This is a genomic window from Croceivirga sp. ABH4_376 (assembly GCF_056160685.1).
Genome location: NZ_JBSWXQ010000001.1, coordinates 403572 through 461242 on the forward strand (window position 1 = coordinate 403572; position 57671 = coordinate 461242).

The 57671-nt window shown below is 36.6% G+C and carries 43 protein-coding genes and 2 tRNA genes (2 of these 45 cut by a window edge); 22 read left to right on the forward strand and 23 right to left on the reverse strand.

The features are described 5' to 3' along the window. The 4 genes from ACXAGS_RS01775 to ACXAGS_RS01790 form a co-directional block, all read left to right on the forward strand. A protein-coding gene (locus ACXAGS_RS01775; RefSeq protein ID WP_474904030.1) for a T9SS type B sorting domain-containing protein crosses the window boundary here: on the forward strand, positions 1–12775 show its 3' portion. 1523 nt of this gene lie to the left of the window's left edge; the window shows 12775 of its 14298 coding nt (coding positions 1524–14298); its start codon lies beyond the left edge, outside the window; the stop codon is at positions 12773–12775. A gap of 28 nt (positions 12776–12803) precedes the next feature. After that, complete coding sequence (locus ACXAGS_RS01780) at positions 12804–13757, forward strand: PorP/SprF family type IX secretion system membrane protein (protein ID WP_474904789.1); 954 nt, start codon at positions 12804–12806, stop codon at positions 13755–13757. Positions 13758–13801: 44 nt separating this feature from the next. Continuing rightward, positions 13802–14161, forward strand: coding sequence for a dihydroneopterin aldolase (gene folB, locus ACXAGS_RS01785; RefSeq protein WP_474904031.1), 360 nt, complete (start codon positions 13802–13804; stop codon positions 14159–14161). Positions 14162–14210: 49 nt separating this feature from the next. After that, a tRNA-Cys gene (locus tag ACXAGS_RS01790) sits at positions 14211–14281 on the forward strand. A gap of 36 nt (positions 14282–14317) precedes the next feature. On the opposite strand, the gene ACXAGS_RS01795 is transcribed toward ACXAGS_RS01790, so the two are convergent. The 3 genes from ACXAGS_RS01795 to rnr are packed head-to-tail and all read right to left on the reverse strand — an operon-like array spanning position 14318 to position 17910. Next, a complete protein-coding gene (locus tag ACXAGS_RS01795; protein WP_474904033.1) occupies positions 14318–14974 on the reverse strand; it encodes a LysE family translocator in 657 nt (218 codons plus the stop codon). A gap of 8 nt (positions 14975–14982) precedes the next feature. Further along, positions 14983–15666, reverse strand: coding sequence for a head GIN domain-containing protein (locus tag ACXAGS_RS01800; RefSeq protein ID WP_474904035.1), 684 nt, complete (start codon positions 15664–15666; stop codon positions 14983–14985). A 51-nt stretch (positions 15667–15717) separates the two neighbouring features. Then, positions 15718–17910 carry a ribonuclease R gene (gene rnr, locus ACXAGS_RS01805; RefSeq protein ID WP_474904037.1) on the reverse strand — a complete coding sequence of 731 codons (2193 nt, stop codon included), beginning with the start codon at positions 17908–17910 and terminating at the stop codon, positions 15718–15720. Between the two features lie 594 nt (positions 17911–18504). Between rnr and rpiB the strand changes: the two genes are divergently transcribed. The 3 genes from rpiB to ACXAGS_RS01820 are packed head-to-tail and all read left to right on the forward strand — an operon-like array spanning position 18505 to position 20307. Further along, positions 18505–18939 (forward strand): ribose 5-phosphate isomerase B, encoded by a 435-nt coding sequence (rpiB, locus tag ACXAGS_RS01810; RefSeq protein ID WP_010519506.1) that lies wholly within the window; start codon positions 18505–18507, stop codon positions 18937–18939. Between the two features lie 19 nt (positions 18940–18958). Further along, a complete protein-coding gene (locus ACXAGS_RS01815) occupies positions 18959–19861 on the forward strand; it encodes a cation diffusion facilitator family transporter (protein ID WP_474904039.1) in 903 nt (300 codons plus the stop codon). Next, a complete protein-coding gene (locus ACXAGS_RS01820) occupies positions 19861–20307 on the forward strand; it encodes a GNAT family N-acetyltransferase (protein WP_474904040.1) in 447 nt (148 codons plus the stop codon). Before ACXAGS_RS01815 ends, ACXAGS_RS01820 begins: the two co-directional genes overlap by 1 nt. Here ACXAGS_RS01820 and ACXAGS_RS01825 read toward each other — a convergent pair whose 3' ends face one another. From ACXAGS_RS01825 to ACXAGS_RS01875, 11 genes are all read right to left on the reverse strand, one after another. Beyond that, positions 20308–20682, reverse strand: a complete 375-nt coding sequence (locus tag ACXAGS_RS01825) for a hypothetical protein (protein ID WP_010519509.1) — start codon at positions 20680–20682, stop codon at positions 20308–20310. A 67-nt stretch (positions 20683–20749) separates the two neighbouring features. Continuing rightward, positions 20750–21346, reverse strand: coding sequence for a hypothetical protein (locus ACXAGS_RS01830; RefSeq protein WP_474904042.1), 597 nt, complete (start codon positions 21344–21346; stop codon positions 20750–20752). Beyond that, on the reverse strand, positions 21347–22573 hold the full coding sequence (gene dcm, locus ACXAGS_RS01835; RefSeq protein WP_474904043.1) for a DNA (cytosine-5-)-methyltransferase: 1227 nt from the start codon (positions 22571–22573) through the stop codon (positions 21347–21349). 223 nt (positions 22574–22796) lie between these two features. After that, entirely contained in the window at positions 22797–23204 is a 408-nt protein-coding gene (locus ACXAGS_RS01840) for a response regulator (RefSeq protein WP_474904044.1), read from the reverse strand. Positions 23205–23211: 7 nt separating this feature from the next. After that, positions 23212–24702 (reverse strand): PAS domain S-box protein, encoded by a 1491-nt coding sequence (locus tag ACXAGS_RS01845; protein WP_474904046.1) that lies wholly within the window; start codon positions 24700–24702, stop codon positions 23212–23214. A gap of 250 nt (positions 24703–24952) precedes the next feature. After that, complete coding sequence (locus ACXAGS_RS01850; RefSeq protein WP_474904048.1) at positions 24953–26857, reverse strand: PAS domain-containing protein; 1905 nt, start codon at positions 26855–26857, stop codon at positions 24953–24955. Between the two features lie 81 nt (positions 26858–26938). Continuing rightward, positions 26939–28561 carry a S41 family peptidase gene (locus ACXAGS_RS01855; RefSeq protein ID WP_474904791.1) on the reverse strand — a complete coding sequence of 541 codons (1623 nt, stop codon included), beginning with the start codon at positions 28559–28561 and terminating at the stop codon, positions 26939–26941. Continuing rightward, the gene (locus ACXAGS_RS01860) at positions 28548–28925 is read right to left on the reverse strand and encodes a ribonuclease P protein component (RefSeq protein WP_474904049.1); all 378 of its coding nucleotides are present in this window, start codon (positions 28923–28925) and stop codon (positions 28548–28550) included. The genes ACXAGS_RS01855 and ACXAGS_RS01860 overlap by 14 nt, the downstream gene beginning before the upstream one ends. 69 nt (positions 28926–28994) lie before the next feature. Then, positions 28995–30857, reverse strand: a complete 1863-nt coding sequence (locus ACXAGS_RS01865; protein ID WP_474904051.1) for a M1 family metallopeptidase — start codon at positions 30855–30857, stop codon at positions 28995–28997. A gap of 2 nt (positions 30858–30859) precedes the next feature. Then, on the reverse strand, positions 30860–32503 hold the full coding sequence (locus ACXAGS_RS01870) for a S8 family peptidase (RefSeq protein WP_474904052.1): 1644 nt from the start codon (positions 32501–32503) through the stop codon (positions 30860–30862). 23 nt (positions 32504–32526) lie between these two features. Next, positions 32527–33384 (reverse strand): MBL fold metallo-hydrolase, encoded by an 858-nt coding sequence (locus tag ACXAGS_RS01875; protein ID WP_474904053.1) that lies wholly within the window; start codon positions 33382–33384, stop codon positions 32527–32529. Between the two features lie 196 nt (positions 33385–33580). Here ACXAGS_RS01875 and ACXAGS_RS01880 point away from each other — a divergent pair, with 196 nt between their 5' ends. Further along, positions 33581–35449, forward strand: coding sequence for a cation:proton antiporter (locus ACXAGS_RS01880; RefSeq protein WP_474904055.1), 1869 nt, complete (start codon positions 33581–33583; stop codon positions 35447–35449). Positions 35450–35527: 78 nt separating this feature from the next. Here ACXAGS_RS01880 and lepA read toward each other — a convergent pair whose 3' ends face one another. Then, positions 35528–37324, reverse strand: coding sequence for a translation elongation factor 4 (gene lepA / locus ACXAGS_RS01885; protein ID WP_474904056.1), 1797 nt, complete (start codon positions 37322–37324; stop codon positions 35528–35530). Between the two features lie 180 nt (positions 37325–37504). Here lepA and ACXAGS_RS01890 point away from each other — a divergent pair, with 180 nt between their 5' ends. Both ACXAGS_RS01890 and dusB read left to right on the forward strand, forming a co-directional pair. After that, positions 37505–39919, forward strand: a complete 2415-nt coding sequence (locus tag ACXAGS_RS01890; protein WP_474904058.1) for an outer membrane beta-barrel family protein — start codon at positions 37505–37507, stop codon at positions 39917–39919. Positions 39920–39962: 43 nt separating this feature from the next. Further along, a complete protein-coding gene (dusB, locus tag ACXAGS_RS01895; RefSeq protein ID WP_474904059.1) occupies positions 39963–40955 on the forward strand; it encodes a tRNA dihydrouridine synthase DusB in 993 nt (330 codons plus the stop codon). On the opposite strand, the gene ACXAGS_RS01900 is transcribed toward dusB, so the two are convergent. Both ACXAGS_RS01900 and rbfA read right to left on the reverse strand, forming a co-directional pair. Beyond that, positions 40952–42166, reverse strand: a complete 1215-nt coding sequence (locus tag ACXAGS_RS01900; protein ID WP_474904060.1) for an ABC transporter permease — start codon at positions 42164–42166, stop codon at positions 40952–40954. The genes dusB and ACXAGS_RS01900 overlap by 4 nt on opposite strands. Before the next feature lie 3 nt (positions 42167–42169). Further along, on the reverse strand, positions 42170–42565 hold the full coding sequence (gene rbfA, locus ACXAGS_RS01905) for a 30S ribosome-binding factor RbfA (protein WP_010519526.1): 396 nt from the start codon (positions 42563–42565) through the stop codon (positions 42170–42172). Positions 42566–42634: 69 nt separating this feature from the next. Between rbfA and mce the strand changes: the two genes are divergently transcribed. Beyond that, the gene (gene mce / locus ACXAGS_RS01910; RefSeq protein ID WP_474904063.1) at positions 42635–43039 is read left to right on the forward strand and encodes a methylmalonyl-CoA epimerase; all 405 of its coding nucleotides are present in this window, start codon (positions 42635–42637) and stop codon (positions 43037–43039) included. Positions 43040–43096: 57 nt separating this feature from the next. Further along, positions 43097–43173: transfer RNA gene (locus tag ACXAGS_RS01915), tRNA-Ile, on the forward strand. A gap of 122 nt (positions 43174–43295) precedes the next feature. Here the strand turns inward: ACXAGS_RS01915 and ACXAGS_RS01920 are convergent. Both ACXAGS_RS01920 and ACXAGS_RS01925 read right to left on the reverse strand, forming a co-directional pair. Next, positions 43296–43472 (reverse strand): hypothetical protein, encoded by a 177-nt coding sequence (locus ACXAGS_RS01920; protein WP_474904065.1) that lies wholly within the window; start codon positions 43470–43472, stop codon positions 43296–43298. Between the two features lie 61 nt (positions 43473–43533). Further along, the gene (locus tag ACXAGS_RS01925; protein ID WP_474904793.1) at positions 43534–44244 is read right to left on the reverse strand and encodes a sulfite exporter TauE/SafE family protein; all 711 of its coding nucleotides are present in this window, start codon (positions 44242–44244) and stop codon (positions 43534–43536) included. A gap of 118 nt (positions 44245–44362) precedes the next feature. Between ACXAGS_RS01925 and ACXAGS_RS01930 the strand changes: the two genes are divergently transcribed. Then, entirely contained in the window at positions 44363–46174 is a 1812-nt protein-coding gene (locus ACXAGS_RS01930) for a sodium:solute symporter family protein (protein ID WP_474904067.1), read from the forward strand. Next, on the forward strand, positions 46174–47268 hold the full coding sequence (locus ACXAGS_RS01935; protein WP_474904068.1) for an acyltransferase family protein: 1095 nt from the start codon (positions 46174–46176) through the stop codon (positions 47266–47268). The genes ACXAGS_RS01930 and ACXAGS_RS01935 overlap by 1 nt, the downstream gene beginning before the upstream one ends. Before the next feature lie 2 nt (positions 47269–47270). On the opposite strand, the gene ACXAGS_RS01940 is transcribed toward ACXAGS_RS01935, so the two are convergent. Further along, positions 47271–47861 (reverse strand): riboflavin synthase, encoded by a 591-nt coding sequence (locus ACXAGS_RS01940; RefSeq protein WP_474904070.1) that lies wholly within the window; start codon positions 47859–47861, stop codon positions 47271–47273. A 58-nt stretch (positions 47862–47919) separates the two neighbouring features. Between ACXAGS_RS01940 and pdxA the strand changes: the two genes are divergently transcribed. From pdxA to ACXAGS_RS01980, 8 genes are all read left to right on the forward strand, one after another. Beyond that, the gene (gene pdxA, locus ACXAGS_RS01945) at positions 47920–48981 is read left to right on the forward strand and encodes a 4-hydroxythreonine-4-phosphate dehydrogenase PdxA (RefSeq protein ID WP_474904072.1); all 1062 of its coding nucleotides are present in this window, start codon (positions 47920–47922) and stop codon (positions 48979–48981) included. 84 nt (positions 48982–49065) lie between these two features. Further along, the gene (locus tag ACXAGS_RS01950) at positions 49066–49599 is read left to right on the forward strand and encodes a YceD family protein (RefSeq protein WP_474904074.1); all 534 of its coding nucleotides are present in this window, start codon (positions 49066–49068) and stop codon (positions 49597–49599) included. A gap of 6 nt (positions 49600–49605) precedes the next feature. Beyond that, a complete protein-coding gene (gene rpmF, locus ACXAGS_RS01955; protein WP_029511569.1) occupies positions 49606–49806 on the forward strand; it encodes a 50S ribosomal protein L32 in 201 nt (66 codons plus the stop codon). A 172-nt stretch (positions 49807–49978) separates the two neighbouring features. Then, on the forward strand, positions 49979–50974 hold the full coding sequence (locus tag ACXAGS_RS01960) for a beta-ketoacyl-ACP synthase III (protein ID WP_474904076.1): 996 nt from the start codon (positions 49979–49981) through the stop codon (positions 50972–50974). A gap of 25 nt (positions 50975–50999) precedes the next feature. Then, entirely contained in the window at positions 51000–51494 is a 495-nt protein-coding gene (gene accB / locus ACXAGS_RS01965; RefSeq protein WP_474904078.1) for an acetyl-CoA carboxylase biotin carboxyl carrier protein, read from the forward strand. Between the two features lie 80 nt (positions 51495–51574). Then, the gene (gene accC / locus ACXAGS_RS01970) at positions 51575–52927 is read left to right on the forward strand and encodes an acetyl-CoA carboxylase biotin carboxylase subunit (RefSeq protein ID WP_010519537.1); all 1353 of its coding nucleotides are present in this window, start codon (positions 51575–51577) and stop codon (positions 52925–52927) included. Positions 52928–52960: 33 nt separating this feature from the next. After that, positions 52961–54082 (forward strand): NAD(P)/FAD-dependent oxidoreductase, encoded by a 1122-nt coding sequence (locus ACXAGS_RS01975; RefSeq protein WP_474904080.1) that lies wholly within the window; start codon positions 52961–52963, stop codon positions 54080–54082. Then, positions 54079–54522: a 3-oxoacyl-ACP synthase gene (locus ACXAGS_RS01980; protein WP_474904081.1), complete on the forward strand. Its 444-nt coding sequence runs from the start codon at positions 54079–54081 to the stop codon at positions 54520–54522. The genes ACXAGS_RS01975 and ACXAGS_RS01980 overlap by 4 nt, the downstream gene beginning before the upstream one ends. Here the strand turns inward: ACXAGS_RS01980 and arfB are convergent. The 3 genes from arfB to ACXAGS_RS01995 all read right to left on the reverse strand — a co-directional run. Further along, the gene (arfB, locus tag ACXAGS_RS01985) at positions 54519–54926 is read right to left on the reverse strand and encodes an alternative ribosome rescue aminoacyl-tRNA hydrolase ArfB (RefSeq protein ID WP_474904083.1); all 408 of its coding nucleotides are present in this window, start codon (positions 54924–54926) and stop codon (positions 54519–54521) included. The genes ACXAGS_RS01980 and arfB overlap by 4 nt on opposite strands. Continuing rightward, positions 54904–55905, reverse strand: coding sequence for an ABC transporter ATP-binding protein (locus ACXAGS_RS01990; protein ID WP_474904084.1), 1002 nt, complete (start codon positions 55903–55905; stop codon positions 54904–54906). The genes arfB and ACXAGS_RS01990 overlap by 23 nt, the downstream gene beginning before the upstream one ends. Before the next feature lie 67 nt (positions 55906–55972). Then, a protein-coding gene (locus ACXAGS_RS01995) for a prolyl oligopeptidase family serine peptidase (RefSeq protein ID WP_474904085.1) crosses the window boundary here: on the reverse strand, positions 55973–57671 show its 3' portion. 455 nt of this gene lie beyond the right edge of the window; 1699 of the gene's 2154 nt are visible here — the last part of the coding sequence; its start codon lies off the right edge, out of view — the gene reads right to left on this strand; it ends in the stop codon at positions 55973–55975.

Here is a 57671-nt window from a genome sequence, read left to right on the forward strand (position 1 = left end):
TGCTATTAACTCCGCAACCATTACAGATGATCCATCGGTTACTGATTTTGATAATTGTGGATTTGTAACCCCAGGGGCAACCAACTTTTTATTGGATGATTTAGAAAATTGTGATTATTCTAGAACCGTTTTGCTTTGTGGTGAAGATGTCTTGTTAGACTCTGGTGATAATTTTGATAATTATATCTGGTATATAGACGAGAATGGAGATAGATTAATAGACGCGGGAGACACGGTTATTACTGATGCCGACGCGGATAACGACCCGAGTACCATAGTGGTTACTGAACCGGGAGTTTACATTGTAGATAAGCAGGTTGCAGATCCTTGTAAAGGTTTTCAAGAAATTATAACTGTAGAATTATTTGGCCAAACACAAAGTAATCCAATAACCGCCTTAATTAACGATACTACAAATACCGTTGAAGGAAACATTCTTGTTTGTCCAGATGATGGGGAAGAATTACCGGAAATCTTTTTGTGTGGTCTTAACGACGTAGAACCAATTCAAATTAATATTCCTGATGCGGTAAGCATTGTTTGGCAACAATTAGACGAAGCTAGTTGTGCCGAAGCCAATACAGATTGTGCCAACAAAAATAACACCTGTACTTGGAACCAAGTAGAGACCGGTTTTACCTATAACGCTTCAGATGCTGGCCAATTTAGGTTACAGATTAACTATGAAGATGGTTGTTTTAGTAGGTTTTACTTCAACGTATTTAAAAACCCTTTAGATCCACAGGTAGAAACACAAGATATCATGTGTGGTGTAGATGGCTTTATTCGTGTAACCAACATGCCGGTTAATTACGAATATCAATTGGTAAATGATGCTACAGATGCAATAATAACCCCGTACAGTGCTGGCCAAGGCCCAGAATTTCCAATAAGTCAGAACGGTGCCTACCGTGTAGAAATGAGACAAATTGGTGTTACTGGCGGTTGTGAATTTGTAGTAGATAACATTGGTATTAGAGAGCGAAATGTTAGTATTACAACAGACATTACTAATGTAAATTGTAATGGTCTGGGCTCTATAAGCGTTTCTCTTTTAGATGCAGATGTACAGTATTATTACAGTTTATTACAAGGTGGAACGGAAGTAGATAGTTTTGGACCCTCTGATGATAACAATTATACTTTTGAGAATAAGGCCGCAGGAGATTATACGGTACGTGTAACCACAGACGCGGGATGTGATTTAACACAAGACGTTACAATTTTAGATGAATCTGATTTAGAATTAGAAGCAGTAATCTCACAGCACATTTCTTGTAGGGAAGGTAATATACAAATGAACTCTACTGGTGGGCAAACGCCACATACCTATGCCATTTACGAGTTTGTAGATGAAAGCGGTACAACTATTACTTCCTACAGTGATCCTTCTGACGTTCCCAATAGCGAATTTCAAACAAGTGTAATCTTTGATATTCTAATACCGGGCACCTATACTTTTGTAGTGGTTGATAGAAACAATTGTTTTGCTTTCTCTAACCCAGTAGAAATTGTGTTAGTTCCCTCTGTGGAATATACTACAAGCTTTGAAGACGAAAGTTGTTTTGGGGCCAACGATGGTAGTATTAACATTAATTTGGTTACTTCCAATGGATACAACGTAACCTATTATTTGGAAGATGAAAATGGAAATCAACTAGCGAGCAACAATTCTGGTCAGTTCTTAAATTTAGCCCAAGGAGATTATGATGTAATAATAGATCAACGTAGAGGAAATACCCAATGTGATTTTGTGGAGTCTTTTACCATAGGTGGCCCTACAAGTGCTGTTACAGGTAATATTGCTTTAATTCAAGATTATAACTGCTTACAGAATGGTATTATAGAAGCACAAAATGTTACGGGCGGAGACGCACCTTATGAATATAGCATAGACGGTGTTAATTTTGTAAATGGAGTAGGGGCAGAACGTTTTAGCAACCTTACGGATGGTACCTATAGCATTACCATTAGAGATGCCAATAATTGTACGTTTGTTACAGACCCTATTACTTTATTACCACTTAATCCGCCAACAGATTTAGACTTTACGGCTAGTGCGGTTACCTGCCCAGACAACACATCTAATGTAACTGCAACCGTTACCGCGGGTACGGCTCCTTTTGTTTTTGAAATAATTGCGCCTTCTACGGTTACTCCTGATTCTGCTTCTGGGTCTACAGCAACTTTTAATAACTTATCCCCAGACACCTATAATTTTAGGGTTACGGATAGTAGAGGTTGTGTGTATACGGAAACCTTTACCATTGCTCCTATTACACCAATAAATTCTGTTGGTCAATTAGTGAGTAATATTAGTTGTTTAAATGCAACGGACGGTGAAGCAAGATTTACCGTAAACGGATTTAGCACTACCTACAATTACAATATAACAGGTCCGCAATCATTTAGTGGCACTAATGAAACGAACACCACTATAGACCTAACCAGTCTAGCAGCAGGTACCTATGATATAACTGTAAATGATAATGCTACCAATTGTACCGATACCGCATCGGTTACTGTGGAAGCACCCACTGCGCAATTGGCTATTTCTATTGTAGAAACACAACCTACCTGTATTACAGATGGTAGTGTAGCTGTTACCGCAACCGGAGGTTGGGGTAGTTACACCTTTACCTTAACCAATCCAGATACCACCGTTTTTGGTACAAATACTACTGGTTCTTTTAACGGATTAACACAAACGGGACAATACACGGTTCAAGTGGAAGATGCAAATGGTTGTGTAGTTCCTGGTAATTTTACTTTAAATGCAGCTATAGCACCCGTTTTAGAACTAGTTCCTAACGATTTTTGTTATGACAATGCAACAGGTTTAACCCTAACTGCAAATGTAACCAGTGGAGGCGATGGTAATTTTGAATATAGTATTAACGGAGGTGCTTTTTCTAACAACAATAGTTTTAATAATCTTTCTGCAGGTACGTATACCGTTACCGTTCAAGACGGAAATTCTTGTACCGATACGGAAACAATTACAATTAACCCGCAACTATCGGTAACGGCAACAGCAAGCAATATTACAGCTTGTACTACTTCTACTACGGTAGATATCACAGCTGCTGGTGGCGATGGTAATTATGTTTACGCAGTTGTTTTAACGGGTACTACTCCGGCTGCCACGGACTTCTCAACCACAAATCCTGCAACAGTTAACGCTACAGGTACTTATGATGTTTATGTAAGGGATAATTCTGGCAATACGGATTATTGCGAAGCAGTAGATACCATTATAATCAATCAAGACCCTGCCCTTAGTTTATCCCTATCTAATACAGCTATATTGTGTAGCGGTGATGCTTCATCAACACTTACGGTAACTATTGCGGGCGGTGAAGGACCATATACCTACAGCATTGACAATGGTGCAACCTATCAACCAGAAAACACATTTGAAAACCTTACTGCAGGTAGCTACCATGTTAGGGTTAGAGATGCTAATTCGTGTGAAATAGACCAGATTTATAACATTTCTGAACCATTACCTTTAAGCGCTTCTGCGGCAGTAGCACAACTGGCAGAGTGTAACCCTAGTGGTGCAGAAATAAGAATTACAAACGTAATTGGAGGTACAGCTCCCTATACCTATAGTTTTGATGGTGGTAGCACCTATGATACAAGTTCTATAGAAAATCTTTTACCAGGAGACCATACATTATTTGTAAGGGATGCAAACAATTGTACCTACCCTATGACAGTTACTGTACAGCCAGAACCTACCCCACCAAATGCTACGGCCACAGTAGATTATGAGTGTGATGGAGAAGGTATAATAACTGTAACACCAGACAGTGCAGATTTTGACTACACGTATTTAATAGATGGTACCCCTAATACGCCAGATACTTCTAATATTTTTAATAATGTGCCTACTGGTAACCATACAATAACAATCAATTATACCAGTAATCTTGCGCCAACGCCAAGTATACTGTTGACTGAAAATTTTGGTACGGGTGCTAATACCCCAATTAGTGAAATTGACCCGGCTTATTGTTATGAACCTCAAGACGGTTCTACAAGTTTATGTGGGTTTGGAACGGATACACATATCCAAGACGGTGAGTATTCTGTTACAAACTTGATTGTAAATCCTTACGGTTCTTGGAGGTCTCCTAGTGATCACTCTGGATTAGCCAATGGCAGGTTCTTAGCTATTAACGTAGGTGGTGTAGCCGGTGTGGGTGGCATCGTGTATCAAAAAACAGGAGTTGAGGTAATACCTAATCAAGATATCGAGATTTCATTATGGGCATTTAACCTATTAAGAACAGGGTCAACTGGTGGAGACCCTTCTATAGAAATTCAATTAGTAGATGGTGGTGGTACAATAATCGCCAGCACTACAACAGGAAATATTCCTAAAAACAACAATGCTAACGATTGGCAGAATTATACGGTTAATCTTAATCCAGGAGCCAACGCTAACTTAGATATTGTAATAAGAACTAACTCGGCAGTTACGCAAGGTAACGACATTGCTATAGATGACATTCAAGCATTACAATATCCAGAGGTATGCCCATCTAGTATTACCTTAGACGTTTTAGTAGAAGAAGGTAATGCATTAGCTGCTAGTATTACCAATTTTACCAACATTAGCTGTAATACCGGTAATGATGGTGCAATTACCTTTCAAGTAGAAAATTTTGATACCACAAATGGTTACGAATACCAAGTAAACGGTGGTGGTTACACAACTACTACCAATGCTAGTGTAACCTTACCAAGCTTAACCGCAAATACTTATGTAATTGATGTTAGGGACATAAATGATACTAGCTGTGCAATACAACTTACACAAGTTTTAACAGAACCAACCGTAGTAGAAGTAACAGCCACTTTAGATGCGCAAGTTACCTGTACGGCTGGGGCAACCATAACGGCAAATGCTACTGGTGGCACGCCTAATTATACCTACCAATTAGAGGATAATACAGGTACACCAATAACTAACTTCGATTTTGTTACCAATGGTACTAATACTCTTTTTGCCGATTTGGCCGCTGGTACCTATATCGTTCGTGCAAGAGATACCAATGGTTGTGAAGATATAATTGATTCGCCCATAATAGTAAATGCACCTGCCGTGTTAACGTTTAATGCAACTGCTACAGCTTGTTATAGTGGTGCTAATGACGGAGAAGTTATTGTAAACGTAACCGCTGGTAATGGTGACTATTTATTTAGTTTGAATGGTGGACCGTTTGTAGCTCCAGTACCATCGACATTAACATCTTACACCTTTGATAATTTAGGTCCAGGTACCTATACGGTAGATGTTATAGATGCTTCTGGGTGTACCGCACCGCAACAAAGTGTAACTATTACAGACCAGTTGGTGGCAAATGCCGTACTAGACCAAGATTTAACTTGTCTGGTTGATGCACAAGTAACCATTAACCCCTCAGGTGGTTCTGGTACCTATACCTACGAATGGTCTAATGATGGAGGAACAACGTATAACACCACCGGTTTTACGGGTAATGTATTTACTACCAGTGTAGCGGGTACGTATCAATTTCAAGTAACGGATACTACCAGCCCTACAGCTTGTAGCGTAGTTACCAATACCGTGACTATTACACCCGCTGTGCAACCAGTAATTAGCAACGTAACACCTACTCATATTTTATGTCATGGTGAAAGTACCGGTGCTTTAGATGTGGTTATCAATACAGCTGTTGGTGTACCTCCTTATATAATCAATGTAGTTGAAACCGGTTCTGGTACTCCCTACGGAACTCAAACTACCGGATTACCAGCTGGTGATTACGAAGTAACCATCACAGATGATAAAGGTTGTGTGTCTAATCCTTTCTTGGTGACCATTAACCAACCTGATGTTATAAACTATACCACTACAGATGTTCCAATTACTTGTAACCCACTTGGTGGTACAGATTCAGGTTCTATTACCGTTTCTGGAACCACTGGTGGTACAGCAGAATACACTTATATCCTTACTGCTAATAATGGCATTGCTCCACAGACGTATACTACGTCTCCTGGGAATATAGATCATACCTTTAACATTCTAGATTTTGGTATCTATACCGTAGATGTTGTAGATGCAAACGGCTGTGCGGCTTTTAGTACTGAAGTTATTGCTTCGCCTCCGAACGATTTGGATATAGACGTTACTACAACTACGGCAGACTGTACTTCAGGAGGTACAGCAATCATTACCGTTAGTGCTGCAGTAGGTAGTGGAGATTATGAATTTGGAGTATTAGAAACCTATTCACCTCCTTATTCAACTTCTTATCAAGGTCCAGATAGCGTGGGTGGTAATACTGCAACCATTACAGGTTTAATACCTGGGGTAACGTATACTTTTGTGGTATACGATAACACTACCATGTGTTATTATTTTGAAGAGGCAGACGCGCCTATAGACACACCTTCTAGTATGACAGTTACTTCGCAAACCGAAAGTAATGTTACTTGTACAGGTAATGCAGATGGTAGCGTTTCTTTTGAATTTACTGGTTTTGACGCTGGTGCAACAGATGTTAGATACGAGATTTTCAACAGACAATCTAACGTTACTACAGGTCAGTTTGCACAAGTTCCTGTGAATGCACCAACAACGGTAACCATTTCTGACTTTGGTGCTTTAGCTCCTGGTGAATACTATGTATTACTTACCGAAATTGGAGGTCCAAACAACGGTTGTACCGTTTCTGGAGATTTATTCTCTATACGTGAATCTGCCAACCCGTTAGATTTAGACGTAGCATCACCAACAAACGATAATTGTAATCTTAATGCTGGGGTTATAACAGCCACGGGAAGATTTGGTACCGCTCCGTATGAATATCAATATTTACCTGATACAGCAGCAGCTCCTTTAGCAACAGATGCTGGATGGACTACCAATACTAGTGCTAATGTAGAAGCAGGAGATTACATTGTTTATGTAAAAGATGCTTATGATTGTATCCATTTAGAACCTATTACCGTTTTAGAAGATGTACGCCCAGAAATTACACTTGCTATAGTAGATGAATGTGTAGCTGAAGGTAATTTTGAGGTATTGGTTACCCTTGATAATCCAGCAACTGCTAGCGCGCCGTTCCAAATAAGTATTAATGGCGGTGCTTACCAAAACTTTACATTCAATGCAAGTAATGAATTTACGGTTACTGGCTTAAGTTCTGGTTTAACCCAAACCATAAACGTTAGAGATGTAAATGGATGTGAGGATTCGGACACCATAGATATTTATCCTCCTTTACAATTTAATGCTCGTTTAACCACTGCTTTAGATTGCGAACCTGCTCCCGCAAGCAATGCCGAGATTACTATAGAAGTGTTAGCTGGTTCTGGTTCTTATGATTACGAAATTGATGGGCCAGGTACAGCAGACCAAGCACAAACTAACATGGTTGGTACCAGCGTTGTTTGGACAGATGCGAGCGTAGCTGGTGATTATGATATTACGGTTTATGATACCAATACAGCAATTCCTTATTGTTTGGGTACAATTACTGTAAATGTGCCAGCTGCTGTACAACCTATATTTACGCATACACCTTCCGATGTTACTTGTAACGGAGGTGCAGATGGTACTATCCAATTATTTGAAACCAATACAGGTATTAATCCATTAACCTATACCATTACACCAGCCGTTGGTTCTTTTAATAGTACAACACTAACTTTTGAAAATCTACCGGCAGATACGTACACGGTTACTGGTAGAGGTACAAATGATTGTGAGTTGGTAATCAACAACATTGTTATAGATGAACCTACGCCGGTTTCAATAGATAATGTAATTACTACAGAATTCCTTTGTACCGACGGTAATAATGAAAATAATGCGACTATAAGCGTTGATGCTATTACCGGCGGTAGCGGTACTTATGTGCGCTATGAATTTATAGAAGAAGATGACCCTAACACTGCTACTGTAGAAACACCCGTAACCGTACAAAACGGAAATAACCAAGTACTTACGGTAACCGATTTTGCTGGTGGGGTATATACGATTAATGTGTACGATTCTGCAGGATGTATGGACAGCACTACCGCTACAATAGTTCCTTTTGACGAACTACAAACGGCTACAGCTGCCATTACCAATCCATTGAGTTGTTCTCCGGGTTCTGATGGTGAGATAACTATAACAGTAACCTCAACAGCAAACGATGCTAATCAATATGAATATAGTATTAACAATGGTGCTACTTGGCAAAATACTGGCAATAGCGCTACACCTAATGTATTTGGTGGTTTGGCCGCAGGTACCTATAATTTCTTGGTAAGACATCGAGTAACGGGTTGTATTATTAGCACTTCTGAAACCCTTACAGACCCTAACACCTTTACTATTGATGTAGACGTGGTAGACGATGTTATTTGCTTTGGAACGGCTACGGGTGAAGTTACCTTTGAACTGATAGATGCAACCTATACCAACGGATTCTCTTGGGAGATATTCAATACCAATGGTACACCAACCAATCCAGGTGACGACACCTCTGAAGGTACTGGTTCCATTGCTACTACAGGTCCTACGGCTGGTATTAATTTACCTGCAGGTAGCTATTATGTGGTTATTACGCAAGATAATTTCCCAACCTGTGAAAATACACAGGCCTTTACCATTGCTGGTCCTAATGCTGCTATTACCGCAAACCATACAACAACACCTATTACCTGTATGTCTGCTTTATTAGATGATGGTAGTATTACCATTACCAATGTACAAGGCGGTTGGGGAGGCTATACCTACTTTGTTGGTGCAGATGGTGTTATACCAACAGCTACGGATTTTGTAACTAATGCTTCTTTTGGTAACCTAACTGCTGGTACGTACGATGCCTGGGTAAGAGATAGTGAAGGTTGTGAACAATTGGTACAAGATGATATCGTCCTAACCAATCCAACCCCAATCCAAGCTACTTTACTAGTAACCAATGACAACTGTACCAACTTCGAGGGCGAATTAGAAGTAGTTGGTATACCGGTAACAGACCCAGTTAGTGGTGGTCAAGGTAGTAACTATACCTACCAATTATTCAGAAATGGTACTGCATTTGGTTCTCCACAAACCAGTACCACCTTTATAAACTTAGGCGAAGGTAATTATGAAGTGGTAGTATTAGACCAATGGGGTTGTACCACTACTACTAATGCCGAGTTGTTATATGATGAAATGAACATCAGTACTACGGTAGATAAACAAATAGACTGTTCTATGACTCCTGCTGGTACAATTACGGTTAACGTAAACGGTGGCTCTGGTAACTATAATTTTGAAATGACCGTACCTAATACAGGTGCTATTGTAAACCAAACTACAGATACTTTTACTAATTTGACTGAAGTTGGTGTCTATACCTTTGTGGTTACAGATACAGATACAAACAATCCTGTTTGTACTAGAACCATAACCCAAGAATTAGTAGCCCCTAGTACTACTACACTAGATACACCTATTGTTACTAATGTTTCTTGTTTTGGTTTGGCAGATGGTAGCATTACCATTGTACTTGCCGCAACTGCTCCAGGTATTAATGAAGATGCTCCTTACAGTTATAATTTATATGATAATTCCGGAGTTCTAATTACTGGTCCGCAACCTAATGCAACGTTTACTGGTTTGGCTGCTGGGTTCTATCAAATTGAAGCGGCTTCTGCTAAAGAATGTGCATCCGTACGTACTACAGTAGAGGTAGAGCAACCTACAGCTTTAAGTGCAACAGAAACGGTAACTGCATTTGCATGTGCACCAGATAATAGTGTTAATACAGCTACATTAACTATAACGGCTACAGGCGGTACATCAGCATATTTATATAGTATAGATGGTACTAATTATCAAACTCAAAACACCTTTGAAATAATTGATAATGGTATTGTACAAACTATTACTTATTATGTTAGAGACGCTAATGGATGTCCGTTTACAGATAGTGTAACCGTAAATCCTATTAATACATTTAACGCAACTGTAGCACAGGATGTACAAATTTCTTGTGCTGTGAGTGAGGAAGTGACCATTACGGTTAATGATAATGGTGATGTTAGCAACGTGTACACGTTTGAACTACTGCCTATTGGTAATACAGCAGCAACCTTAACTGGTACACCTGCCTATAACCAAGCTACATTTGAATTAACAGAGGTAGGTTCTTACACCTTCCGCATTACAGATACCGCTACAGGTTGTTATTTTGATACTGCAGCTTATGAAATTGCCCCATATGATACGATTGATGTAATTGCTACAGCAACAGCTCAATCTATTTGTTATGGCGATACTTCTGGTGAAATTACTATAGATGTATCGGGTTACAATGGTACATATAACTATACCGTATACAACCAAGATGGTACTGCTACTGCACTAACCGGGAGTGGTAATACAACTACCAATCCTTTAGTTATTACAGGTTTAGCAGGTGGTAACTATTTTGTACGGGTAACAGAAACTGCAAATCCATTATGTGTAGAAGATTCTAACATAGTAACTATAGTTTCTCCAGATAGACCATTAACAGTAGCTGCACAAGAAGTAGCCAATGTGGGTTGTTCTGATGATTTAGGTGAGATAAATGTTGTAATTGATGGTGGTTATTTACCGTACGACGTGGTCTTAACCAACACCACAACAGGTAATGTATTTACCCAAAACGATGTAGCAGCAGCTCTATTCACAGGATTAGGTGCTGGCGCATATACCATTCAAGTAACAGATAACCAAGGTTGTGTTGTTTCAGATATAGAAACACTTATAGCACCTACCCCAATAACAGCGGGTATAACAGCTACTCCTACTATATTACAATGTTTTGGAGATACCAATGCTTCAGTTACCGCTGTAAATCCTGTAGGTGGAGAAGGTGTTTACTTATTTGAGTTAAACTATTATGATGAAACGGGTAGTTCATTACTATTTACCAGTGGCGCACAGAATAGTCCAACATTTAACAACTTGGGTGCTGGTGTGTATAGTATACGAGTATCAGATGGTTGGAACTGTGAATTTGAAACCTTACAAGTGACCATAAATGAACCAGATGAGGTGGCTGCATCTTTAGTACAAGTATCTGCTCTAACCTGTAATAATTTGGCGGTAATAGAATTAAACGCTGTTGGTGGCAATGCACCTTATGAATATAGTGTTGACGGTATTGTTTATAGTCCTATGTCTGGTGGTGACACACATTCTTTGAATGTATCTGCTGGTATTTATCAATACTTTGTAAGAGATAGTTTTGGTTGTGAGGCAATGATTACCAATCAAGTTTCTGTAGAAGAAGTTCCAGAATTAAAGATAGATTTAGATTTAACTGCCGCAATAATAAACTGTACGGGTGAAGCAACTGCTAGAATAACGGCAGATGCATCTGGTGGACTTGGAAACTATTCTTACGAATTATTTACGGATGCTACTTTAACCAATAGAATTGCTGGTCCACAAACACAAGATAGTTTTAATGATTTAGCTGCAGGTAGTTATTGGGTAAGGGTAACAAGTGTAGATTGTATTGCGGTTTCTACAGAAGCAGTTATTACTGAGCCGGCTCCATTACAGGTAGATAGAGAAGAGTTTACCAACATTAGCTGTTCTGGAGAAGATGATGGTAGTATTTATGTAGAAGTATCTGGTGGTACAGGCGAAATATATTATGCTATTTCTCCAAATCTTAACCAATTTGATACGGAAAATACCTTTACAGATTTAGCTCCTGGTAGCTATGATGTTATTGCTCAAGATGAGAACGGTTGTTTCCTAACCTTCCAATTTGAACTCACTGCACCAGATCCGTTAGAAGCTGAGGCCATTAATATTGAACATGAAATTTGTTTTGAAAGCGAAGATGGAGCATTTGAACTAAACATAACTGGCGGTACCGCTCCTTACAGTACTAGCTTAAATTCAAATGCTGCTGCAGATTTTGTACAAGACCAATTTAGTTTTGGTAATTTACCAGCTGGTACACATGTAGTATTTGTTAGAGATGCACAAGGTTGTGAAACCAATGTATTTGTAGAAATAAATCCTGGAGTTGATCTTGCTGCCACGGTAACACCTATGTACAGTTGTAGCGGTAACATACCAGATAATAACTTGGATATTGTTTTTAACGATAGTTCTGTTATGGGCAATGTACTATATGCACTAGATTCCACGGACCCAGCAAGTATGCAATTAAATGCAGACTTTACCAATATTGCGCCTGGGGAACATTATTTAACTATTGCGCACGAAAATGGTTGTATCAATACCGTACCATTTACAATTAACTATTATGAGCCATTGACTTTAACATTGGAATCTAATAACGTAAATGAGATTACAGCCGTTGCCCAAGGAGGTGTAGAAGAATACACATTCTATTTTGGTGATGTAGAAAATGGTTCTGACAATACCTACTACATTAATAGAACCGATACGTATACCGTTACCGTTGTAGACCAAAATGGTTGTGAAATGTCTGCAGAGATATTTATGGAATTCATAGATATAGAAATTCCTAATTTCTTTACCCCAGATGGTAGCGGAACTAATGATACTTGGGTACCAAATAACATTCAGGGCTTCCCTAATATACTAACTATCATTTTTGACCGTTATGGTAGAGAACTCTATAGGATGAAATTGAATGATGCTCCATGGGATGGTACTTACCAGAACCAAGAGCTACCTACCGGTGATTACTGGTATGTGATTAAATTAAGAGGTGAGAATGATGACCGTGAAATGGTTGGCCATTTTACCCTCTACAGATAAAGACAGACATAAGTTAACCTACAGAGTGATGAAAAAGACCCAAATCTTAATCCTACTTCTCTGCGTTTGCCTAGGTGCCAGCGCACAAGAATTAACCTTACCCCAGCATTCCCAATACAATGCGGATAACCCATTTTTAATCTCGCCTGTATATGCAGGTATTGGAGACCACATTAAAGTGCGTTTAAACGGCTTAACACAATGGGTGGGTATAGAAGATGCACCAGATACCCAAACGTTAGCTGCAGACGCTAGAATTGGCGATAGATCTGGGTTAGGTATGTTTATTTATAATGATAGTAACGGTTTTACCCGCCAAAGAGGTGCAAGGGTATCTTTTGCGCATCATTTAACGTTGGATAGGTACGAAGACGAATTTTTATCTTTTGGAATTTCTTACAACTTTAACCAGTTTAGAATTGACGTTGAAAACTTTCAAGAAGAAAATGGGGAATTACCTACAGATGATAAATCTACTACCAACCATAACTTTGATGTAGGGGTATTGTATAGAATAAACAAGTTTTTCATCAGTCTAAACGCGGCCAATTTATTACCAAAGAACCTAGAGAATTTTAATCCGGTTTTTGAACCAAATACACTTCGTAATTATTACGCTTATGCTGGGTATGCCTTTTCTAAGAACAAGAACAGTAAATTAGAAATAGAACCATCTATTTTCTTTCAGTGGTTTGAGAGTGATGGCCGTTCCGTGACCGATTTAAATGCAAAATTTAGATTTCATAATTTTGAAGACTACTATTACCTAGGATTAACCTATCGTTTTTTAAACGACGCTAACCAACCACTTACACCCTTGTATCTTTCGCCAATGGCAGGTTTAAAAAAGAATAACCTTTATTTTGGCTATTCTTACCAAATCTTGACCAATGAAATTTCTGGATACAATATTGGTACGCATGTAATCACTGTTGGTATGGATTTGTTCCAAGGTATTAGTAACTGTAGATGCACCTATTAATTCTACCGTAATTAGTTTAATTTTGCCGCATATTTAAATATGCTATGGGTAAGATTAGATTAAATAATATTAGGGTACACGCCAATCATGGTTGCTTACAAGAAGAGGGTATTATTGGTAGTGATTACCGAGTAGATTTATCGGTTACCGCAAATTTAAAAGATGCCGCACATAGCGATAAATTATCCGAAACGGTAGACTATGTACATTTAAACAACATAGTTAAAGAAGAAATGGCAGTGAAATCCAAATTATTGGAACATGTTGCCAAAAGAATACTGGATAGGATTTTTACCGAAATACCTATGGTCTTAGATGCAGAAATAGCTGTATCTAAGATAAATCCGCCAATAGGGGGAGACGTAGAAAGTGTTACAGTAGAATTGTTTCGTAAAAACGAATAAAATCTATCTTGCAAAGCTAAATTTATTGAGGTACATTTGCAGCCTTGATGGCATCGTGGCCGAGCGGCTAGGCAGAGCTCTGCAAAAGCTTGTACAACGGTTCGAATCCGTTCGATGCCTCTCTAATAAAAAAGCCTTCCAAAATGGAAGGCTTTTTTATTTTATGCGTTCTATACTATCCTGAACATTAAATTTTTCTTTAGGTAAAAATCCTTTGGTTATCAACACAATTCCACAAATCATTAAAACAACACCTAATCCTTTTTTTACCAACCTAATTCGTTTTGGCGTTAACTTCTTTTTTAACTGTTTTGCCAACAAAATTTTAATGACGTCTACTAAAAAGTAAGTGAGTATCATAGTGGTAAAAAAGGCAATTAACCTATTCTCATCGTTCTCCATACTTGGGCCCACCACTATTAAAACACCCAACCAAAAAACAAGTACACCTATGTTAATAAAATTCAGTAAAAAACCCTTAACAATTAGGACCAAATAACTTCCTTTTAGTTTTTTAGATTCTTTCTTTTTGGCTTCTTTTTTTACATAAACTACTATACCATAAACCAGTAAAATCATACCACCAAAGACATAAAGTCCCGGTTCATTACTCAAGTTTTCTAACAACTGAAAACTCGAGAAATAGGCAATGAATATAAATAAGATATCTGCTAAGATTACACCTAAGTCTACGGCTATTGCCGCCCTAAAACCTTTAGTTGCACCAGTTTCTAATAAAACAAAGAAAACTGGACCAACCATAAAACTTAGTAAGATACCTAAGGGAATAGCTGTTTGTATATCTTCTAACATAAATAATTTTACTCTACACGCTCTATTTTACCTCCAAAGACAGTTTTCTGGTCCATTTTTTTTGGATTTCCGTAGACTAAAACAGTACCGCCCGCTTTTACATTGGCCTGTACATAATCTGTTGCATAGATAGCTGCAGTACCGCCAGCATTTACGCTAATAGTGGTAAGTTTACTTTTAAATACTTTACCCGTATAGGTACCACCCGTATTTATAGTAATATCTTGATTGTTTGTAAAACCTTTCACGATAACATCTCCTCCGGTAACCGCTTTAACTAGTAATTGTTCCGTTTGGCAGTTAAGGTTAACCTCGCCACCTTCTTGGGCCCTTATTTCTAATACATCTTGAACAAAAATATCTTTGGATTCAATTAATGCGTCTTCGTTCACATCTATTAGTTTTAATTCTTGGTTATAATATAAATCCACAAAAGTTCTATATCCACTAAAAATCTTTTCTAATTCCATCCGAACTTTTAAGACTCCATCGTTATTAACAATTACAACCTTCTGTGTATTTTCTCCTGTAATGACCGCTTTATTACCAGAAGACCTTATTAGGTTTACAGAAATACCATCAAAAGCTTTGATTTCTGTAAATTCATCTAAATCTACAGTAATGTCTTGGTCTTGGGCCAGTGTATTATAATATAACAATAACACTAGAAATAAAGAAAAGTAGGTTTTCATTTTTATTTAGTATTGATTCTCAAATACATAAACTGTTCCAAAACTAAAAAATTATGATTGGTACTTACCGATTAACGAAAAATCTAAGTGTCTTTTTTCTAAATCCGTGTTTTTAACCATCACAACTACTTCATCTCCAAGTTGATACGTTTTTTTAAAGCGTTCGCCTACAATTGCATATTGCGATTCGTCAAAAACATAATAATCGTCTTTGATGTCTCGTATACGCACCATACCTTCACACTTGTTTGCAATGATCTCTACATAGATTCCCCATTCGGTAACACCGGAGATTACACCAACAAATTCAGTATCTGCATGATCTTGCATAAACTTAATTTGCATATACTTGATAGAATCCCTTTCTGCACTAGCCGCTAACATTTCCATTTGGGAAGCATGTTGGCATTTTTCTTCATAAACAACTTCTTTAGCTGTTTTACCATTATCTAAATAATGCTGTAAAAGACGGTGCACCATAACATCTGGATACCTTCTAATAGGAGATGTAAAATGTGTATAGTAATCAAATGCCAAACCGTAATGACCTATGTTCTCTGTAGTATAAATGGCTTTGCTCATACTACGTATGGCAAGGGTATCTACTAGGTTTTGTTCTTTTTTACCTTTAACATCTTCCAATAATTTGTTTAAGGAACTGTTTATGGTTTTTCGGTCTTTTAACGCTATAGAATGTCCAAACCTTGAAATAACGCCATTTAAAGCCATTAATTTATCTAAATCTGGTTGATCATGAACCCGGTATACAAATGTTTTCTTAGGTTTTTGCTTACCAATGTATTCTGCCACCTTTCTATTAGCTAATAACATAAACTCTTCTATAAGCTTATTGGCATCTTTTGCTTCTTTAAAGTATACGCTTTCTGGATTATTTTCTTCATCTAGATTAAAACGAACTTCAATTTTATCAAAAGAAATAGCACCAGAATCCATACGTTTGCTACGCATAATTTTTGCCAAACGGTCCAAGGTTAAAATAGCTTCTACTATAGTCTCATCTACAGTGTAACCATCTTCTCTAATAGAAATTTCTTTAGGTATAATACCTGCTTTGGTTTCTATAATTTGTTGTGCTTCTTCATAAGCAAAACGCTCATTAGAATCTATTACCGTTCTACCAAACCATTGGTTCATTAATTTGGCATCTTTATCCAATTCAAAAATGGCCGAAAAGGTGTATTTTTCTTCCCTTGGCCTTAAGGAGCAGGCATTATTAGATAAGATTTCTGGCAACATAGGAACTACCCGATCTACCAAGTAAACCGATGTTGCCCTATTATAGGCTTCCTCGTCTAATATAGAATCTGGAGTTACATAATGAGATACATCTGCTATGTGTATTCCAACTTCAAAATTACCGTTTTCTAATTTGGTAAAAGACAATGCGTCATCAAAATCTTTGGCATCTTTAGGATCAATAGTAAAGGTTAAATCTTGCCGCATATCCCTACGTTTGGCAATTTCTTCAGCCTTTATACTGGTATCTAATGTATTAGCAAATTGTTCTACTTCATAAGGAAATTCGTAGGGTAAGCCATATTCCGCTAAAATAGAATGTATTTCAGTATTATGTTCCCCGGGCATTCCTAACACTTTAATTACTTTACCGTAAGGAGAATCTGCCTCTTTTGGCCAATCACCAAGGGCTACCAAAACCTTTGATCCATCTTCTGCTTCCATTGTTTTTTCAAGAGGAACAAAGATGTCTGTATACATACGGTTATCCATTGGTCTAACAAACGCAAATTTTTTATTACGTTCTAATACACCAACATATTCCGTTTTAAACCTATTTAAAACTTTCACAATTTCACCTTCTGGTCTTTTTCCTTTTCTAGAAGGTCTTAAACTAACGGTTACCTGGTCCTGATGAAAAGCACCATTTAATTTGCTGTTGGGTATAAAAATATCTTCTGGCATACCTTCTACTACTATGTAGGCGTTGCCACTAGAGGTTAAATCTACCTTTCCGGTAACCGTCTCATAGGCATCTGCTTTCTTTTTATACTTTCCCTTTTCAACTTCAATAATCCTACCTTTTTGTTTAAGCTGGCCTAATCTTCTAATTAGGTCGTTTCTACCTTGCGTATCTTCTATACCTAATTTAGCGGCTATCTGCTTGTAATTAAAGGTATTATTGGGCTTTTCTTCAAGAACGGTAAAGATTCCTTTAGTAATCTCGTTCTTCTTTTGACTCCTAGCCCTTTTCTTTTTCTTAGCCATTCAAAGAATATTTTTTTGAAAATTACAAATAATTAACGGGGAAGTTCGTTATATAAAGACCAATCATTTAAAAAGAGAAGGTTTATCAACAAACTAATTAATATTCTTTTTTCTTTTTTAAAATTTAAATTAAAAATGATGGTTATGATTGGTTGTTAATTTCTAGTATTGTTTTCACAACATTTTTTTGCTTTGAACAATAAAAAATACTTGTTGACAATTTATACCGGCTAAATTTTTAAGAGTATCAAATACTTAGATAGGTTATTAACTGTTTTTAATAAGTACTTTCAACATAAATTTCATGATAACTAAATGTATCTTTACTGTTAATATCTGCGTTTTTTTGTTGACTTAACCTTGATTAAATTTTAATTAAATATTAGCTAAACATCAATAAATCTTCTTATTGTTGAATTAGTATTAAAATTCAAAATTTTTTTCTTCATTTTTCTCCGCTATTTCTTCACATTTTAAGAATAGTTGTAATTGCTTGATTTGTAGTTTACTTTTAAAACGCCCCTTTTATTTATTAACAACACCGTTTAAAAGGTTTTGTACCTTTGTTGTGAACCCAAAACAAACGAGAATATTATGAAAATTGCTATTGGTAACGATCACGCAGGTACTGATTATAAACTGGCTATTGTTGGTCTTTTAAAATCTAAAGGTATTGAAGTTGTTAACTATGGTACGGATGGTTCTGACAGTGTAGATTATCCAGATTTTACCCATCCCGTGGCCCAAGATGTAGAAGAAGGTAAGGTAGATTTAGGTATAGTTATCTGCGGTAGTGGTAATGGTGCTACCATGACCATAAACAAACACCAAGGTGTACGTGGTGCACTTTGTTGGACAAAAGAAATTACGGCCTTGGCAAGAGCCCATAATAACGCTAACGTATTAAGCTTACCAGCAAGATTTATTTCTTTGCCCCAAGCATTAGAAATGGTAGACACTTTTTTAAATACCGAGTTTGACGGAGGAAGGCACGAGAGAAGGATTGAAAAAATTCCTTGTGGTTTTTAATTATTAACACAAAATTTTCGTGGGGCATAATCACCATCATAGTGCCGATACTACTGGAAAAAAGTTACTTATAAGTATTATCTTAAATGTAGTTATAACGGTAACGCAAATTATAGGTGGGTTTATTTCTGGTAGTTTAGCGCTTTTATCGGACGCACTTCATAATTTTAGTGATGTACTTTCTTTAGTGGTTAGTTATTTTGCCAATAGGCTTGCCAAGAAAAAATCTACAACCAATAAAACATTCGGTTATAAGCGTGCAGAAATAATAGCTGCTTTTGTAAATGCAAGTAGTTTAATTGTAATTGCACTGTTGCTAATCAAAGAAGGTATTGTACGGTTCATAAATCCGGAACCAGTGGGTTCTAACTTGGTTATAATACTTTCGGTTGTAGCCATTTTAGCAAATGGCTTTAGTGTATTCTTGTTGCACAAAGAGGCAGATAGAAATATGAATATGAAATCTGCTTACCTACACTTATTAACAGATATGTTAGCTTCTGTTGCCGTTTTAATAGGTGGTCTTATTATGAAATACTTTTCTTGGTATTGGATTGATCCCTTATTAACAATATTGATTGCTTTATACCTTATCTACATGGGATATGATTTGTTAAAAGAGTCTACCCGTGTTTTAATGTTGTTTACTCCTAAATCATTAGTGGTAGAAGACATTGTAAAGCGTATTTCTACTATAAACGGCATTAAAAATGTTCACCATGTACATATTTGGCAATTAAATGAAGATGAGGTGCATTTGGAAGCCCATATAGATTTTGTTAATGATATACGTTTATCCACCTTTGATGCTATTCTTATTGAAATTGAAGATTTGGTCTATCATAATTTTGGAATTAATCACGTTAATATACAGCCCGAGTTTAGCAAATGTGATCCAAAAACAGTAATAGTTGAAGATTAATGAAGGTACAGGTAAAAAAGTTTAATGAGTTAACAATAAAAGAGCTTTATGCAATTTTAGCACTAAGGAGCGAAGTATTTGTTGTAGAACAAGATTGTGTATATCAAGATATTGATTTTAAAGACCAAAAGGCATATCACTTAATGATAAAAGAAGATGGGAATGTAGTTGCGTACACCCGTATTTTTAAAGCTGGTGATTATTTTGACGATAACGCTTCTATAGGTAGGGTAGTGGTATCACCAAGATATAGAGGTGCAAATTTTGGTAAAAAAGTTATGGAAGAAAGCCTAAAATTCATTCGGAAAAAAATAGAGAGTAAAGGCGTAGAAATATCTGCTCAAGTATATTTACTTAAGTTTTACAATAATCTTGGCTTTAAAGAAGTTGGGGAACCGTATTTGGAAGATGACATTCCCCATATTAGAATGCTAAATACTAATTAATTAGATACGAATAGGTGTTTTGTTGGTCAGGTTTAAATCGTTCAACAAGGTATCCGTAAACTTATAGTGTCCTCTTGTAGTAATAATTTTAAATCGGTTAGATTTTAATCTACTTAATGTATCTAAGAACAACCATTTAGATTTCAAAAGGTTTTCTTTATCTGTTTTTAAACTGATATCAAAAAAGTACTTTCTACCGTTTTTTTCGGCAACAATATCTGGTGTTACCGTTGTTCCAGTACTTTTTTTAAGGAAAGATTTTGGGGTATCATACCCTTCTACATCGGCCCTGATATTTTCAAAACCAGTGTTTTCCAAATACTTAATAGACTTCTCTAAAAATTCCGTGTTTTCTTGTTTTTCCTTTTTTATCATAACATATAAAATAAAAAAACAAGTGCTAAAACCAATTTTTTAGTATTGATTAACAAGTACTTAACAATTAATATAACTGTTTTGCAATAGCATTCTTCAATAAAAAATCAAGTTTTAAAATTAAATTTAGCGGTTGTTCTATTTTGTTTTTGGAGCTTAAGTACAAATAGCCCTCCTTGGAGGCCAGCAAATTATTAACAATACTTACGCCATGTTTTTGAGGTCTCTTTATGGTATTTAAATTTATTCTACTGCTTAAATAAGCGATCAGCTTTAGCCTGTTAACAAAGTAGTATTTGCAAGAAGTAAATTTGTTGGGTTCATCACAATATATGGAAGTAACTAAGCCATAAAAATCTGTTGTTTTCCTAGTATATAGAAGCCAGCCAGGTTTTATAGTGCCATTTTTTAGATAGGAAAGTTCAAATGCAAATGTGGGTAAATCTTCGTTTAAGTAGTCTAGCTGGGCTTTTTCATCTACGGCATACTGTTTTTTAGTTACCTTATGGGTTAGGTAAATATCTACTCCTAGTAACTGCTCTTTTAAAGAATTAGTGCGTTTAAAAGTATACTGTTTAAGATGGTTTTGGTATTGGGTATTTAAAAAATGTTGAAGTTGTTTCTCTTTCTTTAGGTCAGAATTGAAACTACTTTTAGGATGCACTTAGCTGTTTTTTAAATGATTAATTAAACTTAATCCAATTTTCTCAACTATACCAACCACTAAAGCATTTCCCATAAAAAAGGCACGTTTGGTATCCGTTATTCCAGTTAACTGGGTATGGTTATCCGGAAACATATTTAAGCGTTCTAATTCTACCGGTGTTAATCTTCTTAAACCTTTTTTGGTTTGTATTACATGTTTAAATCTAGAAGGTGAAGCTCCGCCTTCTCCGGTAATAATTGTTCTAGAAGGCTTCTCCAAATCATCAGGAAAGGTCATACTACCTTCGGCATAGTTATAGGTATAACCCTCTTTAGTTGTCCTAGTTTCTTTTTTGGAACCTTTTAAGTAGTTCCATTTATGTAATTGTTCTTCTGGTATGTAAAAAGCTTTACCCACTTTAGAATCTAGCTGTAAAACCTCTTTTAAAACGCTATACGGACCGTTAAAATTTGACTTTAAATTGGCGGTTGTTACAGCATGTTCTAGGCAGATACCGCTATTTAAAAAAGGTGAAAGTTTACTGCCAAGGTTAAATTGTTCTGTTATTGTTACAAGATTTTCTTTTAATTTAAAGTGTTCTCGGGTATAACTATTTTCTTTTATGGGAAAAGCATTAGCTAATATACCATCTTGCCGTAACCAGTTTTCTGGAGTTTTTATTTTTTTATAAAGTGGGCTTGTTTTATGAATACCCACAAAAAAAACGCGCCTTCGGCGCTGTGGCATACCATATTCTGCGGCATTTATAACACGCCATTCTACAGCATAGCCTAAGTTATTCAATCCAGAAAGCATTATGGCAAAATCCCTTCCACGTTGTTTAACAGGTGATTTTAATAGCCGATCCACATTTTCTAAAATTAAAAACTGTGGCTTTTTTTTTTTCTCCTCTAAAATTCTGTAGATAGACCACCATAACACCCCTTTTTTACCTATAATACCCTTGGCATTTTTTAAGGTTGCCGCAACAGAATAATCTTGACATGGAAATCCACCTACTAATACATCAAAATCTGGTATTTCTGTTGTACTAACGGTCTCAATATCTTTATTAGAATGGTTTTCAGAACCAAATCTTGCTTCATATACCATAGAAGCGTGTTGCGTTTTTGTGCTGGGTTCCCATTGGTTGCTCCAGACAACTTTAAAACCTTGTGTTTTTTCCAAACCCAAGCGAAAACCGCCAACACCGGCAAATAGTTCACAAACGGATAGTTTTTGCATTGCTTAAAAATAGGTAATGTAGGCACAAAAAAAAACTGCCCCGACCAAGGGGCAGTATCAACCTAAATATAACTAAAAACAAACTAAATTCTTTTCTTAATCAATGAACAACCTTAATTATTAACCATTGTTGTTTCATTAATACGAAGTAAACTTAAGAAAGAATATTCTTACAAAATAGAGTTTGTTGTTTAGCATAGCTAAACTGTTGTTATTTATACAATTACTGTTGTGAGCCATCTCCTTTTATAAATTTTTCAATAAGATTCTGTATGGCTCTTTTATCTAATGGTTTGTTTATAACTTGGCTAACCATAGGATATGCTTTAATACGTTCGTTGTCTTCTGGAGATAAAGATGTGGTTAGTAATATTATTTTAGGATTTGCTTTTGCACTACGTTCTAGTTCGCTGTAGATATCTAAAAATTCCCAAACGTCCATGGTGGGCATGTTAATATCTGAAATAATTAAATCTGGGAATGCATTGTCTTTATCTTGAAGATATTCTAAAGCGTCTTTACCGGTTAAAAAGGAGACTATTTCATTACAAGCGTCGGACTGCTTTAAAAATTTTGTGTGTATAAAATTGGTAGCCTTGTTATCGTCTAATAATAAAACTTTATTGAACATAAGCTTCTTAATTAGTGTTTAATGGTATGGTAAATTTAAAGGTACTCCCTAACCCAACAGCACTATCTACCCAAAGATTGCCACCCATATTTTCAATTAACTTTTTACAATGGGCCAATCCTATACCTGTACCTGTATAAGTTTCATTGCTGTGTAATCTGGTAAATAGATTAAATATTTCCGTGAGGTTTTTTTTGGCAATTCCAATTCCATTATCACTGATACTAATCTCTATATGGGTTGCTGTTTCCTCTCCGGTTATACTTATGATAGGGGTAGTATTTTCTTTAGTAAACTTCAAGGCATTGCCTATTAAGTTAAGAAATAAGGAATTTAATTCTGTTTCACTACCATGAGCACTTGGTAAATTTGAAACGCTAATTTTTGCATTCTTTTCTTTAATAACGCGACCCAGACTATCCAAGCTATTTTTCACCACTTCGTTTAAATTTACCGTGGTTTTGTTGGCATTACCTTCCAGTTTAGAATAGTCTAATAAACCAGAAACCAAACGCTCCATTTTTTTTGTCTCATCTAAAATCAAATTCAAATGGGAGGTGCCTTCTTCATCTAGAATAGCTTGATAATCGCTTATAAATAAATCTAGTAGACTAGCAATAGTTTTAATTGGTTCTTGTAGATCATGGCTTGCAGTGTAGGCAAATTGTTCTAAATTTTTGTTACTGTTACTTAGCTGTTTTAATTTAGAAATATCTGTTAGCGTACCTACAATTTTTAGGGGAAAATTATTCTTATCCCATTCTATAATCTGCGCTTTACTATAACCCCAAATTACAGACCCATTTTTGTGCCTGTACCTTACTTCTCCTTCAAAAGGAATGGAACCTTTACTTGCAATGTGCTTTTTAAATCCAGAAATGGATTTAGACAGGTCTTCTGTTAGTATTTTAGATTTCCAAAATTCTGATTTATTGGCCTCTGGCTCATTTTCGTAACCAAAAATTTTCTTGAAAGACTTACTTATGTAGCCTTTGTTCTTATTTAAGTTCCATTCCCAAAAACCAATGCCGGTAGTATTTAATACCTTGTCAAAAAGCAATGTTTGTTCGGCATATTTCTCCTGATAAGATATTTCTTGGGTAATATCTTTAATTATAGAAACAACATAACTTAACTTTTGGTTTTTATCTAATTTGGGAATGCTATTAAGTTTTATCCAAACCTCGTTACCATGGGCGTCTATATTCTTTCTAATGGTACCTTTAAGTGCAATTCCTTGTTCTAGTTGCAACCAATCTATTTTGTGCTGTTCTTTGGCTTGTTCCGTACCAAATTCCATTACATGCTTACCTATGAGTTGGTCTTTATGATTGCATTTATGAACCGTTACCAATTTTTGATTACAGTTTATTATGTAGCCCTTATTATCTAGAATAGCAATTACATCTGGTGAGTTTTCAAAAATTTCTTGATAAACATCCAAGGCAGGTATAGCATGTTTTCTAAAATAATTGTTATGATAACTATCTAAACTCAACTCTAGGGATTTTATGGGTACTTATTTATAGGGTGCTTTGGTTTTAAAAATTTCATAGTGATTATAACAAATAAGCGCAAGCTGTTTTATTCATGATTTAACATGAATAACTGTTGACCATCCATTAAATGCAAAATGAAATTCAAATTTGGTTAAGAATAATGGTTAGTTGATTCCTATTAGCTAATATAGAAAAATCTTACAAAAATCAACTAAAACCCTACAAAAAATAAGGTTTATCTTATTGATATTAGGCCATTTGGAGGGTAAAACTAAAGGTGGTTCCTTTACCCTGTTCAGATTCACACCAAATTTCGCCATTGTGTGTCTCTACTATTTTTTTACATTGAGATAATCCTATACCGGTACCACTATATTCTTGATTACTGTTTAATCGCTTAAATATTTCAAAGACAGAGTTTAATTTATCCTTTGGAATACCTATGCCATTGTCCGTAATATTAATCTGCAGCATACCCTTGTGATTTCCTTTGGTAATAGTTATTTCAGGGCTTTGTCCTTTTTTGATGAATTTTAGGCCGTTTCCTATTAGATTTAGAAATAAGGAGTGTAACTCCACCGGGTTACCAATTACTTTTGGTAATTGGGTTACTTCTATTGTTGCTTTATGTTGTTTTATACTGGTATTTAAATCGTTTAAAACATTTTTTACTAATGTACTTAGGTCTACCGTTTCTTTATGTGCTGTTTTGCCAACCTTAGAATAATCCAATAATCCGGTAATGAGCTGTGTCATACGTTCAGAAGAGTTTTCTATAAACTCTAGATAACTTCTACCATCTACACCTATTTTTTGTCCGTATTCTTCCTTAAATATTTGGATAAAGTCTTTTATGGTACGTAAAGGCTCTTGTAAGTCATGGCTAGCCAAATAAGCAAACTTTTCTAAGTCTTCATTGCTCTTTGCCAAATTTTTTAAATTTGTTATATCAATATGGCTGCCTACCATTCTTATAGGATTATTTTCCGCATCCCATTCAATAACTTTTCCCTTGCAAAGGACCCAAACAATACTTCCATTTTTGTGGTAATAACGTACTTGTAAGTCGTAAGGGGTTTGTCCTTTTGTACTAATATGTTCGTTATACTTTGCAATTAATTTGGGTAGATCGTCTGGATGTACAATTTTTTGCCAAGATTCAACCGTATTTTTCATCTCATGGTCTTTATAACCAAACATGGCTTTAAAGGTTGGGCTTAAGTATTGAATATTGTCTTTTATGTTCCAATCCCAGTAGCCGGCCATTGTACTTTCCAATACGTGTTCAAACGTTTCATTTTGCCTAATTAACTCTTCTTGTACCTGGTTTAAAACTTTTGTGGCGGTAATGTCTGTCTCGGTGCCGATCATCTTTAAGGGCGTGCCATTAGCAGACCACTCTACAACTTTACCTCTAGTAAGTAAATACGTTATTCCCCCTTCGCTATTTTTGTATCTTATTTCTACTTGGTATGGTATTTTTCCTTTGGATTCTATATGTCTTGCTATACCCCTTTCTACTTTTTTTCGATCTAAAGGATGCATTAATTTAAACCAATTACTAACGGTATCTTCCAATTCTTCTGGCTTAAAACCTAGAACTTGTTCTAAAGATTTGTTACGAGTGTGATTGTCTTTTAAATCCCAAATCCAAAAACTATCAGAAGTGGCTTCTAAGGCTAATAATTGATTCTCTAATTTTTTATTGGATACTACTTCGGTGGTTACATCTCGAAACATGGATAAGATAAAATCTATTTCCAGGCTTTCTTTATAGATAGGTTTTACATTTAATTCTATATATCTATGGTTGCCTTCGCCATCTATAATTTCCCTTATTTCGTTTGTAAGCCTTTTTCCACTTAAAAAAAGAGCAAGGTCTTGGTTAAAGATTCGCTGTTGAGACTGTGGCAAAAAATTAGAAACAGGTTTGCCAATAATTTCCCGTTTATCACTTACATTATTGATTTGTAGTAATTTGATATTGCAATCTAGCACAATACCATTTTTATCAAAAACACAAACTACGTCTCTAGTATTGTTATATAGTGCGCTAAGATATTTTAGCGTGTTAGAAGTGTAGGTTTCTTCTACATGGCGTTTATTGTCCATATAGATGATTTCCTGGTTTGTGGTGGCACCAGTTTTTTTCATCTTGGGTCTGCTTTGGACACTAAGTTAGTAAATTTCCTACAAAAAATAAGAAATTATCTGATTACCATGTATTTATAGTCTTTATTTAAGTATAGATTGATATTTACTTGAATCACTTAATAGGGAAGAAGCGGTTTTTATAGCTTCATCATTTTTTAAGTGATATTTATACAATCCCTTTCTATAAAAATATCTCGGTATTAACTCCTCCTCTAACTTATGTTCTATTGCTTTCTTATAGGTGTCTAGAGCTTCTATCTTACTTTTATCTATAGCAATTAAAAGCTCTTTATATTTTTCTTTTACGGAAGCCCCAAGTAAGGAATCTTCATTATGTAATTGTGCTTCTAAAACAGTTTCACTTTTGGTTTTAAACGAGAATCCATTTTTAGCTACAAATTGTTTAAAGGCGTTGTAGTCTGTTGTGCTAAAATTAAATTGATCCAAACTAGACAGTGGGTTTTGATAGTAATATTGCGTAGCAAAGTCAAAAATTAGATGGTTGTTGTCCAAAGCCCTTACCAAATCATTGGTTTTTTGTGTAGCCAATTCTATATCCGGTAAAACACCACCACCATCTTCTACGGTTCTACCGTTTTTAGTTTTAAATTGATTGAAGGTAGTGTTTCTAATAGCTTTTCCGTCTTGATCTCTATTCCAATAGTCTAATGCCTGTATACACCTGCCAGAAGGCGTGTAATATCTAGATATGGTAACTTTAAGCTGTGTGCCATAAGTTAGTTTTAGTGGGCGTTGCACAAGGCCTTTTCCAAAACTTCTAGCCCCAACAACAACTGCGCGGTCTAAATCTTGCAATCCGCCAGAAACAATTTCACTGGCAGATGCACTCCTGCCGTTGATAAGTACAACTAAAGGAATTTCTGTATCTAATGCCTTGTTTTTAGTTTTATATTCTTGGTTAAATTTTTTAACCTTGGATTTTGTGGTAACTATTAACTCACCTTTTTGTACAAATAAATTAGTAACGTTGATAGCTTCTGAAAGTAAGCCACCAGGATTACCTCTTAAATCTAAAATTAGGCGCTCCGCGCCTTTTCCTTTTAAATCTATAATTGCCGCTTTGGTTTGCTCAGATGCTTTTCGGTTAAATTTGGCCAAAACTATATAGCCTGTTTTGTTATCTACCATTTCATAAAACGGTACAGCATCTATTTCTACACCACCACGTTTAATTGTTGTTTGTTGGGTTTTACCTTGTCTTAGGTATGTTACGCTTATTTCAGAATCATTGGCTCCTTTTAATAATTCACTTGCATTATCATCAAAATCCGCCACATTTATTTCACCAATTTTAATTAATTCATCACCAGCTTTTAAACCAGCTTTGTCCGCAGGGTAACCTTCATATGGTTCTACAATTAACAGTTTGTCTTTGTAAGAACGCACTAGGGCACCAATTCCAGAATATTGGCCTGCGTTGTTAATTCGATATTCCTCAACATCTTGTTCATTTAAAAATTTGGTATACGGATCCAACTCGTCTAACATGTTTTTAATGGCAGCATCCATTAATTCTCCTGGGTTGGTTTCGTCCACATAATTCATATTCAATTCTTTGAACAGGGTGGTGAATATTTCAATTTGTTTTGCGATTTCAAAAAAATCGCTCTTAAAACTACTACCAACTATTAAAAAGGTTACCGCAAGAACAGGAACCAAAAACCGCTTTTTAACTTTGCCCATCATTAGATTGTGCTTTCTGAAGTTTATGAAAAAGTACCTTCATTTTCTTTTCTATAAAATGAAATTCAGGTATTTCCTTACCAAGGTATAAAATGGCGAACGCAAAATTTGCCTCAATGTTGTTAAAAAACACTTCTTTTTGAAGCCTGTAGTTCTCTCTTAGTAACCTTTTAACGGCATTACGTTCTACGGCTTTTTTAAGTGTTCTTTTCGGGGCAATAAAAGCTACCTTATTAATTTTATTTTCAATAGGCAGGTAAATAAGCTTTAGTGGATAGGCGTTAATTGTCTTTCCTTCTGAAAATAATTTATCGATGATTATTTTTTCTTTAAGCTTTTCTTTATGTGGTAGCGATGCGTTCATGTACACCAAAATTAAAAAAACCACCTTGGAACAACACCAAGGTGGTTTTTTTATGGGATAAAATTATTGTTACTGGTCTGCTTGCCAGTTATTGTTGTTACGATCAATATCTGCCATTAATTGAGAAGGGTCTATGGATATGCCTAAGACTTGATTTAAAGGTTTGTCTATAATCAATTCATAGGTGGGTTTTGCCCAAGACCAATCTTCCTTAATGGTTCTTTTCAGATTGGGGTAGGGGTTGTCTTTTTCTCCACGCATCATTCTAAGGGGCACGTAATACGTTTCTTGGTTACCATTACCATCTACCACCAAAACATCTAATGGCATGGGCATAAGACCTTTACGCTCTAATATTACCTTTGTTTTGTTTCCTTCTGCAACTACTTCGTTAATGGCATAATCTATAGTGTTGGTAGTCTGTGTCCAATCTGTTAAATACCAATCTAGTTCCATACCGCTTACTTTTTCTGCGGTTCTTTTAATATCGTTGGGTGTAGGGTGTTTAAATTTAAAATCCTCAAAATACTTTTTTAAGGTTTCCATTAATTTATCTTGCCCAATTACATAACCTAATTGCGATAAAAAGATAGAACCTTTGCTGTAGGCAGCTATACCATAGGCAAAATTTAAATCGTAGCGATCTGCATGTGTAGTTTGTGGTTGTTCTTTACCAGAATTTACTAGTGCATAATAACCTTTGTAGGAGCCTTCAAACGGATTTTCTTTTTTTTGATCCATAACTTGATTCATACATAGGCTACTGATAAAGCTGGTAAAACCTTCGTCCATCCACGAATGTTTAGATTCATTGGTTGCCAAGACGTGTTGAAACCAGGAGTGCGCCATCTCATGTACGGTTACCCCAACCAAGCTTCCAAAGCTACGGTCTCCCGTAATTAAGGTGCCCATGGCATATTCCATACCTCCGTCGCCACCTTGAATTACAGAATATTGGTCATAAGGGTACTTACCTACATTAGCACTTAAAAAACGCATGGTCTCTGCGGTTTTAGGTTGCAAATCTTTCCAGTTTTTGGTAAGCTTAGGGTCGTTTTTATAAAGAAAGTGTAAGGTGGGCCCATCTTCCATTTTAAGCACATCATGCACATATTCTGGATCGGCCGCCCACATAAAATCGTGAACCATTGGTGCTTTAAAATGCCAGGTTAGGGTTTTGCCCTTCGTTTTAACCTTGGTACCAGCATCTTGGTAACCATGCCCTATTTCATTAGAATTTTGCAAATAGCCACTAGCACCTACGGTGTAGTTTTTGTCCAAGGTAAGTTTAACGTCAAAATTTCCCCAAACACCATGAAATTCTCTAGCTATATATGGATTGGGATGCCACCCTTCAAAATCGTACTCAGATAATTTAGGGTACCATTGGCTCATACTCAATGCCACACCTTCCTTACTGTTTCTACCAGACCTTCTAATTTGCAATGGAACTTGGCCTTTAAATTCCATTTCTAATACGGTTTTGCTATTGGGTTGTATTGGGGTAGCCAAATCTACCACCAAGATTGTGCCTTCTTCAGCGAATTTTACCGGAGTACCATCCTGGGTTAACGAAACGGTATGTAAGTAACCAATTTCTTCTGGAGATAATGTACTTATTCTACTTTTACCATCTTCGGTAAGCATTCTTTTATCACCATCCTTAATAGTTTGTAAACGAATGTCCATATCACTACCAGGCTGAAAAGCATTAAAGTATAAGTGATAATAAACACGATTTAATACATCTGGTGAGTTGTTGGTGTAAACCAGTTTTTGAGAGCCGGTATACTGATATGTTTCTACATCCATGTTAACATCCATGGTGTAGTCTACATGCTGTTGCCAGTATGTATGGTTTCCTTGTGCCACCAATACGGTAGAAATACCGCATACTACTAAAAAGGCAATCTTTTTAATTAAATGAATCATTGTTATTTAGCGTTTTGATCTAAGTTTATTTTTCCTTTGGTAAAATTATCTGCCATAATTAATGCATTGTAGGCATTTACCATTTTACCAGATTTTGAAGCTTGTTTAAACGGTTTAGTATTCCCTTCTTCACCGGCAAGAATTACACTGGTTTTAGTAGTAATTCCAGATTGCATTAGTATTTGCTTTAATTGTTTGGCGTTTAGTTGAGGGTACTGCCCTTTTAACAAAGCGGCCACCCCACTAACTGCTGGCGCGGCCATAGACGTGCCTCCCTGAAACTCGTATTTATTATTTGGCATAGTAGAGTAAATATTATCGCCAGGAGCAAAAACATCTACATTTTGGTTGCCATAATTAGAAAATGATGCAATCATTTTAGACCCATAACTTGGAGCAAGGGCCCCTACGGTTATTACATTATCCGTAAATTCTGTGGACATAAATTTATGGTCGTTAGGGAAGTTTGGATTATTGGCATTGTCCAAATCATTGCCATCATTTCCGGCAGCATGAACAATTAATACATTTTTAGAGGCTGCGTAAGAGATGGCATCGTAAACCCATTCTGCTTTTGGAGAAAAAGATTTTCCAAAGCTGCAATTTATGATAGCGGCACCGTTATCTACAGCGTATCTAATGCCCCTAGCAATATCTTTATCATACTCATCTCCGTTTGGAACGGCCCGTATACTCATAATCTTTACATTATTGGCAACACCATTTACGCCGAGCCCATTATTTCTTTCTGCCGCAATAATACCCGCAACATGGGTACCATGGGATTCATCTTCTACAAGATTTCTTGGATTGCCATTTCCATAATCAATATCACTTAAATCATAAGGGTTATCTCCTACCACTTCTCTTCCATTAAAATCTACGTTTATATTGTAGTTCAACTTTTCGGTAAAATATTCTACCCCCTCTTTTAATTGCGCTAAAACCTCATCTATACTATCTTCGTATTGATACATTTGTTTTAATACACCTACATATTGTAAAAGCTCCTGATCGGTAGTTTGTATTTTGGCCAAATCTTGTTTGGTATAGCTTTCCTGACCTAATTCTTTTTTAACAGCTTTATCCGCATTACCTACTATAAGGTACATTTGGTCATATTGTTGTTTTTGTTGCAGGGTTTTAGGATATTCCTCATCTATCAACTTTTGTGCTTTAGCCAAACTAGCGGCATCACCAATATTTAGGCGCAGCATTCTAGCATATTCTAGCTGCTCATTATAAGATTCTCCTAAAAAGTTATAGCCGTGCAGATCATCTACAAATCCGTTATTGTCATCGTCCTTACCGTTGTTTGGTATCTCTTTTGTATTGGTCCAAAGTACACCGTTTAAATCCTCGTGGTCCAAATCCATTCCAGAATCCAATACAGCAACTATAACGGTACTTCCCTTTTTGTTTTTTAAAATATCGGCATACGCTCTTTCCACGCTCATACCAGGTATGGTATCTATCAGTAAATCTTTATGTCCCCAAGATTGCTTTTCAGCATCAGTGAGTTCCATCACCTTAAGGGGCAATGTATCTATATTTTCTACAGGTGTAGATACTAAAGTAGTGGCTCCACAACCCACCAAAAAAGACCCAGAAAAGGCCACTAAAGCAGTTTTAGTCAATTTTATCATGTAAACAAGTTTAGTTTTAGTATTTAAAATAGCTCGCTAAAGCTAAATATATTATCAACTCGAGCACCTTTTTCAGTTTGTTTTAAAGAACAGATTTGATTGTGTGCGTCATGCTCAAAAAACAGCAAAAGTTCATCTTTAACAGCACTATCTAAAAAGCTGTTTTTTTCATCTAGGGTTAGTAATGGTCTGGTATCATAGCCCATAACATAAGGTAGGGGAATGTGCCCTACGGTTGGTATTAAATCTGCCATAAAAACCAATGTTTTACCCTTATAATTAATATACGGAAGCATTTGTTTATCGGTATGGCCATCTACAAACCGTATTCCAAAACCCAGCTCTGATGTCTTTAAAAACGTAGCGTTGCCCCGTTCTATAAAACACAACTGACCACTTTCTTGCATAGGCAATAGGTTTTCCTTTAAAAAGGAGGCCTTTTCCCTAGCATTTGGTTTTGTTGCCCACTGCCAATGCTCCTCATTGGTCCAGAAGTTCGCATTTTTAAAGGCTGGTTCGTAACCAGTTCTGTCTTTGTTCCATTGGATACAGCCACCAGAATGATCAAAATGTAGGTGTGTTAAAAAAACATCGGTAATATCATCTTTAGAAAACCCAAGGTTACCCAAGGAATTTTCTATGGTATGACTTCCCCACCTATGGTAATAGCTAAAAAATTTATCGGATTGTTTATTACCCAATCCCGTGTCAATTAAAATTAAACGGTTGCCGTCTTCTATTAAAAGGGAACGGGCGGCAATATCAATTAGATTGTTGTAGTCTGCAGGATTTGTTTTGTTCCAAATTGTTTTAGGTACTACGCCAAACATAGCACCACCATCTAATTTAAAATTTCCTGTTTCAACGGGATATATTGTCATGTAGTCTAAAATCTATACTAAAATGGCACGTAAAATAAGAAACCAAGGTGTAATCACCTTAAAAACATCTTATTATTATTTCTTTTTTAACAAATGGTTTTCTATTCAATTTAACCAAGTCGTCATTTAGTTTTCTATACCTCTTAGAAGTAATGATTTTAAAAGAAAAAGGTTATTTTACCAAAAAATTTAAAGTATGGTAGAATTAGCAGGTATAATCATATTGGGTATTATTGCACAATGGGTGGCTTGGCGTCTAAAATTACCCGCCATTCTTCCGCTAATTTTAATTGGTCTTTTGGTAGGGCCTATTGCAACCTTGTTTACAGAAGATGGTCAAAAATTAATTGAGCCCATTTGGAATGGTGAAAAAGGGCTTTTTCCTGGAGAAGGATTGTATTATTTTGTTTCGCTTGCCATAAGTATAATTCTATTTGAAGGAGGACTTACCCTAAAACGTTCAGAAATTGCTAATGTTGGTCCGGTAATTACAAAGCTTATTATAGTGGGTTCTGTGGTTACATTTTTTGGGGCTGGGGTAGCGGCGCATTATTTGTTTGACCTTTCATGGCAAATTTCATTTTTATTTTCAGCGTTAATTATAGTAACAGGCCCAACCGTAATAACTCCAATTCTTAGAAACATACCGCTTAAAAAAGATGTTTCTACGGTATTAAAATGGGAAGGTATACTAATAGACCCAATAGGTGCTTTGGTTGCTGTATTGGTATTTGAATTTATTAGTGTTGGTGAAGGTTCTGGATATACACAAACGGCTTTGATAGAGTTTGGTAAAATAATTTTATTTGGTAGCACTTTTGGCTTTACGTTTGCGCATGCCCTTGCATTTGCCATAAAAAGAAATTTTATACCCCACTACCTATTAAACGTTGTTTCTTTATCCGCAGTTTTACTGGTTTTTGTAGAATCAGATTTGTTTGCGCATGAATCTGGCCTTTTAGCGGTTGTGGTAATGGGTATGGTATTGGGTAACATGAACTTACCTAATCTAAAAGAGCTACTTTATTTTAAAGAATCTTTAAGCGTCTTGTTAATATCCATTCTGTTTATTTTACTTGCGGCGAACATTAATATATCTGACCTTGAACTATTACTGAATTGGAATACCGTTTGGTTATTCTTGGTAGTAGTATTTGTAATACGGCCCATTGGGGTTTTCTTGAGCACCCAAGGCTCTAATTTAAAATTAAAAGAACGCTTGTTTATTGGATGGGTTGGTCCTAGGGGTATAGTTGCCGCAGGTATAGCCTCTTTGTTTGGCTCTAAATTATTGGCCAAAGGTGAAGTTGGTGCCGAATACATTACACCACTGGTTTTTGTAATTGTTTTGGGTACGGTATTGTTAAATGCAACTACCGCTAGGCTTTTTGCACGTTTGGTTGGCGTTTTCCTTACTAAGTCCGAAGGTATTTTAATTATTGGCGCATCAAAGGTTTCTAGGTTAATTGCCAAGTATTTGAAAAAGAACAAAAGACATGTGGTGCTGATAGATAGTAATCAGAATAATATAGAAAAAGCTAAAGCCTCTGGGCTAGAGGCTTTTGTTGCAGATATTTATTCAGATACACTAACAGACAATATTGAGTTAAATGATATGGGCTACTTAATGGCCATGACAGGAAACTCGGACATTAACAAATTCGCAATTGAAAAATTTACTTCACAGTTTGGTGAAAATGGTTCGTTTAGGTTGGTAGATTCGGACGAAATGAATAACCCGGACAATAACCCAAAAGAGGGTTTATTTTCACATACGGATGATTTTATCAAGCTAACCGAAACTGCGAGAAAGAATAGTACAATCCACGAAATTACAATTAAAGACCGGGAGCATTATGAAGCTATGATAGAGCTTACAAAAGCCAATAATGCTATTATACCCTTATTTTTAAAACAACCAGACGGCGATTTAGTTATCATCCCTTCTTTTAGTAAAGAATTCACAGAGATAGAAGAAGGTAGCCAATTGGTCTATTTGGGAGAAGAATTTGAATTTATAGAAGAACAACTTAATAATACAGAAGAAACTAATTTAAATGAATAGCGCAGGGTTTCTAATCTCAAATAGTTCTTGAAAATTATGTTATAAAATCAAAAAAGCGGCAAACTTGCCGCTTTTTTATTAATCGTTCAGTTTTAAAACTGCCATGAAGGCTTGCTGTGGTATTTCTACATTACCCACTTGCCGCATACGTTTTTTACCTTTCTTCTGCTTTTCTAAAAGTTTACGCTTTCTAGAAATATCTCCACCATAACATTTTGCCGTTACGTCTTTTCTAAGCGCTTTTATAGTTTCCCTGGATATAATCTTAGACCCAATTGCAGCTTGTATAGGAATATCAAACTGTTGCCTTGGGATAAGTTCTTTTAACTTCTCGCACATTTTTTTACCAATGGTTTGTGCATTATCAAAATGTACCAAAGCAGACAAGGCGTCTACTGGCTGTGCGTTTAATAATATATCTACTCGCACCAATTTAGATACACGCATTCCTATTGGGGCATAATCAAAAGAAGCATAACCCTTAGAAACGGTTTTTAAGCGGTCGTAAAAGTCAAATACAATTTCTGCCAACGGCATATCAAAACTTAATTCTACACGCTCTGGTGTTAAATAGGTTTGATTGGTAATTTGGCCACGCTTATCTATACATAAAGACATTACGTTACCAACAAAATCAGATTTTGTAATAATAGTTGCCTTAATGTAGGGTTCCTCTACGCGGTCTAGCGTAGATGGGTCTGGTAAATCTGAAGGATTGTTTACAATTAAAACCTCTTCAGTATTTTTAGTGGTAAACGCGTGGTAACTTACGTTGGGTACCGTTGTAATAACGGTCATATTAAACTCTCGCTCCAAACGTTCTTGAATAATTTCCATGTGCAGCATGCCTAAGAAACCACAACGGAAACCAAAACCAAGAGCAGCACTACTTTCTGGAGCAAACACAAGAGAAGCATCATTTAACTGAAGCTTTTCCATAGATGAGCGTAATTCCTCAAAATCTTCAGTGTCTACCGGATAAATACCCGCAAAAACCATTGGTTTTACATCTTCAAAACCTGCTATGGGTCTTGTAGATGGGTTGTCTGTTAGCGTAATGGTATCACCCACCTTTACCTCCCTAGCATCTTTTATACCGGTTATTAGATAACCAACATCTCCGGTGCTAATTTTTTGTTTTGGATGCTGTACTAGTTTAAGCGTACCAATTTCATCGGCAAAGTAACTTTTGCCCGTTGCCATGAATTTAATTTTCTGACCCTTTTTTATTTCGCCGTTTAAAACCCTAAAATAGGTCTCTACACCTCTAAATGGATTATAGACCGAGTCAAAAACCAACGCCTGTAAAGGTTCTTCTGGATTACCTTCTGGAGCAGGAACCCTATTGATGATAGCTTCTAATATTTCTTCAATTCCTATGCCTGTTTTAGCACTGGCCGGTATAACATCTTCCGGAGCACAACCTAATAAGTCTACAATATCATCCGTAACCTCTTCTGGATTAGCACTAGGAAGGTCTACCTTGTTTAACACTGGAATAATTTCCAAATCGTTTTCTAATGCCAAGTATAAGTTAGAAATGGTTTGGGCCTGTATGCTTTGGGCGGCATCTACAACCAACAAAGCCCCTTCACATGCCGCTATAGACCTAGAAACTTCGTATGAAAAATCTACGTGACCGGGAGTGTCAATAAGATTCAGGACATAAGTTTCCCCCTTAAAATTGTAATCCATCTGTATGGCGTGACTTTTAATGGTAATGCCACGTTCGCGTTCCAAGTCCATGCTGTCCAGCAATTGGTCTTGTTTTTCTCTTTCGGTAACAGAACCGGTAAAATCCAACAGGCGATCTGCCAGGGTACTTTTACCATGGTCTATATGTGCAATAATGCAGAAGTTTCTTATGTGCTTCATTCAAGGAATGATTTTTAAATATGCAAAGATACTATAAGGAATTTTGATTACTTAAAAAATAAAGCGGCCATAAGGGTAATTGGCAATTTTTGGCCATATTTTTAAAATATGGTTTAAAATGCGATAAGTTATTACTGCCAAAAAAATAATTTACTAGATTTGAAGCATAACCAACTAACCATGCTTAGATTATGTTCCCTCTTACTCATTAGCCTTTCTGTATCGTTATCATATTCACAAACGTTTGATGTTACTGGTAAAGTAATTGACCAAGATGGCCAACCCATCTCATTCGCTAATGTACTTTTATTGAGCGCAAAAGACTCTACCTACATAAAGGGAACATCTGCATCTGAAGAAGGTGTTTTTGTGTTTGAAGAAGTAGAACCAGCGCTTTATTTTTTAAAAGCAAGCTATATTAACAATCAGTCTTCCTTATTGGGTATAGATGTAAAAGAAAGCGTTCAGATAGGAGCACTAATTATACCCTTAAATGTAGAAGAGTTAAATGAAGTAGTTGTAGCCGCGCAGAAGCCTACGGTTAAAAGACTTGCAGATCGGATTGTTTTTAACGTAGAAAACACGGTAGTTAGTCAAGGATCAACTTTAGATATTTTAAAAAGTACTCCAGGAGTTATAGAAAATCAAGGTGGTTTTTTAATAAGGGGTCGAAAAGCAACAATTTACATAAACAACAGAAAAGTTCAACTTTCCAATGATGAGGTTAATGATTTGTTGAAAGGGTTTGCCGGGGTAAATATTAAGTCTGTTGAGGTTATGGCAATGCCACCCGCCAATTACGATGCAGAATCTGGTCCTATTTTAAATATTATTACGAGTAAAAGTGTTTTACCGGGTTATAAGGGCAGTATCAATGGCACCTATACCCAAGCTGTTTTTCCTAAATACAGTGTTGGTACCAGTCATTATTTTAAAACCGATAAACTAAATCTATTTGCGAATTATTCCTACAACCCAAAAAAAGAAATTAGAAAGGCTAAAAAGGGAATTAATTTTATTAATGATGCCAATCAGGTTTTTTCTATTTGGGATACAGACCTTGAAGAACTCAAAAGGGTAAAATCACACAATGCTACTGTAACAGTAGACTATAAGTTAAACGATAAAAACAGTTTGAATTTTACAAGCTATTATTTAAACAACCCAAATGAGACCAATAATGGTAATTCTGTAACTACCATTCTGAACAATCAAAAAACAATAGATTCTACATTTCGTACAATAAACCAATTAGAAAGAGACAATACCAATTTTGCTGCAGACCTTATATTTACCCATAGATTTAAAAAAGATGGGGCCAAGTTGGAGGTTAATACGCATTACACCAATTATTCTGAAAATTTTCAACAAGCACTTACTTCTAATTATTTTGATGTTACTGGTAATGGAGTTAGAAGCTTTGGTTTTGATACAAATTCAAAACAAGATATTGAAATATTCACAGGTCAATTAGATATAACAACGCCCATAGGCAATGGGTCATTAGATACCGGGTTAAGAGCTTCTGTAATTAACTCTGAAAGTAACATTGATTACTTTAATTTCTCAGGCTCAGATGAATCCATAAGCCCGAATTTATCAGATAATTTTTTATATGATGAAAACATTTATGCCGCCTATGCATCTCTTGTAAAAGATTGGGATAAATGGTCTATAAAGGCTGGGATTCGAGGAGAGTATACAGACGCAAAGGGCACATCCCTGAACCTAGGATTAGCAAACGACCAAAACTTTTTTGAGTTGTTTCCATCATTATACATATTGCATACGCTTAACGAAAAAAATAGTCTAGCGTTCGATTATAATCGAGGTCTTGATCGTCCAAGGTATAATGATTTAAATCCGTTTAGGAATTTTGTAAATGAGAATGATTTTGAAGAGGGAAATGCTGGGTTAACCGCTAGTTTCAATCGAAATTTCAACTTAAACTACACCTTTAATGATGAGTGGTTTTTCGACTTGTATTACAGTGATAATGGCCAACTCATAGAATATTTAATATTTCAAGACAATGAAAACCTTACGCTAAGAGAGTTAAAGCAAAACGTTTTAGAAAGTATATCGTATGGTTTTGATATCACTTTTAGCAAGGGTATAATAGACCCATGGTATTTGTATGCTTACATATCTTTTTTTCATGAACATTTAGATGTAATTGCCGTAGAAAGCAATAACGTAATACAACGACCTAGTGTAGATGGTCTATACGCCTATTGGGCAAATTACCTAACCTTATCTAAAGATGGTACTTTTACAGGAGAACTAGGCTTCTCTTACATGTCAAATTATATTTTTGGAACCTATTTGCAAGGAGAGCAGATTAACCTCTCTCTAGGTATAAGAAAATCGTTATGGAATAACCGGGCGGCATTTTCCTTAACAATAGAAGATATTTTGGAAGAATATGTACCTACCTACACCTCTAAATACCTAAATCAAGACAACTATTACAAAAGAAGACCTGAAACCCAATTTGTTCGATTTGGATTCACCTATAATTTCGGCAACTTTAGGCTGTCGGATAATCAAAGAGCAATTAGTAAGAGAGAACGAGATAGATTAAAATCAGAGTAGATTTCTTAGAATTTGTAATTTTGCCTATCAAAAAGTAAAAGAATTGCCAAAGATAGGAGACATTCAACTGCCAGAATTTCCATTGTTGCTAGCCCCTATGGAAGACGTTAGCGACCCACCCTTTAGAGCGCTTTGTAAAGAAAATGGTGCCGATGTGGTGTATACGGAATTCATATCATCTGAAGGACTGATAAGGGATGCGGCCAAAAGTGTAATGAAGTTGGATATTTATGAAAAAGAACGTCCAGTGGGTATTCAAATATTTGGTGCGGAAATGGATTCTATGCTAGAGGCAGTGGACATTGTAGAGCGTTCCAAACCAGATATTATAGATATAAATTTTGGGTGTCCGGTTAAAAAGGTGGTTTCCAAAAATGCCGGCGCTGGCATTTTAAGGGATATTCCACTTATGGTTAAACTTACGGAGGCACTGGTAAAACGCACCAACTTACCTGTTACCGTAAAAACCAGGTTGGGCTGGGATTCTGATTCTATCAAAATAGTTGAGGTTGCAGAAAGATTACAAGATGTAGGCATAAAGGCTATATCTATTCATGGTAGAACCAGGGTGCAGATGTATAAAGGAAATGCTAATTGGGAGCCCATAGCTGCAGTTAAGAACAATCCAAGAATGCATATTCCGGTTTTTGGAAATGGAGATGTAGATACTCCGGAAGCAGCCGTAAAAATGCGAGACGATTTCGGTTTGGACGGAGCAATGATTGGCCGTGCCAGTATTGGAAATCCATGGTTTTTTAATCAAGTTAAACACTATTTCAGGACAGGAGAACATTTACCACCGCCAAACATGGCACAACGTGTAGAAGCTGCACGTAGGCACCTACAAATGAGTATAGATTGGAAAGGAGAAAAACTCGGCGTTTTTGAGACTAGAAGGCATTACACCAATTATTTTAAAGGAATACCGCATTTTAAAGAATACCGTATGAAAATGGTTACCAGCGATGAAGCCGCTGATGTATTTGCTGCGTTTGATGAAGTATTGGATAAATTTGCAGATTACCAGTTCGCCTAATTTAAGGCTAAAAGTTTCTTTGTGATGCGACTACTGGCAATTTTAGCAGAAATAAGCCCTAACACAGATATGGTGGCTAATACAATTAGTAAATTAATCCACTGAAATTCTACTGGATAAGCCAAACTTGGCGTTATTTTAAGCCATTTAAAAGCAATTTGCGACCCCACAATCAATACGCCCAAAAAGAGACCGATAATTCCACCAAAAGTAGTTACCATAAGTCCCTGGTAAAAGTAAATTTTTCTTAATTGATTAATAGTTGCACCCAGAGCAAACAAGGTCCTTGAGTTTTGTTGTTTGTCCAAAATCATCATAATAATGGCCCCAACAACATTAAAAAGAGCAATTATTAGCACAAGTGTAAAAATTAGGTATGTGGCTAAATTTTCGGTATTTAGCATTCGGTATAACGTTCCATTAATTTCACGTCTATTTAGAACAGCAATGTTATCTCCAAAAATAGTTTTTAGTTGTGCTTGGGTTGCTTTCAGTTTGTTTTCATCCTTAATTTTAAAATTTACACCAGAAACTTCATAAGGTTGTTTATCCAAAAATGCTTGTGTTACGGGTAATTGGGCAAAAACATACTTTTTGTCTAAATTGTCTTCTACCGAATAGACACCACTGGCAACAGCAGAAAGTTGATTATAAAAGCTGTTAGAACTTAACGCGTTTGCAGAAATAGAACCTTTTCCGGGCTTTAGGGTTATTATACTTAAAGGTTTGGTATAATTGTTTAATGGGCCACCTAAAAGATTAAAAACCCCCATTCCTATTACTACTTGGTTTTCTGCAACACCCCAATTACCAAAGACAAGAGTGCTGTCTATGGCAGTGGTTTTTTTGTACGCAGCATCAATACCTTTAATGTACGCTATATGATTTTTACCATCATAGCTAAGATAAACACGCTCCTCAATCTCTTTTGCGTAAGAGGTTATGTTTTCTAATTGTTCTAGTTGATGCTGAGTCTCTTCTGAAAAACTAAAAAATTTTCCTTCAATAGGAATTGCTTTTAAATCTGGATCAAAAACGTTTGTAAACTGTAAACTAAACGACTTAAGTCCGGCAAATGCAGATAGTACGATAAACAAAGCAGCGGCACCAATAACAATTACCAAAAAAGTGATAAAATTGATTATGTTTACGGCATTTTGGCTGCTTTTAGAGCGTAGGTAACGCCTAGCTATGTAAGTCGATAATGACAATGGTTACGATTTTTTCCGCTTATCCAAAAGGCTTCGGTCCTCTATAGGATTCTCGCTACCTTTTAAAGACTGCTCTATTCCATCAATATAATCAAGAGAATCATCCTTATAAAAAATAAGGTTGGGTACCCGTCTTAGCTGATTTTTTGTGCGTTGTGCCAATTCATGCTTTATCAATGGCTCATTAGATTTAATTCCCTCGAGTAATTCGTCTGCGTTTTTAGACGGAAAGATAGAAACGTAAACTTTGGCAATAGATAAGTCTGTAGTAATAGTAACCTTTGAAACGGAAATCAAAGTTCCTTTTAACCCACCATCCGTTGCTGCTCGTTGTAAAACCTCTGCTATATCTTGTTGAATTATACCAGCTATTTTACGTTGTCTTTGTGATTGTTCCATATTGCAAAATTATTCATTTCATTGGCAATGTGAACTATTCCCGTAATTTTAGGTAAAAATTAGAAGTTCATGAATAAAATTGAACATTTGGGAATAGCGGTAAAAGACTTAGATGCCGCTAATCTATTATTTGAAAAACTTTTGGGCACGCCGCATTACAAAATTGAAGAAGTGGCAACGGAAGGTGTGCGCACCTCCTTTTTTAAAAGCGGACCCAACAAAATAGAATTACTAGAGGCTACTACTGAAGATAGCCCAATAGCCAAGTTTCTTTCTAAAAAAGGAGAAGGGGTGCACCACGTTGCATTTGCGGTAGATAATATTGAGGAAGAAATATTAAGATTAAAAAAAGAGGGCTTTGCCATTTTAAACGAAACACCCAAAAAAGGGGCGGATAACAAGTTGGTTGCTTTCTTGCACCCCAAAACTACAAACGGAGTTTTGGTAGAATTATGCCAAGAAATAACGGAATAAGCTTAAATTATTTTGGTGTAATAGAAAATAAAATATAATTTTGCACCCCTAGAAATTGGTCCTATAGCTCAGTTGGTTAGAGTAGCTGACTCATAATCAGTTGGTCCCTGGTTCGAGCCCAGGTGGGACCACCAACGGTAAAGCCCTTACATGTACATGTTAGGGCTTTTATTTTAACGGAATTTTAGGCATTAAAAAAACCCTTGCTTTAAACAAGGGTTTTTTTAATTGTTCGAGTTAGCTATCACACGAAACTTTATAACTGAGCTAGGCCTTGGTCTAACTCAGGTACTATTTGGTTTATAGTTTGGGTAATTCCTTCTTTAATATTGGTACTGTTGGCAACCAAGACACCATAGAAAACAATTGCACTGGCAATAAGTACAGCTCCTAGTATAAAACGTTTTTCAAATGAAATTGCTTTGGTAGTCATTTCGTTTAAATGTTAATTAAAAGTAAAAATTAATTTTTAATTAACAAAATATTATGATAGCTTATTTCAACAAGATTGCCATAGCTCCTATCGCTGTAACTATAAGTATAAAACGGCGGTATTGCTTTTCCTTTATTAATCGAACTGCTTTAACACCTAAAAACATACCTATAAATATGGCAGGTAAGAGTTTTAAATCTATAAGTAAGGTTTGCCAAGTAATAGTTTTCCAAATAAAAATGTGAAAAGGTAATTTAAAGGCATTGGTAATAAGAAATAACCAAGCGGCAGTACCCACAAATACGTTTTTGGGAAGGCGCATGGCTAGAAAAAAGATGTTACTAAAGGCTCCAGCTAAATTCCCAATCATAGTACAAATACCGGCAATAATACCAACGCCACCGGCAAATGTCCAATGGGTAGGTACTTGCTTAGATTTTTTTTGGTCCCAATAAATTAGAATAGCCAAGCTTAAGAATATAACGATTACCATTCCAATTTTAAATTGTAGTTCGGGTAGGTCTTTCCCTATTACCACACCAATAAGAATACCGGCAATCATCCAGGGTAAAAAGCGGCGAATGTAAACCCAATTGGTATGTCTGTTGTAATAGATTACTGCAATAACATCGCCTACTAATAACAAAGGCATTAATATACCAGTAGACTCTTTTGCCCCAAAAGCCAAGGCTAAAAGGGTCACGTTAAAAATGGATAATCCTTTTAAACCAGCTTTAGAAACACCTAATAAAAATATAGAGGTAAAGGCCATTGCCCATGCAGAAACGGCTATTGTAGATGTTGTTAAGATAAGTTCCAATTGCGTTCAGCGATTTAAGGATAAAGGTATTTTAAATTATTTTATATTTATCGTTAACCAACTATCAATTATGCAACTCTCTTCTCTAGACTATGGCTTTATCATAGTATTCTTTTCTATCATTTTAGGCATTGGTATATACGTTTCTAAAAAATCTGGAGAAAGCTCTAGTCAATTCTTTTTGTCTGGTAGAACAATGCCTTGGTGGCTTTTAGGGCTTTCCATGGTTGCCACTACGTTCTCTACGGATACACCTAATTTGGTAACGGATATTGTTAGAACTAACGGTGTTAGCGGTAACTGGGTTTGGTGGGCATTTTTAATTACGGGCTTATTAACCGTATTTGTATATGCTAAATTATGGCGCAAGTCTAATGTAAATACGGATTTGGAGTTTTACGAGTTGCGTTACGGGGGCAAACCAGCTAGCTTTTTAAGAAAATTTAGGGCAATTTACCTAGGGGTTATATTTAATGTAATAACCATGTCTGCCGTAACCTTGGCAGCTATTAAAATAGGAGGCATTATGTTGGGGCTAGAACCTTGGCAAACTGTGGTAAGCGCAGGTTTAATAACAGTAATTTTCAGTGCTCTTGGCGGATTTAAAGGTGTAGTATACACGGATTTTCTTTTGTTCTTTGTTGCTATGGCAGGTGCGTTGGGCGCTGCAATATATTTGGTGAATTTACCAGAAGTAGGTGGTATTACGGCTTTGGTTACCAATGACGCTGTAGCAGATAAGCTATCTATTTTACCAGACTTTAGCAATACAGAAGCATTAATAACTTTATTAATAATTCCTTTGGCCGTTCAATGGTGGAGTTCTTGGTACCCTGGAGCGGAGCCTGGTGGTGGCGGTTATATTGCACAACGTATGTTAGCTGCTAAAGATGAAAACCATGCTATTGGCGCAACTTTTTTCTTTAATATTATGCATTATGCATTAAGACCTTGGCCATGGATATTGGTGGCTTTATCATCAATAATTGTTTTTCCAGATATTGCAAGTATCCAAGAGGCATTTCCAAATGTACCCGCAGATAAATTAGGGCACGATTTAGCTTATCCCGCAATGTTAACGATGTTGCCTAGCGGATTGTTAGGAGTAGTTTTAGCTTCTTTAATCGCCGCTTATATGAGTACTATAAGTACGCAATTGAACTGGGGGAGCTCTTATATTGTTTATGATTTTTACAAACAACAAGTGAATCCAGATGCTAGCGAAAAACAATTGGTTACGGTTGGTAGATTGTCTACCGTTGTGTTAATGGTGTTAAGCGCTATTTTAGCTTTGGCACTTCAAAATGCGTTGCAGCTATTTGAACTCTTATTGCTTTTTGGAGCCGGCACGGGCTTAATTTTTATTTTAAGATGGTTCTGGTGGCGTATTAATGCTTGGAGCGAAATTGTAGCCATGTTTGCTTCTGGTATTGTTGCCATTTTGTTCAAGGTAACAGCATTGGGCCCTTTTTTGTTCAATACGGAAGATGGCTTGTTACCAAGTTGGGCAGAATACCCAACAATGGTAATTATAATTAGTATTTTCTGGTTGGGCGCTACCTTTTTGACCAAGCCAGAAGACGATGCCGTACTTGAGGATTTTTATAGAAAAATACAACCAGGTGGACCTGGATGGAAAAAGGTGTTGGCAAAGGCAAAACAAAAGAACATTGATGTTATTAATAGTTCTGAAAAATGGAGCGTGCCTTCTGGTATAACCGCCATGTTGTTAGGCTGTGTACTAATTTACAGCTGTATGTTCGCTACCGGGTACTGGATTTATGGCGAAACAAAACTAGCAGCAATTTTAACAGTTGTTGCTATTATTTCTGGCGGATTATTAATTAAAACCTGGCGGGGAATGAGAAATAGCATATTATAATGGATGTTAATAAGCGGATTATTTCGGTAGACATTTTCCGGGGTATGACCATTGTTCTAATGATTTTGGTTAATACTCCGGGTACGTGGTCTTCGGTTTATAGCCCGTTATTACATGCAGAATGGCATGGTTATACACCCACTGACCTTGTTTTTCCTTTTTTTCTATTTATAGTTGGTACGTCTATAGTTTTTGCTTACAAAAACAAAAAAACCTCTTTAAAGACGTATAAAAAAATAGGTGCCAGAGCCTTAAAGCTTATTGGTCTTGGTCTATTTTTAGGAGCATTTACGCTTAGTTTCCCGTTTTTTAAAGATTTTGAAAATATTAGATTTCCCGGTGTTTTACAGCGAATAGGAGTCGTTTTCTTTATTACATCGGTTCTATTTTTAAACTTGAACTGGAAAAAATTAATAATAGTTGCTGTAATACTCTTATTTGGATATTGGGCGTTAATGACACTTATACCTGTAGAAGGGCAGCCCTCCACATTAGCTAGGGCACCCAATAATCTAGCAAACTGGTTAGATGTACAATTATTTGGGAGCCATAACTATAAATCCGATTACGACCCAGAGGGATTAATAAGTACCTTGCCCGCTATCGCAAGTTCATTACTTGGCGTATTTACGGGTATCATCTTAGTTGGTAAGCAAACAAAAAAATCAACCCTATTGTTTGGTTTAGGAGGTTGCCTACTTCTTATAGGTCACATATGGGGTTTGGTTTTTCCTATTAACAAAGCATTATGGACCAGCTCTTTTGTTTTGGTCACTGCTGGTTGGGCAAATATACTTTTAGCCTTAATTCATTTCTTGTCAGATGATAGAAAAATAGCATTTGGAAGTGTTTTTAAATATGTTGGCTCTAACGCAATTACTATTTACTTTCTAAGTAGTTTCATTTCAAAATTGTTTTACCTAATTAAAGTAGATGGCGAAACTTCTTTACATGGATGGTTGTTTCAAACCATATTCGTGCAAGATTTTCTATCACCACAATTTTCGTCTTTATTATATGGTGCAAGCGTAGTGGGGTTTTATTGTCTTTTAGGATATGTTTTATACAAAAAAGGAGTTTTTATAAAGGTTTAGCACTAACCCCTAAGTTCCAGCAGACGGGCCACATATTTACCAATCACGTCAAACTCTAAGTTTACTATTGTGCCCACTTTATAACCGTTAAAACAGGTATGCTCAAAGGTGTAAGGTATAATAGCAACGCTAAATTGATTTTTTTTAGAATTAACCACCGTAAGACTAACCCCATCTACGGTAATAGATCCTTTTTCTATGGTAACGTTATTCTTGTTAGAATCATAGGCAAATGTAAAAATCCAACTACCGTCTTTTTGGTCAATTTCTATGCATTCTGCAGTCTGATCAACATGTCCCTGTACAATATGTCCATCTAAGCGAGTACCTAACAGCATGGCGCGCTCTAGATTTACCTGTTGGCCAACTTTAAGCGTCGCTATATTGGTTTTTTCTAAGGTTTCTTGTATGGCGGTAACAGTATAATTGGTATCGGTTAAAGAAACGACTGTTAAACAAACCCCGTTGTGGGCAACGCTCTGGTCTATTTTTAGTTCTGGGGTAAGTTTAGATGCAATGGTTATGTGCAAATTATCGCCTTCTTTCTCAAGTTGCTCTACCGTTCCCAATGTTTCAATGATTCCCGTAAACATGTCTATGTAAATTTAGCTAGCTTTGTGAATACAAAAATAGTTATACTCAAGCGGAAAGATGGGAGAACCCAACAAAATAAAATTAGGAATCTCAATTGGAGATATTAATGGTATTGGATGCGAGGTGGCCTTAAAAACATTTTTAGATAACCGCATGTTAGATTTTTGCACGCCAATTTTCTATGCGTCCAACAAAACCATATCCGAACAAAAAAAACGACTAGGACTGGATATTTCTTTTCAGGGCATACCCAATGCGGAAAAGGCACACCCTGGAAAAATAAATGTATGTAATGTTTGGAAAGAGCATCCAAGATTACAGTTTGGAGAAGCTACAGAAGAAGGGGGCAAATTTGCCATAAAGTCTTTAAGGGCCGCAGTAAATGCTTTAAAAAAGAACGAAATTGATGTGTTGGTTACGGCACCAATAAACAAGAACAATATTCAAGCAGAGGATTTTAAATTTCCGGGCCACACCGATTTTTTAGCAAAGGAACTTGGCGGAGATAGTTTAATGTTCATGGTGTCTGATTGCCTACGGGTTGGTTTGCTTACCGATCATGTAGCGGTAAAAAACGTTGCAAATGAAATAACAACCAAAAGGGTAAGAGACAAGGTTTTTACCATGATGAATTCTTTGACTGTAGATTTTGGCATACGAAAACCAAAAATTGCCTTGTTAGGTATAAATCCACATAGTGGAGACAATGGAACCATAGGTGAAGAAGATGAAAAAATAATGAAGCCGGCAATTGCCTCAATGTTTGATGAAGGTCATCAAGTTTACGGACCATATTCTGCAGATAGCTTTTTTGGCTCTGGCAACCATAAAAATTTTGATGCAGTTATTGCAGCGTATCACGATCAAGGGCTTATTCCTTTTAAAACCTTGGCATTTGGTAAAGGCGTTAATTTTACGGCAGGTCTATCTAAGGTAAGGACATCTCCTGATCATGGAACAGCATACGAAATAGCCGGTAAAGGAATTGCAGATGCAAGTAGTTTTACAGAAGCGGTGTTTTTGGCCTTAAAAATTTACAAGAATAGGGTAGAATACACAGAGTTGAGTAAAAACCCGCTTAAGAAACATCAATTAAAGAAGAAAACAAAAGCGCAATAATTTTTATAAATTGTTGGGTATGTATAAATAAATAGTATCTTTGCACCCGCCTTACGGGGCTGGTACACAAACATTAAGTGTAAAATGAAGCAGTTAAAGGAGTTTTTTATTCCTTTTAAAGGATTAAAACAAGGAAAGCACACGTTTGAGTACAAAATAGACAATTCGTTCTTTGAGTCTTTTGATTATGAGGATTTTAATGCCGCAAATGTCACTGTTGAAGTGGAGCTCAATAAAATGAGTACCATGATGGAGTTAGACATGCGCGCTTCTGGTGTTGTTAACGTTAATTGTGACATTACCAATGAACCCTTTGATCAAGAAATTGACGGCGATTTGCATCTGGTTGTCAAATTTGGAGACGAATTTAATGACGAAGATGATGAAATTTTGATTTTACCACATGGGGAACACCAGGTTTATATAGCGCAATATGTGTATGAACTTTTGGTGTTGGCAGTGCCACACAAACGGGTGCATCCTGGGGTAGAAGACGGTAGCTTGGATTCTCCTGTTTTAGATAAACTAGAAGAATTACAACCTAAAGAAGAAAAGATAGACAAAAAAAATACCGACCCAAGATGGGACGGACTTAAAAAGTTATTAACGGATAAATAGGTAACAATGGCACATCCTAAGAGAAAAATATCGAAAACGAGAAGGGATAAAAGGAGAACCCACTATAAAGCATCCATGCCTACTATTGCCCAAGATAGTGTAACTGGTGAAATGCACCTTTACCACAGGGCTCATTGGCACGAAGGTAAATTATACTACCGTGGCAAAGTGCTTATAGACAAGACTGAAGAAGAAACTGCTGCATAAGCAATAGAAAAAGAAATTTTAACTCCCGAAATTGAGAAATATCGGGAGTTTTTTTATGGAATACGTCCAATAGGTCAAGAATCCTAATTTTAGCAGAGAAAGTCATAAAAAATGAGTAATTTTCGCCGAAATTTGGTCTTTTTTGGCCTTTTTTATTTAAAAACAATTCATAATGGGTAAAACAACGGCGGCCATTACAGCCGTAGGGTCTTATGTTCCTGAGCATATTTTGACCAACAAGATGCTAGAATCCATGGTAGAGACCAATGATGAGTGGATTACAACTAGAACTGGTATCAAGGAAAGAAGAATACTAAAGGAAGAAGGGCAAGGAACATCCTTTATGGCTATTAAAGCTGCAGAAGATTTGATTAAAAAATCAAATCTAGATGCAGAAAGCATAGATATGGTTTTAGTGGCAACGGCAACTCCCGATCAGCCGGTAGCAGCAACCGCCGCATATGTGGCAAGTGAAATTGGAGCAAAAAATGCATTTGCTTATGATTTGCAAGCTGCTTGTTCTAGTTTTTTATACGGTATGTCTACCGCTGCCAGTTACATAGAATCTGGCCGATACAAGAAAGTACTTTTAATAGGAGCAGATAAAATGTCTTCTATTATAGATTATACAGACCGTGCTACCTGTATTATTTTTGGTGATGGCGCCGGTGCCGTACTTTTTGAAGGCAATGAAGAAGGTCTTGGGTTACAGGACGAATATCTGCGTAGTGATGGTGTTGGTAGAAATTTCTTGAGGATAGAAGCGGGCGGATCTATTTTGCCAGCTAGTGAAGAAACAGTAAAGAACAACCAACATTACGTATACCAAGATGGTAAAACGGTATTTAAGTTCGCCGTTTCCAATATGGCAGATGTATCTGCAAAAATTATGGAACGTAATAACCTAACAAAAGACGATGTAGCTTGGTTGGTACCCCACCAGGCCAACAAACGTATCATAGATGCAACAGCAAATAGAATGGGCGTAGAGCCAGAAAAGGTTATGATGAACATTCAACGCTATGGCAACACTACATCTGCTACGTTACCGCTTTTATTGGCAGATTATGAAAAACAATTAAAAAAAGGAGATAACCTTGTATTTGCTGCCTTTGGAGGTGGTTTTACTTGGGGTTCTATTTTCCTTAAATGGGCATATAATTCGTAAATTACAACTAACTAAATCAGTATAGATGGATATTAAAGAAATTCAAAGTCTAATAAAGTTTGTAGCCAAATCTGGCGCAAGTGAAGTTAAACTGGAAATGGAAGATATTAAAATCACCATCAGAACAGGTAGCCAAGGTTCTGGCGGTGAAACTACCATTGTACAACAAATACCAATGGCACAAGCTCCAGCCCCTGCTGCAGCTGCTGCCCCTGCCGCAGCTCCAGCGCCTGCAGCTCCAGCTGCACCAGAAGCAGCAAAAGCGGATGATGATTCTAAATACATCACCATTAAATCTCCTATTATTGGTACTTTCTACAGAAAGCCTTCGCCAGATAAGCCAGCTTTTGTAGAGGTAGGTAAGGACATTAAAGAAGGAGACGTACTTTGTGTTATTGAAGCTATGAAATTGTTCAATGATATTGAGTCTGAGGTTTCTGGTAAAATCGTTAAGATCTTAGTAGACGATTCTTCTCCGGTAGAATTTGATCAACCGTTGTTTTTGGTAGACCCTAGTTAATAAAAATTTCAATTAGCCAATTCCTGTTTTCGAGATATTCGAAATCGGTACTTCTACATTGAATTTTTAAACAAAACATTATGTTCAAAAAAATATTAATTGCCAATAGGGGAGAAATTGCATTAAGGGTTATACGTACCTGTAAAGAAATGGGTATAAAAACCGTTGCGGTTTATTCAAAGGCAGATGAGGAAAGTTTGCACGTACGTTTTGCAGATGAAGCGGTTTGTATTGGGCCGGCTCCAAGTAGTGAATCGTACTTAAAGATTCCAAATATTATAGCTGCTGCAGAGATTACCAATGCAGATGCCATACACCCAGGTTACGGTTTCTTATCAGAGAATTCTAAATTCTCTAGAATCTGTGCAGAACACGATATTAAATTTATTGGTGCTTCTGGGGAGCAAATAGACAAAATGGGAGATAAGGCTACGGCCAAAGAAACCATGAGAAAAGCAGGTGTGCCTACGGTACCCGGTTCTGAAGGTCTTTTAAAAGATGTTGCCCACGCCAAAAAGGAAGCTGGTAAAATGGGTTATCCTGTAATGATCAAAGCTACTGCCGGTGGTGGTGGTAAGGGTATGCGTGCCATTTGGTCAGAAGAAGAAATGGAAAGCAACTTTGAAAGTGCCGTACAAGAAGCAAAAGCTTCTTTTGGAAACGGTGGTATGTACATGGAAAAACTTATTGAAGAACCAAGGCACATTGAAATACAGGTGGTTGGTGATCAGTATGGTAAAGCCTGCCACTTATCTGAAAGAGATTGTTCCGTACAACGTAGACACCAGAAGCTTACCGAAGAAACACCATCTCCGTTTATGACGGATAAGTTAAGGGAAGATATGGGTGCCGCAGCGGTGAAAGCCGCAGAATACATAAAGTACGAAGGCGCAGGAACGGTAGAATTTTTGGTAGACAAACACCGAAACTTCTACTTTATGGAGATGAATACGCGTATACAAGTAGAACATCCAATTACTGAACAGGTAATTGATTATGATTTGATCAGAGAACAAATCTTGGTTGCTGCAGGTGTGCCAATTTCAGGTAAAAATTACATTCCAAAACTACATTCTATTGAGTGTAGAATAAATGCGGAGGATCCGTTTAATGATTTTAGACCTTCTCCGGGTAAAATTACCACCTTACACACACCAGGAGGTCATGGGGTGCGTTTAGACACACATGTTTATAGTGGTTATATAATTCCGCCAAACTATGATTCCATGATCGCTAAATTAATTACCACTGCCCAAACAAGGGAAGAGGCTATTAATAAAATGAGAAGGGCTTTAGATGAGTTTGTTATCGAAGGCGTAAAAACAACCATACCTTTTCATAGGCAATTAATGGATAGTCCGGATTATTTAGCGGGTAATTATACCACCAAGTTCATGGAAGGTTTTAAGATGGACGATAAGTATAAAGATTAGTAACTTAACCCTCGTTTTAAACGAGGGTTTTTTATGCAGTTTAGTTACTGGGAATACAAGCAGTGGTTTCAACAAATAGATTATACCGTTGTTGGTAGTGGTATAGTTGGCCTATCTACCGCCTTAGCCCTAAAGGAAGAGGATCCATCTGCAAGCATACTTATTCTGGAAAAAGGAATTCTTCCAGAAGGGGCAAGCACAAAAAATGCTGGTTTTGCCTGTTTTGGAAGCGTTTCTGAGCTTTTAATGGATTTGGACACCCATTCTGAAGAAGAATTAATTGCGTTGGTTAAGAGGCGTTACAATGGAATAAACGCATTAAGGGCTATGTTTGGAGATGATGCAATAGGTTTTACGCAATTGGGAGGGCATGAAGTATTTCTAAGAAAGGATAAAGACTTATTTGAGCACTGTAAAGACAAATTACCTTATTTAAACGAACTTTTTCATGAAGTATTTATGCAAAAAGCTTTTTCATTAACACCTAATAAATTTGGGTTTTCTGGAACAGAAAACCAGTACATTACCCACTCTTTAGAAGGGCAATTAGACACAGGAAAACTAATGCAAGCATTGTTAAAAAAGGTATATGAAAGTGGCATTAAGATTGTAAATGGCTTCAAAGTTTTCGGATTCGAAACAAATGAAAATCAAGTTTCCGTTCAGCTAGAAAATTTTGATTTTAAAACCAATAAATTACTGATAACCAACAACGGCTTCGCAAAGCAATTAACGCAACAAGAGGTAGAACCAGCAAGAGCCCAAGTGTTGATTACTAAACCCATTAAAGACCTACAGATTAATGGTACATTTCATTTAGATGCTGGCTATTATTATTTTAGGAACATAGATAATAGAATTTTGTTAGGTGGGGGTAGAAATTTGGATTTTAAAGGAGAATCTACCACGCAATTAGGGAATACAGAGTATATTATATCCAAACTAAAATTGCTGTTACATCAAACCATCCTACCTAATACACCTTTTGAAGTAGATTATACCTGGAGTGGTATTATGGGGGTTGGCCCACGTAAAAAGCCAATTATAAAAGAGCTCGCAAAAAATGTTTATTGTGGCGTGCGCTTAGGCGGTATGGGTATAGCAATTGGTGCTGCGGTGGGGCAAGACTTGGCACATAAAGTTTTGGGTAGATGATAAAGGGCGAGCTATTGACATATTGCAAACAATTTGTAACAGGCAAATTACATAACCTAAACAACCGTATACAAGAGGTAAACCAAGCACTACTGTCCGAAACAAAAAGTACTGCCGGCGATAAACATGAAACAGGCCGGGCTATGGTACAATTAGAACGAGAAAAGCTAGGCAAGCAATTGGCAGAGTCAGAAAAAATGGAAAAGGTCTTGGCCAAAATACGCGAAACTCCGAACAATATAGGTGCCTTAGGAAGCCTTATTGTAACAGATAAAGCAACATATTACCTTTCTATTTCGGCCGGGCAATACAGAGCAGAAAAACATGACGTTTATTGTATTTCTACGGCTTCTCCAATAGGCAAGCTGCTTTTAGGGAAAAGAGCAGGAGATTGTATTGAATTTAATGGCAACCCAATAACCATTAAGACAATACACTAGTAATCTTGCTTGGGAGGCTTTCTCAAGTGTTTTTTTAAGGCCATTTTTTTCTTAGCGTCCAGACGTTTTAAAATAGCGCTTTTACTTGGTTTGGTTGCCTTTCTTTTAGTAACAGGTTTTAGGCTGGCTTCTAAAATATTCCATAGTCGCTTAATTACCAATTCTTTATTCTTGTGCTGACTTCTAGTTGTGCTACTTTGTAAAGACAAAACTCCTTCTTTGGTTAAGCGGTGCTGCAATTGCTCGTTTAAGCGCAGTTTTTCCAAATCGGATAGTCCTTCTGAAGTATTGATATTGAATAACAACTCTACTTTGGTAGCAACTTTGTTGGCATGTTGCCCTCCAGGCCCACCACTTCTAACGGCCCTAAATTCCAATTCTTTAAGAATGATAGTCCTTTGCATGCGTTTTAGAAATACGTTCCAATAGTGTTTTGGCCGTTCCCTTTAGGGCCACTTTAGTACCTGGTATTATTGAGCGGGAATGTATGAACCAGACCATCAAATCAGTTTCGTGAAAGGCTTTTACCAAAAAATGACTTCCTTTAAAAAAACACTCCTCTACGGTTACCATAAAATCACTGTGCTGTGTTACGCTTAGTTCATGGGGGTAGACAATAATTGGTCTATCTATGTAGTAACCAGGATTTAAAAAATACAAAGGGATGGTATTGGCCTCCCCAAATAAACTGGCAGCGTATAAATTCTTAGGATGATTATAGACATTTTTAGTGGGCCCAAAATCTAAAATCTCCCCATCTTTTAGTACCAAAGTAAGCCAAGAAAAAGGCAAAATATCATCAGGGTCGTGCGTAGCGTTAATTACCGTAATTCCTTTCTCTTTTAAATAAGGGAACAGTAACTGTTTTAATCCATTTTTTTTGAATTGGTCTATACTGCTAAAAGGCTCGTCCAACAATAATATTTTAGGCTCTTGGGCAAGTGCTTTGGCAATAGCAACGCGCTGTTGTTGGCCACCGCTTAGGTTTTTAACCTTTACATGGGCATAATCTTCAAGTTGTATCACCTCTAGCAATTCTTGAATACGTGCTTGGTGGGTTTCTGGTTCAAAAACAGACAAATGCTCACCAATATTTTCGCTTACCGTGGTAAATGGCATTAAATCTAAATCTTGGGAAACATATTTCATATAGTTTTCCCCAGGAATTAAATTAAAATCTGGCCCCAAAACCTTTTGGTTGTTCCAAGAAACCTCTCCCTGACCCAATTTCAATTTTCCATATATAGCCTTTAAAAGTGTGCTCTTACCAGAACCACTTTCACCTATTAAAGCCAAGTGGCTTCCATTGGGCAACTGAAAAGAGATGTCTTTTAAAATGGGGTTTTCGCCATAAGCGAAGAAAACATTATTAACCTGCAGCATAGTGTGTAATGTAAGCAATTTTGGCCTAGAATAAAAGCAGCTATCCTAAGCCAAAAGTACTCAAGTATTAGTCTTTAAACTCTTTTAAAACTGATTGGTTTGGCAGTTGTTCATACCCCATATTAAACAAGGTAAAACCAAAAATATCTGCATATTGTTCTATGGTTTTACTTACGGGTGTACCTGCACCATGGCCTGCATTTGTTTCTATACGTATTAGTGTAGGGTTTTTGCCTGTTTGCTTTGCTTGTAATTCTGCTGCAAATTTAAAACTATGCGCAGGTACCACACGATCATCGTGATCTCCTGTGGTTACCAATGTGGCAGGATAACTGGTTCCAGCTTTTACGTTATGCACAGGAGAATAGCCTTTTAAATAAGTAAACATTTCCTTATCGTCTTCTGCAGTACCATAATCATAAGCCCAACCGGCGCCTGCAGTAAACGTATGGTAACGTAACATGTCTAAAACACCTACAGCAGGTAATGCTACTTGCATTAAATCTGGTCGCTGCGTCATGGTGGCACCCACTAAAAGACCGCCATTAGAACCACCGCGTATAGCTAAATATTCTTTAGACGTATACTTATTGTCTATAAGATATTCTGCAGCGGCAATAAAGTCGTCAAAAACGTTTTGCTTCTGTAGTTTGGTACCCGCATCGTGCCATTCTTTTCCATATTCACCACCGCCCCTTAAGTTGGGTACGGCATACACACCGCCTTGCTCCATCCAAACAGCGTTTGCTATACTAAAAGAAGGTGTAAGGCTAATATTAAAGCCACCATAACCATAAAGTATAGTTGGGTTTTTGCCGTTTAGTTCTAGTCCCTTTTTATGGGTGATGATCATAGGCACCTTGGTACCATCTTTGGAAGTATAGAATACTTGTGTAGATTCGTAATCTGATGGATTAAAATCGATTTCTGGTTTCCAGTATTGCTCGTATTTACCTGTTTCTACGTTATATTTAAAAGAAGATCCTGGAGTATTGTAATTGGTAAAAGAAAAATAAAACTCTTTGTCTTCATCTTTGCCGCCAAAACCACCAGCACTACCCACACCTGGAAGTTCTACTTCTCGTATTAATTTTCCATCGTAGTTATATTGGTAAACTTTTGAAATGGCATCTACCATATATTCTGTAAAGAAATAGCCACCACCTTTACCGGCAGTTAAAACATGCTCTGTTTCTGGAATTACATCTTTCCAGTTTTCCGGGGTTGGGTTGGCTACCGTAGTAACCACAATTTTTTTGTTTGGTGCCTCCAAATTGGTCACCATCCAAATTTGGTCACCTTCATTATCAATCACGTAAGTATCAGAGTCGGTATGATCTAAAATGGTAACCAAAGGGCTGTTTGCCTTAGTCAAGTCTTTCATGAATAATTTATTGCCAGAAGTAGATACGGATGCCGAAATGAACAAGAAACGTTCGTCTTCTGATACACGGCCACCAACGTATCTATGTTTTTCTGCCTCGGTACCACCAAAAACAAGTTGGTCTTCTGCTTGTGGCGTGCCTACCTTATGGTAGTATAATTTATGCTGATCCGTTTTTGCAGATAATTCACTTCCTTTAGGCTTGTCATAGCTAGAATAAAAGAACCCGTCATTTCCTTTCCATGAAATCCCGGAGAACTTGATGTCTACCAAGGTGTCTTCTACCTGCTCCATGGTTTCTGTATCTATTACTATGGCTTTTCTCCAATCAGATCCGCCTTCTGATATTAAATACCCGGCCATAGAACCATCTTCTGTAAAA

Excerpts from the sequence above, each read along its gene's own strand:
- ACXAGS_RS01780 (WP_474904789.1), top strand. The coding sequence starts at position 12,804 with ATGAAAAAGACCCAAATCTTAATCCTACTTCTCTGCGTTTGCCTAGGT.
- folB (WP_474904031.1), top strand. The coding sequence starts at position 13,802 with ATGGGTAAGATTAGATTAAATAATATTAGGGTACACGCCAATCATGGT.
- ACXAGS_RS01795 (WP_474904033.1), bottom strand. The coding sequence starts at position 14,974 with ATGTTAGAAGATATACAAACAGCTATTCCCTTAGGTATCTTACTAAGT.
- ACXAGS_RS01800 (WP_474904035.1), bottom strand. The coding sequence starts at position 15,666 with ATGAAAACCTACTTTTCTTTATTTCTAGTGTTATTGTTATATTATAAT.
- rnr (WP_474904037.1), bottom strand. The coding sequence starts at position 17,910 with ATGGCTAAGAAAAAGAAAAGGGCTAGGAGTCAAAAGAAGAACGAGATT.
- rpiB (WP_010519506.1), top strand. The coding sequence starts at position 18,505 with ATGAAAATTGCTATTGGTAACGATCACGCAGGTACTGATTATAAACTG.
- ACXAGS_RS01820 (WP_474904040.1), top strand. The coding sequence starts at position 19,861 with ATGAAGGTACAGGTAAAAAAGTTTAATGAGTTAACAATAAAAGAGCTT.
- ACXAGS_RS01825 (WP_010519509.1), bottom strand. The coding sequence starts at position 20,682 with ATGATAAAAAAGGAAAAACAAGAAAACACGGAATTTTTAGAGAAGTCT.
- dcm (WP_474904043.1), bottom strand. The coding sequence starts at position 22,573 with ATGCAAAAACTATCCGTTTGTGAACTATTTGCCGGTGTTGGCGGTTTT.
- ACXAGS_RS01840 (WP_474904044.1), bottom strand. The coding sequence starts at position 23,204 with ATGTTCAATAAAGTTTTATTATTAGACGATAACAAGGCTACCAATTTT.
- ACXAGS_RS01850 (WP_474904048.1), bottom strand. The coding sequence starts at position 26,857 with ATGAAAAAAACTGGTGCCACCACAAACCAGGAAATCATCTATATGGAC.
- ACXAGS_RS01855 (WP_474904791.1), bottom strand. The coding sequence starts at position 28,561 with ATGGGCAAAGTTAAAAAGCGGTTTTTGGTTCCTGTTCTTGCGGTAACC.
- ACXAGS_RS01860 (WP_474904049.1), bottom strand. The coding sequence starts at position 28,925 with ATGAACGCATCGCTACCACATAAAGAAAAGCTTAAAGAAAAAATAATC.
- ACXAGS_RS01865 (WP_474904051.1), bottom strand. The coding sequence starts at position 30,857 with ATGATTCATTTAATTAAAAAGATTGCCTTTTTAGTAGTATGCGGTATT.
- ACXAGS_RS01870 (WP_474904052.1), bottom strand. The coding sequence starts at position 32,503 with ATGATAAAATTGACTAAAACTGCTTTAGTGGCCTTTTCTGGGTCTTTT.
- ACXAGS_RS01875 (WP_474904053.1), bottom strand. The coding sequence starts at position 33,384 with ATGACAATATATCCCGTTGAAACAGGAAATTTTAAATTAGATGGTGGT.
- ACXAGS_RS01880 (WP_474904055.1), top strand. The coding sequence starts at position 33,581 with ATGGTAGAATTAGCAGGTATAATCATATTGGGTATTATTGCACAATGG.
- lepA (WP_474904056.1), bottom strand. The coding sequence starts at position 37,324 with ATGAAGCACATAAGAAACTTCTGCATTATTGCACATATAGACCATGGT.
- ACXAGS_RS01890 (WP_474904058.1), top strand. The coding sequence starts at position 37,505 with ATGCTTAGATTATGTTCCCTCTTACTCATTAGCCTTTCTGTATCGTTA.
- rbfA (WP_010519526.1), bottom strand. The coding sequence starts at position 42,565 with ATGGAACAATCACAAAGACAACGTAAAATAGCTGGTATAATTCAACAA.
- mce (WP_474904063.1), top strand. The coding sequence starts at position 42,635 with ATGAATAAAATTGAACATTTGGGAATAGCGGTAAAAGACTTAGATGCC.
- ACXAGS_RS01920 (WP_474904065.1), bottom strand. The coding sequence starts at position 43,472 with ATGACTACCAAAGCAATTTCATTTGAAAAACGTTTTATACTAGGAGCT.
- ACXAGS_RS01925 (WP_474904793.1), bottom strand. The coding sequence starts at position 44,244 with ATGGCCTTTACCTCTATATTTTTATTAGGTGTTTCTAAAGCTGGTTTA.
- ACXAGS_RS01930 (WP_474904067.1), top strand. The coding sequence starts at position 44,363 with ATGCAACTCTCTTCTCTAGACTATGGCTTTATCATAGTATTCTTTTCT.
- ACXAGS_RS01935 (WP_474904068.1), top strand. The coding sequence starts at position 46,174 with ATGGATGTTAATAAGCGGATTATTTCGGTAGACATTTTCCGGGGTATG.
- ACXAGS_RS01940 (WP_474904070.1), bottom strand. The coding sequence starts at position 47,861 with ATGTTTACGGGAATCATTGAAACATTGGGAACGGTAGAGCAACTTGAG.
- pdxA (WP_474904072.1), top strand. The coding sequence starts at position 47,920 with ATGGGAGAACCCAACAAAATAAAATTAGGAATCTCAATTGGAGATATT.
- ACXAGS_RS01950 (WP_474904074.1), top strand. The coding sequence starts at position 49,066 with ATGAAGCAGTTAAAGGAGTTTTTTATTCCTTTTAAAGGATTAAAACAA.
- rpmF (WP_029511569.1), top strand. The coding sequence starts at position 49,606 with ATGGCACATCCTAAGAGAAAAATATCGAAAACGAGAAGGGATAAAAGG.
- ACXAGS_RS01960 (WP_474904076.1), top strand. The coding sequence starts at position 49,979 with ATGGGTAAAACAACGGCGGCCATTACAGCCGTAGGGTCTTATGTTCCT.
- accB (WP_474904078.1), top strand. The coding sequence starts at position 51,000 with ATGGATATTAAAGAAATTCAAAGTCTAATAAAGTTTGTAGCCAAATCT.
- accC (WP_010519537.1), top strand. The coding sequence starts at position 51,575 with ATGTTCAAAAAAATATTAATTGCCAATAGGGGAGAAATTGCATTAAGG.
- ACXAGS_RS01975 (WP_474904080.1), top strand. The coding sequence starts at position 52,961 with ATGCAGTTTAGTTACTGGGAATACAAGCAGTGGTTTCAACAAATAGAT.
- ACXAGS_RS01980 (WP_474904081.1), top strand. The coding sequence starts at position 54,079 with ATGATAAAGGGCGAGCTATTGACATATTGCAAACAATTTGTAACAGGC.
- arfB (WP_474904083.1), bottom strand. The coding sequence starts at position 54,926 with ATGCAAAGGACTATCATTCTTAAAGAATTGGAATTTAGGGCCGTTAGA.
- ACXAGS_RS01990 (WP_474904084.1), bottom strand. The coding sequence starts at position 55,905 with ATGCTGCAGGTTAATAATGTTTTCTTCGCTTATGGCGAAAACCCCATT.